Genomic DNA, 56,607 nt, shown 5'->3' with positions numbered 1-56,607 from the left:
TCTTCTTCAATGTCGATACCCAGCGCCTCGCGCATGTAAGCGTGGCGCGTCCACTCCATGTAAAACGGGTAGTACAGCCCGTCGACCACGCCCTGAAAATCGATATGGCTTTCATCTACGTCATAGTGCTTTACGAACATTTTTGCATCCTGATAAGCGCGTTACGCGGTGAGGCAATGGGTATACCGCAGAATGACGTAGCGGGAAAATGGCAAGATGTTGCAAAGTAATTCCACTGTCGCCTGGCAGAATGAATGCTGGTATTTTCCCGTGCTGCAGCTGAAACTGACAGCTGCATCACATATCCATAATCAACTGGCTACCTTTTTGTGACAAATCACGCAGCCCGGACACATTTTTCTGCGCAGGGTCGCGCGGCCAAACATAATGGTTTTACTATGTACACACATGTTGTACAGAGTAAAACAACAACACTGGCCGATTTGCGTTAAGCCATGACTCTGTGAGGAACCCTATGTCTGACAAGATAACCCGCGCGGCCGCTGTGCCCGATATTGAGCAGCAGACCGTAAAACGCGTCATCTGGCGCATTCTGCCGTTCCTGATCGTCTGCTATCTGATCGCCATTATTGATCGCGGCAACATCGGCATGGCGTCCCTGCAAATGAATGAAGACCTCGGGCTGAGCAAAGCGGTGTTTGGCCTGGCCAGCAGCCTGTTTTTTGTTGGCTATTTTCTGTTTGAGGTGCCAAGCAACCTCGCGATGCAGAAGATTGGCGCCAAAATCTGGATTTCGCGCATCATGGTGACCTGGGGCATTGTCTCGGTGTGCACCGCGTTCGTCAGCAGTGCGGAAATGCTGTACGTGCTGCGCTTTCTGCTGGGCGCTGCCGAAGCCGGCTTCTTTCCCGGCGTGATCCTATATCTGACTTACTGGATTCCGGCGAAATATCGCGCGCGCGTGATTGCGACCTTTATGGTGGCGATCCCGGCAGCCAACTTTATTGGCTCGCCGATCTCGGGCGCAATCCTGACGATGGACGGCTGGTTCGGCCTGCGCGGCTGGCACTGGCTGTTTATCATCGAAGGATTCCCGGCGATTGTGCTGGGGGTGCTGGCTTTCTTCCTGCTCAGCAACCGTCCGGAAAATGCCCACTGGCTGACCAGCGAACAGCGCAACTGGCTGAGCGGCAAACTGGCTGAAGAGAATGCCCAGCGTAAAGCAATTGGTCATATCACCCTGTGGCAGCTGCTGCGCCACAAGCATATCTGGGTGATGGCGCTGATTTACGCCGGCGCGTCGGCAGCGGGTTCGACGCTGAGCGTCTGGTCACCGCAGCTGCTGAAATCATTTGGCCTGGATAACTTCACCACCGGTTTGATGAATGCGATCCCGTACGGTCTGGCATCGATTCTGATGATTGTCTGGGGCCGCAGCTCTGACCGCAGCGGTGAGCGTCGCTGGCACACCGCGCTGACGCTGTTCCTGATTGCCGGTGGACTGCTGGCGGCCTTCCTGACCGATACGCTGGCGGGCAGCGTGGTGATTCTGTCACTGGTGCTGATTGGTGCTTACTCGATGAAAGGGCCGTTCTGGGCGCTGGCCTCGGGCTGGATGTCCTCAACCACCGCAGCGGCCGGTCTGGCTGCTATCGGCGCGATGGCCAACCTGATTGGTGGCGGGCTGATGGTGAACGTTTACGGCATCATCAATGAGAAAACCGGCAGCCATGCGATGGCGATGATTCCTCTGGCGCTGCTGTGCGCGGCGGGCGGCATTGCGGTATTGCTGATGGGACGCAGCAAAAAGCTACACGTTGAAGCGGAACAGCCGGTGGCCAGCACCGGGAAATAATCTCATGAGCCTGTGCCAGGGAGGGCACGCATCTGGCTCATCACGTCTGACGTTATCCTGCTTTCATCCTCTAAAACATCCGTTTCCCGATGCGCCACAGGCACACCGGGAAACGCGGCGTTATTATCTCTGCTCAGCGCTGCGCTGGCGCCACGGATCTTTCACCATGGCGACCGCCAGTGCGCCAATCATCAGGACTGCCGCCACCGCCAGCAGCGCCCACATAAAGCCGCCGGTAGACTGACGCACATAGCCGATCAGCGACGGGCCGAAGAAGCCGCCGAGATTACCAATCGAGACAATCATGGCTAAGCCGCCTGCCGCGGCATTGCCGGTTAAAAAGCCGGAAGGCAGCGCCCAGAACGAGGCCTGAAACGCCAGAATACCGCTGACGGTGCAGCACAGCGCCAGCATTTTGATCACCGGCGCATCGCTCAGCGCGCTGCACATCAGGGCTAAGGCGGCGATTACCAGCGCGCCGCTGATCCAGCGAATACGGTGCGCTGATGCATTAGCGCGGCGCGCCCACAACAGCATGCTCACGGCACCGCAGACATAGGGCAGCGCGGCAAGAAAGCCGGTTGCCGTATGGCTCACGCCGAGCTGTTTGATGATCTGCGGCATCCACAGTCCCACGCCGATCGAACCCACAATGCCGCAAAAGTTAATAAACGCCAGCAGATACAGCAGCGGATTGCGCAGCGCGTCGCGCATCTGGGAACCGTGCGTTGCCGCGATTTGCTGCTGCTCATCGGCCAGCCGGCGGCTCAGCAACTGCTGTTCACGCGGCGCCAGCCAGCGCGCTTTCTCCGGCCGGTCGCTCAGCACAAACAGGCACATGACGCCGAGGATCACCGCCGGTAAGCCTTCAATCAACAGCAGCCACTGCCAGTTACGGATATGCTCATGGCCGGTGATCTGCATCAGCGCGCCGGAAATCGGTGAGCCGATGATATTGGCCACCGGAATGCCGACCAGGAACGCGGCGGTGATTTTGGCGCGCCAGCTGCCGGGGAACCAGTAGGTAAAGAACAGATAGATGCCGGGGGTAAAGCCGGCCTCTGCTACGCCGAGACAGAAGCGCGCAACGGCAAAGCTGACGGGGCCACTGATGAACGCGGTCGCCATCGAAATCAATCCCCACGAAATCATGATGCGCGCGATCCAGATGCGCGCGCCCACTTTTTGCATGATCAGGTTGCTGGGAATTTCAAACAGGAAATAGCCGATAAAAAACATGCCTGCGCCGAAGCCAAACTGTTCGGCGGTGATGCCGAGATCGGCGTTCATGCCCAGCGCAGCAAAGCTGACGTTGGTGCGGTCAAGGTAGCTGACCACATAGCAGATAAAGATAAACGGCAGAATGCGACGAAAGGCTTTGGCGGCCGCCTGCTCACTGTCCTGGAAATCCTGTTCACTGAGCGTTTCATGGCGGGGTGGCACCGCAGCCGGCTGAGCCGGCGCAGGGCTGGATGTTGAGTGCAGGGTCATAGTAATCTCCGGTGCGTTCGGATGACGCAGAGTTGTAGTCAGAGAAACGAGGTATCGATGGCCGGCAACGCGCGGCCTGGCGTGTTCTGGGTACAGGTCAGGATGCTGCCGCTGACCGATTCGGTGATAAACAGCTGGTTAAGGTCGGCCCCGCCGAAGCACAGGTTGGTGGTGGAGCGACCCAGCGGACTGAGCAGAATCTCTTCCGGTTCAGCCAGATCGTTAAGACGCCAGACGCGCCCCAGGCCGGGATTGGCGATCAGCAGTTCGCCGCGCTGATTGATGGTCAGCCCGTCCGGCCCGCTGGGTCCGTGCGAGGTAAAGAACAGTCCAACTTTGCTCACCGAACCATCCGCCAGCAACGGCACGCGCCACACGCAGTTGCCGCGCGTCATCGCCACGTAGAGGATTTTCTCATCCGGCGACAGAACCAGGCCGTTCGGGCTCGGGCAGTTATCCAGCAGCAGATCCAGCCGGCCATCCGGGCTGAGCCGATAGACGCGTCCGCTGGCATCGTGCAGCCCGGTCTGGCCCTGATCGGTGAAATAGAGATTGCCGCGGCTGTCGGGGGTTAAATCGTTAACGCCGCGAAAGCTTTCGCTGTTACGCCGCGTCAGCCACGGCGTGATAGTGGCGCTGCTGATTGACAGCTTCATCAGGCCGTTACGGTAATCGGTGATGATCAGCGTGTCCGGATCGGTCAGCTTCATGCCGTTGGGCTCACCGTCATACTGCACCACCAGCTCCCAGTTGCCGCTCATATCGACGCGAAAGATGCGGCCATAGGGAATGTCGGTGACATACAGACAGCCGGAGGGATGCCACACCGGGCCTTCGAGAAAGGAGTCGGTAAGCTGGCCGCCGCGATTGGCGGCAGCCCAGACATTGCCGGCGTCCGGCCGGCGAAACGCTTCAGGCAGGCGCGAAAACAGCGTTAACTCGCGCACCTCCGGTACGGTGAGCACGGTCATGATACCGCCTCCTGCTCCTGCAGAACCTGCAACGCGTTGCGCGCGGCACCGGTGCCCATGCGCACGTAAGCATTGTCGCTCACGCCACCAATGTGCGGCGTAATAATCACATTGTTGAGCGACTGCCACAGATGCGGTGCAGTCAGCGGCTCGCTGGTGAAGCTGTCCAGTCCGGCGGCACGCAGCGTGCCGTTTTGCAGCGCGGTCGCCACCGCCTGATCGTCAATCAGTCCGCCGCGTGCGGTGTTGACCAGAATCGCGCCAGGCTTGAAACGGGCAAGGGCGGCCGCGTTGATCATCTGGTGATTGCTGTCCGTCAGCGGACAGTGCAGCGACACCACATCGGCACGGCTGTACAGTTCATCCAGTGATTCAACCGCTTCACAGCCAGCCGGCAAGGTTTGCGCATAAGGATCGTAGGCCAGCACCTGCATACCGAAGGCCTGGCCAATGCGCGCCACGCGGCTGCCGATGGCACCCAGACCGACCAGGCCGAGCGTGCGTCCTTCCAGCTCCAGCGATTTATGCTGCGCTTTATCCCAGTGTCCGTCGCGCATCCGGCGGTCCAGCTGCGGCACGGATTTAGCACAGGCGAGGATCAGCGCCCACGCATGCTCCGACACGGCGGCGGCATTGGCACCCACTGCCGCGCGGACCGCAATCTGGCGTTCCGCCGCCGCCTGCTGATCGATAACGTCGATACCGCTGCCGTGCTTGGAGATCACGCGCAGCGCCGGCGCGGCGTCCATGATGCGCCCGTTGATTTTGCCGTAACGTACGATGATCGCCTGAGGATTATGGCGCTCACACAGCGCGATCAAATCGGCTTCCTGCGGCTGGCGTCCGGCATAAATCAGCTGATAGTCCTGCAGCAGCTCGACGGCTTCAGCAGCCAGGTCGCTGCCGGTGATGAGGATAGTTTTTACGTTGCTCATTACAGAGATTCTCCTTCTGCTAACATACCCGCCGCGCGCAGAGCACCTTCCAGCCAGCCCGGACGTAAATCGCCCTGCTTAATACCCGCGATGCGGCGCGTTTCGGCGTCCAGCTTCTTCGCCGCCAGGGCAATGATGCGTTCCACATCCTGTTTAGCGATCACCACCACGCCATCGGCATCGCCGACCACCAGGTCGCCCGGCTCAATCGGCGCACCGGCCACCGACACCGGATGGTTCACGCGTCCGGGAATACTTTTGGTGGGGCCGCTCGGGTTGAGGCCGGCAGCAAACACCGGATAGCTGCCCTGCGCGAGGGCGTCAGCATCACGCACCGCGCCATCAATGATGATGCCGGCGATGCCGGACGCTTCGGCCTGGGTTGCCATGATTTCACCCAGCAGCGCGCAACTGATGTCGCCTTTGCCGTCTACTACCAGCACATCACCCGGCTGGGCGATAGCCAGCGCCGCGTGAATCGCCAGGTTATCGCCCGGACGGACTTCCACCGTGATGGCCGGCCCGGCGACTTTCATCTGCGGCGACAGTGGTTTAACGCGGCCATGCAGGGTGCCGCGACGACCGGCGACATCGGCCAGAATCGCCGCCTGGAATGCGGCGGCCTGGCTGACGGACAGGGCGCTGACGCGCTCAATGTTGCGGTTGATCAGGTTATTTGCAGAAACAGACATAATTCACCTCATGGTTTGTTTTACCTGGTACAACAATGTTGTACAATATAAAACAACTATATCGACGATCTGACGCCGCATGCCAGTGTTACGAAGGTGTTTGTGATGTAAACACGATGTGACTCACAGTTTTCAGGTACACTCAGGACGGCACAAATCAGGAGGAAAAAATGGGAAATGAAGGCGTTAATGCGGTGGAGAAGGCGTTGTCCCTGCTGGATTGTTTTAAGCCGGGCGAAGAGAGCCTGTCGCTGACTGCGCTGTCGCAGCTTTCCGGCTATCACAAAACCACTGTCTATCGTCTGATGAACTCGCTGGAAAGGATGGGCTATGTGGTGCGCAGTGACAGCGGGGTCTACACGCTCGGCCCGCGTCTGTTATACCTCGGCAAGCTTTATGAGCAATCATTCCATCTGGCCAGCGTGGTGCAGCCGGAATTGCAGGCACTGGCAACGGCGACCAACGAGAGCGCCAGCTGGTACGTACTGGATAACGGCCAGCGTCTGTGCCTGTTTCGTGCTGAATCGTCTGATGGCCTGCGTCATACGCGCCTGCCGGGGACGATTTTTCCGCTCGATAACTCAGCCATCAGTAAGGTGCTGCGTTTCTGGGGTATGAATGAAAATCTCTTCGATGCGCTGCCGTCGCTGCCTATATTCAGCTCAGGCGCGCGCGATCCGCACATCGCGGCCTTTGCCGTACCGGTATTCGCCGAAAATGATCGGCTAACCGCTGCGCTGGCGCTGACGGGCCCGGTTTCGCGTCTGACGCTGAATCGCAAAGATGAAGAGTTAGGCGTGTTGATGCGCGAAGCGGCTGCACGCCTGTCAGCCAAACTGGGCGCGCGCAAAGCATTTTGTGATGCGGTTTATGCGGCTAAATAAGGCTGCGCATTAATCACTCATCGGCGGGCCAGCAGGCCTGCCGCACTCCTTCGGATTTTTCAAAGCAACACCTCAGTTAATGCTGTTTTCCCTGCTGCGCTAAGCCCGGTATACCTTGCGGAAACCAATTAAACGCTGGCAGGCATCATGAGCACCCATACCCGCATCCGCAAATTCAACACCAAAGATACCTATCCTAATCAGTCGCTGGACAACGATCTGTGTCAGGCCGTGCGCGCCGGCAACACCGTTTACGTGCGTGGCCAGATTGGCACCGACTTCGAAGGCAACCTGGTGGGGCTGGGCGATCCGGCAGCGCAGGCCGAGCAGGCGATGAAAAACGTGAAGCAACTGCTCGAAGAAGCGGGCAGCGACCTGTCGCACATCGTGAAAACCACCACCTACATCATCGACCCGCGCTATCGCGAGCCGGTGTATCAGGTGGTGGGCAAGTGGCTGAAAGGTGTGTTTCCCATTTCCACCGGTCTGGTGATCTCGGGACTGGGCCAGCCGCAATGGCTGATGGAGATCGACGTGATTGCGGTAATCCCCGACGACTGGCAGCCACAATAAGGAGCGCCGCATCATGACGTTATCGATTGTTGGACGCTGCGCGCAAACCGGCCAGCTGGGCATCGCGGTCAGCTCGTCGAGTATTGCGGTCGGCGCACGCTGTCCGTGGCTGCGCGCCGGCGTCGGCGCGGTCTCCACACAGAACATCACGCTGCCGGCGCTGGGGCCGCGCATCCTTGATCGGCTGAGTCAGGGCGAGACGGCGCAGCAGGCGCTGCAGAGCGGTCTTGCCAGCGATGACTTTTTTGATTATCGCCAGCTTACGGTGCTGGCGGCCGACGGCAGCAGTGCCTGCTTCAGCGGAACGCACACGCTGGGAGTGAATCACGCGCTGTGCGGCAGCGACTGCGTAGCGGCCGGTAATTTGCTGGCGAATCCCGAGGTGATTGCGGCGATGGTCAGTGCGTTTACGCAGCAGCCGGGCGAACTGGCCGGACGGTTAATCGCGGCCATGCAGGCCGGGATGGCCGCCGGAGGCGAAGCCGGGCCGGTTCATTCGGCGGCGCTGGCAGTGGTGGGCGAACCGTCGTGGCCGCTGGTTGATCTGCGCGTTGACTGGACGGAGGGCGATCCCATCGCAGAACTTCATCAGCTGTGGCTGGCCTATCAGCCGCAGATGCAGGATTACCTGACGCGCGCGCTCAATCCCACGCTGGCACCCCGTTACGGCGTGCCGGGCGATGAATAAGCGAGAGGAGACGCGATGCTGACCAGCCGTAACCTGCTCGAACACCTGGTGGCTTTCGATACCACCAGCCGCGAATCCAATCTCGCGCTGATCGATTTCTGCTGGCGCTACCTTAGCGGGCTGGGCGTGACCTGTGAACTGATGCACAACGCAGAACGCAGCAAGGCCAATCTCTATGCGCGGCTCGGGCCAGCCGGCAGCGGCGGGGTGATGCTATCGGGCCACAGCGATGTGGTGCCGGTTGATGGCCAGACGTGGACGGTGCCGCCGTTTGCGCTCACCGAACGCGACGGCAAGCTGTACGGACGCGGCACGGCAGACATGAAAGGCTTCCTCGCCTGCATGCTGGCTGCCGTGCCGCATTTTCTCGCCCAGCCGCTGCGTCAGCCGCTGCATCTGGCTATCTCCTATGACGAAGAGGTGGGTTGCCTCGGCGTGCGCTCGCTGGTGAAGGCGCTGGCGCAGCGCAGCGATCGACCGGCAATCTGCCTGATTGGCGAGCCGACAGAACTGCGTCCGGTGCTGGGCCACAAAGGCAAGCTGGCAATGCGCTGCGAAGTGCAGGGCGCGGCCTGCCACTCGGCGTACGCGCCGCAGGGCGTCAATGCGATTGAATACGCCGCGAAGCTGATCCAGCGCTTAACCGTCATCGGTGAACGTCTGGCGGCGCCGGAACGACAGGATGCGCGCTTTGATCCGCCATTTACCACCGTGCAAACCGGGGTGATCCACGGCGGACGCGCGCTGAACATCGTGCCCGACGCCTGCAGTTTTGATTTCGAAGTGCGCACGCTGCCGCAGGAGGATGCGCAGCAGGTGGCAGAGGAGCTGGTGGCGTATGCGCAGCAGACGCTGGAGCCGCAGATGCGCGCGGTGCAGCCCGCCAGCGCCATCCGCTTCTCGCCGCTCAGCGCCTATCCAGGACTGGATACCGCCGCGCACAGTGCCGCGGCACAGCTGATTGCCCGGCTGAGCGGCAGCGACAGCTTCGGCACCGTGGCGTTTGGCACTGAAGGCGGACTGTTTGCCGCCGCCGGCATCCCCTGTGTGGTGTGCGGTCCCGGCAGTATGGAGCAGGGCCATAAGCCCGACGAATTTATCACCCTCGCACAGCTGGACGCCTGTGACAGCCTGTTACGCCGGCTGGCGACCTGGATGTGCGAATGAACCCGCGACGAGCCACCCCGTCCGAATCCGGAGATTGTATGGTCAGTGCAGAAGTAACCCCGTTTCCGCAGCCGCTGTCATCGGCACCGCATAAGGCCAACGTGGCGGTGCAGTTGGATGGCGTCCTGAAGCGCTTTGGTGATGCCATCGCGCTGCATAAAATTTCTCTCACCATCCACGAAGGTGAGTTCATTACGCTGCTCGGCCCGTCCGGCTGCGGTAAAACCACGCTGCTGAACCTGATGGCCGGCTTTGCCGAAGCCGACGGCGGTGAGATTTTTATCGATGGCGAACTGGTAACGGAAATCCCGCCCTATCAGCGCGAGATCGGCATCGTGTTTCAGAACTACGCGCTGTTTCCGCACATGACGGTGGAGAAAAACGTCGGCTACGGCTTGCGTATGCGCGGCGTGCCGAAAGCGGAAATCGCCGAGCGGGTCGGGCAGGCGCTGGCGCTGGTGAAGCTGGCGGGTTACGGCCAGCGCAAGCCGCGTGAACTGTCCGGCGGGCAGCAGCAGCGCGTGGCGCTGGCGCGTGCGCTGGTGATTCGCCCCAAAGTGCTGCTGCTGGATGAGCCGTTCTCCGCACTGGACAAAAATTTGCGTTTATCCATGCAGGTCGAGCTGAAAGCGATTCAGCGCAAACTCGGCGTGACCACGGTCTTTGTTACCCACGATCAGGGCGAAGCGCTGAGCATGAGCGACCGCGTGGTAGTGATGTCGGCCGGGCACGTGCGCCAGATCGGTCCGCCGGATGAGATCTATCGCCGCCCGCAGGATCCGTTTGTCGCCAGCTTCGTTGGTGACGTGAACATTTTGCCGGGCCGCTACGCCGGCCGCGACACCAGCGCGCTGCTGGAGCTGGGCGGCAACACGCTGCGCCTGCCGGCCAAACGAGTGCAGGCCAGCGTCGGCGACCGGCTCGATGTGTATGTGCGTCCGGAAAATGTGCAGCTGGCGCCGCTTGGTCCGCAGGCACTGCTCAGCGCCACGGTGCTGACGCACGTGTTTCAGGGCGATCACGTTGACGTGCACCTCGACATTCCGGCGCTCGGCAGTGCCTCACTGTTTGCCCGTCAGTCCGGACTGGAGGCGCTGACGCGCTGGCCGGTCGGCAGCGTGGTGGGGCTGACGTTTGATGACGAGGGCGTTTGCGCCTTCGCCAGCGACGCACAGGGTTAACGCATGGCAACGGAAACCATGACGGCGATCATCGCCGCACAGCCGGGTGGTGCAGAGGTGCTGACTGCGGTGCAGCGCCCGGTGCCGCAGCCGGGACCGGGCGAAGTGCTGCTGCGCGTCGTCAGCGCAGGGGTTAACCGGCCCGATATTCTGCAGCGCAACGGCATGCCACCGCCGCCAGGCTGCAGCGATATCCTCGGGCTGGAAGCGGCGGGCGTCATCGTTGCGCTCGGCGCAGGCGTCAGCGAACTGCAGCCGGGCATGGCGGTGATGGCGCTGCTGAGCGGCGGCGGTTATGCACAATACTGCGTGGCGCGCGCCGACCTGTGCCTGCCGGTGCCGGACACGCTGCCGCTCAGCCACGCGGCGGGGTTTCCCGAAGCCGCGTTTACCGTCTGGCACAACCTGTTTGAGCTGGGCCGTCTGATGCCGGGCGACAGCGTGCTGATTCACGGCGCGGCCAGCGGCGTGGGCACGCTGGCGATCCAGTGCGCCCAGGCTTGTGGCGCGCGGGTGATTGCCACCGCCGGCGGTGCGGAAAAAATTGCCGCGCTGCAGCAGCTGGGCGTGTGGCGCGCCATCGATCGCCATAGCGAAGATTTTGTGGCGGTGATTCAGACGCTGACCCGGGAACGCGGCGTGGATGTGGTGCTGGATAACGTCGGCGGCGACTACATTGCGCGCAACCTCAGCGTGCTGGCAGCGGGCGGGCGGCACGTCAGCCTCGCCTTTATGCAGCGGGCCACGGTGGAGATCGATTTACAGCTGATCATGCGCAAGGGCTTAAGCCTGACCTCTTCCACGCTGCGACCGAAAAGCGCGGCGGAAAAAGCGCGTCTGGCGCAGCGCGTGCGCGCCCATCTGCTGCCTTTACTGGCCGCCGGGCGCATCACGCCGCGCGTGCATCAGCGATTGCCACTGACGGCCGCCGCGCAGGCGCACCGCATCCTTGAAGCCAATGCCAATATCGGCAAAGTGCTGCTGCTGCCAGATGCGGAGGCCATGCCATGATGGAACTCTATTACGCCTCTACCTCGGCTTACGTGCGAAAAGTGATGGTGTGCGCCCGGCTGCTGGATCTGGCGCCGGAGATCACTCTGCTGGCGTCGGCGGCGCACCCCATTGAGCGCGATGCGCGCATTGCCGCGTTTAATCCGCTGGCTAAAGTGCCGGCGCTGCGCACCGAACAGGGACTATGTTTATACGACAGCCGGGTGATCTGCGAATACCTTAACCAGCGCGCCGCGGGCCAGTTGCTGCCGGCAGACGGCGAGGCACGCTGGCTGTGCCTCACGCGCCAGGCGCTGGGTGATGGGCTGCTGGATGCCGCGCTGCTGGCGCGCTACGAAACCAGCGCTCGTCCGCCGGAAAAGCAGTGGTCAGCGTGGCGTGACGCGCAGCTGACTAAAGTGGCGGCCGCGCTGGCGGCCATTGAGCAGCAGGCGGCGCAGTTCAGCCGCACGCCCGACGATCTCGGGTTGATCGCCATCGGCTGCGGATTGGGCTACCTCGACTTCCGTTTTGCTGAACTCAACTGGCGCGCCACGCATCCGCAGAGCGCCGCCTGGTTTGCTCTCTTTGACGCGCACCCGGCGATGGCCGCGACGCGCCCACACCTGTAACGGAGCCGCAATGTCTCAGATTTTCTTTCTCAATGGGCCGAATGCCAATCTGTACGGCATGGATCGCCACGGTACTTATGGCAGCGACAGTTTCGCCAGCATCGGCGAGCGCTGTCAGCGGCGCGCCGACGCGCACGGCCTCAGGCTGCAGTTTCGTCAGAGCAATCATGAAGGGGTGCTGGTGGACTGGATTCAGGAAGCGCGCCAGCAGGCAAACGGGCTGATCATCAATGCCGCCGGGTTGTCGTATCGCTCGGTACCGATTCTGGATGCGCTGCTGATGTTTGATGGCCCGATCATCGAAGCGCACATGAGCAATCTCTGGCAGCGCGAGCCGTTTCGTCATCAGTCGCTGGTATCGAAAGCCGCCACCGGCGTGATCGCCGGGCTGGGCGCGCTGGGTTATGAACTGGCTATCGATGCGCTGGCGACGCTGCTTCAGGAGCCCAGCGCATGACGACTCTGGTGTTTTACAGCGAGTTCGACAGCTTTGAGGCGTGGTCGGCGCTGCTGGCACCGCAGTTACCGGATGTCGCTATCTGCCGTGCCGATCAGGTTGCGGATGCCGATAGCGTGCAGTTTGCGCTGGCGTGGAAGCCGCCGCGCGGCTTTTTTGCCCCGTATCGCCAGCTGAAATTGCTGGTGAATTTGGGCGCGGGCGTCGACTCGCTGGTAGGGCGCGACGACCTGCCTGACATCCCGATCGTCCGGCTATCGGACCCGGATATGGCGCGCATGATGGCCGGTTACGTGCTGTTTGCCGTGCTGCGTTACGCGCGTGACATACCGGCATTTGAGCGCGCACAGCGTGAACATCGCTGGCACTATCTGCATCCGCGCGAGCCGGCGTCGATTCGCGTGGGCGTGTTGGGGCTGGGCGAACTGGGTGCGTATGCGGCGCGCGAGCTGGCGCGTCAGGGCTTTGACGTGCGCGGCTGGTCGCGGTCGCCCAAAGCGCTGGACGGCATTCACTGCGTCAGCGGTGCGCAGGCGCTGGATGCGTTTCTGGCCAGCAGCGACATTCTGGTGGTGATGCTGCCGCTCACGCCGGAAACCCACGGTTTGCTGGATGCGCAGCGTCTGGCGCGATTGCCGCCGGGCTGCGCGCTGATCAACGTGTCGCGTGGCGCGATTGTCGATCAGCCCGCGCTGACCGCGGCGCTGCAGAGCGGACAGATCGGGCACGCCACATTAGACGTGTTTGATCGCGAGCCGCTGCCGCCCGACGATGCGCTGTGGGGCATGGAGAATGTGCTGATCACGCCGCATCTGGCGTCGGTGGCGATCCCGGCCAGCGCCGCGCGTCAGGTGGCTGATAACATCCAGCGAGTGATGCGCGGCGAGCCGGTGCTCAACCAGGTGTTTCCCGCGCGGGGTTACTGAGCGCGTCAGGCGACGCGCACCACCTGCGGGTCGAAGTAGCTTGGCGCGGCCATGCCGGGAATGTATTGATCGGAGATAAACATGCGGCAGCGTTCGGCGAAGGCGTTGACCACCATCGACTGCTGCACGTGGGCCACCGTGGCGTATCCCAGCAACATCGGCCGGTTCACGCCGGCAAGGCGCACGCGGATCACCCGTTTGCCATCCTGCGACAGATTGGCTTTGGGCCGCACATTGGCGATGCCAAATCCCACGCCGTTGGCCACCATCGCGCGTACCACTTCCATATTGCCGGAGCGCATTACAATGTTGGGCGTAACGCCTGCTTCGCTAAACAGGCTGAGAAAATATTCGCGGCTCCACGGCATATCCAGCAGCACCATCGGCACCGTAGCGAGATCCTGAATGGTCACCGCAGACTGACTGGCAAACGGGTGATGTTCGCCGACCATCACATACGGCGGCAGCTGTGCCAGCGACTGAAACGCGATGTCGCTGGCTGGCACCAGATCGTAGGTCAGCGCGATATCGATATCGGCGGCGCGCAGCTGTTTCAGCAGCTGTTCATGATTGCCCTCCACCAGCGTGATGCGCACGCCGGGGAAGGCACGGCCAAAGCCAAACACCAGCTCCGGCGTCAGCATCGGGGCCAGCGTGTCGAGACAGCCGACGCGCAGCGGGCCGCGCACGTTGTTCAGCGACTCAGAGGCGATGGTATACAGATTCGACATCTGTTCCAGAATCAGCTTCGCCTCTTTTAATACCTGATGGCCAATGGCGGTGAGCGACACGCCCTGCGCGTGGTGGCGCACAAACAGCTGCACCCCCAGCTCGGATTCGATGTGGGTAATGGCGGCCGAGATCGACGGTGACGACACGTGAATACGTTCGGATGCGCCAATAATGCTGCCGGCTTCGCCGGACGCGACGAAGTATTCCAGCTGGCGCTGGGTGATGCGACTGAGCATGCAGATTCTCCTGGTGTCGCCAGCGCGATCTTGTCGCGCCGGCTTTTCTATTTACCCCTGTTTCCATGCATTTATCATGCCGGACAGCGAATAGCAGCATAATCCCCTGCCTGACGCTTCACGCCCATTCGCTTCTGCCTCACTAAGGCTTAAGAAAATCCGTTGCAAAGCAGCGACTTTTTTAGCGTCAGAAATTCCGATGCAACGGCGAGGAAAAGGCTGTTTTACCGCAGCAGCGGCCAGCGGCAGAATCGCTGTGACACCTGCTTTTCACTTTCGCACTGTTTTGGCGCAGCGCGCCGTGGCGAATCAACGGTGGTTCAGAGCAGCGATAACAGCCTTTTCATTCACTGGGGACAAAAATATGTTGCGTAAGATGTGTGCCTTAACGTTGTTAACCACGGGAATTCTGAGCGCAGGGAATGCCATGGCCGCCGACAAGCTGATTGTCAGCACCTGGGGCGGCAGCTTTAAAGATCTGATCGATCAAACCATCGCTAAAGAGTTCACCAAAGAGACCGGCGTCGAAGTGCAGTTCGTCACCGGCGGCACCATCGATCGCCTCAACAAAGCCAAACTGGCGGGCGGTTCGCCGGAAACTGACGTGACCTTCACCACCGCGCACGTCGGCTATCTGTATGCCAACAGCGGCCTGTTCGAGAAGCTCGACATGAGCAAAATTCCTAACGCGGTCAACTTGGTGCAGCAGGCGAAAGTCAGCCCGTATCATCTGGGCGTGTGGGGCTACGTCTACACCATTGGCTACCGTCCGGATCTGGTGCCGAAAGGGGAAACCTTCACCAGCTGGAACGACCTGTGGAAGCCGGAGCTGAAAGGCACGCTGGCGCTGCCCGACTGGGATCCGAGCCACATCATCGCCGTGGCCGCCAAACTCTCCGGCAGCGATGCGGCGCACTGGCAGCAGGGCCAGGCGAAGCTGAAAGCGCTGATTCCTAACATCAAATCGTTCTACACCGATGATGCCAACAGCCAGCAGCTGATCTCCACCGGAGAAACGCCGGTGCAGGTGATGCTGTCGATGAACGCCTACAGCATGATTGCGGAAGGGGTCAACATCAAGCTGGCGATACCGAAAGAGGGCGCGATCCTCGGCGTGGATACCGTCGGCATCAATAAAGGCAGCAAACATACCGATCTGGCGTACAAGTTCATCAACATCGCGCTGAAACCGGAAATTCAGCAGCAGGTGGCGAAGATCTATCGCGGTAGCCCGACGGTGACCAACGCGCATATCGATCCGGAGCTGGCGAAGCTGCCAGGCATGCTGACCACGCCGGCGCAGTGGAATGCCACCATCAATACCGATCCCCAACTGCGTGCGGAGAAAACTGCCGAGTGGCGTCAATGGTTCTCTGAAAACATCATGTCTCACTGATTGTCCTGGTGCTGCGGCGGGGCGGGTGCCTCGCCGTAGCCGGTACCACCTATGCAGGCAGTAACGTCCATGACGAAAAAACCGACATTTTTACCCTGGTTCATTCTTCCCGCCACGCTGACCGCGATGGGGCTGGTCGTCGCGATGTTTGCGGTGATGCAGTTCAGCGTGCGCGCGTACATCCCCGGCTCGCTGGATGTCGGCGGCTTTACGCTGGCCAATTTCAGTGGCCTGTTCAAACGCATCTACGGCGACGCGTTTCTCAACACCGTGCTGCTCAGCGCCAAAACGGCCCTGTTTGGTTTGCTGATGAGTTACCCACTGGCCTATGCGCTGGTGCGCACCCGCACCGCGTGGATCAAATCCACCATTCTGATCATCGCAATTACCCCGCTGTTTCTGGGGGAAGTGGTGCGCACCTATTCGTGGATTATCGTGCTGGGTAACAGCGGCTTTCTTAATAGCCTGCTGCTGGCGCTGGGCATCATCAGCCAGCCAATCCAGTTTATGTTTACCCAGACCGGCGTGGTGGTCGCGCTGGTGCATGTCACCATGCCGATCATGGTGCTGATGCTGGCGACGGCGCTGTCACACATCAATCCGGACTACGAAAAAGCCGCCACCAGCCTTGGTGCCGGGCCGGTACGCGCGCTGCTGACGGTGACCATTCCGCTGTCCATTCCTGGCATCATCGCCAGCCTGACCACCGCGTTTGCCTGGACCTTTAGCGCTTTCGCGACGCCACAACTGATTGGCGGCGGACGCGTCAGTACCGTGGCTACGCTGGTGTATCAGCTGGGCTTCTCCTCGATGAACTTCCCGTTTGCCGCAGCGCTGAGCATTGCTGGCCTGCTGCTGACCATTCTGCTGCTGCTGGCGCTGAAGCGCATGACGCGCTTCCTGCACGCCATGGGAGGGCACTGATATGACCCGTTCTCACAACGACAAACTGATTGCGCTGCTGGGCAAACTGCTGGTGATCGCCATTCTGGCGTTTGTCATGTTGCCCACCGTCGTGGTGTTTATCTCGTCGTTCAGCAGCACCTCCGTGCTGTTCTTCCCGCCGAAAGGCTGGTCGCTGCGCTGGTTTGAGCGGGCGCTGAGCTACGACGATTTTCGTCACGGCTTCTGGTCCGGACTGATTGTCACAGCATGGGCGTCAACGCTGGCGGTGGTCATCGGTGCCACTCTGGCGATTGCCATTGAGCGCTATCGCTTTCCCTGCAAACAGGTGCTGGAGAGCATTCTGCTGTCGCCGCTGTTTATTCCGCATTTCACTATTGGCCTCGGCCTGCTGATGCTGGTGTCGCAGCTCAACCTGGGACGCGGCTACGCACTGGTGATTTTCTGCCACGTGGTGCTGGTGCTGCCGTTCGTGCTGCGCAGCGTCTATGTATCGCTGAAAAATCTCGAGCAGCGGATAGAACTGGCGGCGGCCAGCCTCGGCGCATCGCCGCTGCGCGTGGTATGGACCATTACCGTGCCGCTAATTCTGCCGGGCCTGTTTGGTGGCTGGCTGTTCGCCGCGATTCTCTCATTCAATGAATTTACCGCCTCGCTGTTTATTACCACTCAGGCGACGCAGACGCTGCCGGTGGCGATGTACAACTTCGTGCGTGAATTTGCCGACCCGACGCTGGCGGCGCTGTCGGTTATTTATATTGTGGTGACCGCCGCGATGTTAATTATCGCCAATAAGTTTTTCGGGCTGGGGAAAATATTAAACGTTGAGGCCGGGCATTAATTTCGCTGTGCCATTAAGCCGCCGTTAAACATGACAACCTGGTGTTAATCGCCAGCGGCGCAATATTTGCGCCGCGCTGGTGGCATGCCAACTATTCGGGGATGACCTATGTCAGTAGAAAAAATCAATACCGTGATCGTCGGAGCGGGCCAGGCGGGTATCGCCATGAGCGAACATCTGGCGCAGATGCAGATCCCGCACGTGGTGCTGGAGCGCAGCCGCATTGCCGAGCGCTGGCGCTCCGAACGCTGGGACTCGCTGGTGGCCAACGGCCCGGCGTGGCACGACCGCTTTCCTTCGCTGAAGTTTGATAACATTTCGCCGGAGGCGTTTCCGCCGAAAGAGCGCATGGCGCAGTATTTCGAGGATTACGCAAAGATGCTCAACGCGCCGGTGCGCACCGGGGTTGAAGTACAGCAGGTGACGCGGCTGCCCGGACGCAGCGGCTTCCGGGTGGTGACGTCGGTGGGAGAATTCGACGCGGACAATGTGGTGGCTGCCACCGGCCCGTTTCAGAAGCCCGCGTTCCCGGCCATCGTGCCTGAAGGCGCGGTGCCGCAGCAGATCCACTCATCGGCGTATAAGAATCCACAGCAGCTGGCGCCCGGTGCGGTGCTGGTGGTGGGTGCGGGTGCGTCCGGCACCCAGATTGCCGAGGAGCTGCGTCAGGCCGGCCGCGAGGTGTTTCTGTCGGTCGGTGAGCACTACCGCCCGCCACGCGCCTATCGCGACCGTGATTACTGCTGGTGGCTTGGCGCGCTGGGGCTGTGGGACGAAGTGAAAATCAAGCCGAAGAAACAGCACGTGGCCTTTGCCGTCAGCGGCTATGAAGGCGGTAAAACCGTGGATTTCCGCCGGCTGGCCCATATGGGCATTACGCTGGTCGGCATCACCGAGCGCTGGGATAACGGCGTGCTGCGCTTTGCGCCGGGGCTGGCAGAGAATATCGCCGAAGGTGACAGAGCCTATTTCGAGGTGCTGCGCGATGCGGATGCGTACATTGAGCGCAACGGGCTGGATTTACCGGCCGAGCCGCAGGCGTGGGAGCTGTTGCCGGATCCGGACTGCCTGTTAAATCCGCTGATGCAGTTGGACGTGCAGGCGGCGGGCATCAGCACCATTATCTGGGCTACCGGGTTTAAATTTGATTTCAGCTGGCTGCAGGTGGATGCGTTTGATGAACAGGGCCTGCCATTCCACAAGCGCGGTATTTCTGCCGAGCGCGGTATTTATTTCCTTGGCCTGCCCAATCTGGTCAACCGGGCGTCGTCGTTTATTTATGGCGTGTGGCACGATGCGAAATATATTGCCGACCACATCGCGCTGCAAAATGCCTATTCGGATTACGTGAAGTCGTAATTATTTTCCAGGTGCGCATGAATGCGCACCCTACGAAGAAAGTTCACCCTTAAATTGTATCATGTAGGGTCGCTATTAATAGCGACCCGCTATAGCGACTGAATCGTATTTATTCTGATTCTGCAGGTGGATGAGGCAATCGGGAAGATGACGTATAGCTTTGATAGAGCGCTTTGATATCAGGATCATCAACCGCACCGTAGTAAATGTCTTCTTTATCTAAACCGTCCAACCCTTTTATGCCACTAATCATTGCCGGCCATTCGCTTCGACTGGCAATATCAACAACGCAGGGGAGTAAATAGTTATCCAGATGGCCTTTAGCGGGTTCACGAATCTCAGCGCTGAGTGCGCTAAGATACGCATCTTTTTTGGTTTTTGCCCATTCAATGGCAAAGCCAGCACGGTAGGTCATTTCCATAAATAGCAACAGCAACGTTCGACCATTACCATCCAGAAAAGGATGGGCAAAAGCCAGTTGTCCCATAACCTCACCCGGTTTTTTTCTGAACCGCGATGAGTCGCTGGCAAGGCGCAGAGCATAATCAACGGCGAACTGAATCGAGTGGGGCTGCTCAAACATGGTAAAATGAGCATCTTCTGGCATGCCTTTAAAAACAGCAAGATGAGGAACTAACTCGTTGCGATCTTTACCCGCCCAGGGATAAAAGTCAGAAAACAGAATTTTATGAACTGACAAAAAAGTGCTGTAAGTGATTGCAGGTTGAAGTGCCAGGAAATGAAGCGCATCTTCGACGCTCGATTCAAAGGCCAGATGCTCAGCTTTTTTTACCTCATCCGCATCTTTAAGCCCCAACGCGTTTCTCAGGTAGCCAGAAGTAGAAAAATCGCTGAAAGGATCAAACGTCATGCGCTGAAGTTCTGCTTGTGCTCACGTTTTTCCTGCAGATAAGAACCCTGAAGCTTCAGCGTTTCTGCTTTAGTCAGTACACCTTTTCTTTTGAGATTAACCAGCAATTGTTCAACGTAATCCAGTTCTACTCTGTCGCCTGCCAGATGAGTAATCGCAGCAGCCATCAGGCTGACACCGTCACGCTCTGCGGTGATATGGTTAGCCTTCGCTAAATTCTGGATCTGGCTGGCAATACTCAGAGATGCATTTCTGCTCATAATTAATCTCCCGTCAGAAGTTCAATTTTAGCACGCTGCATCGTCAAAGTCAGTGGGAAGAGTCGCTGAACCACAGGGCATCTCTCAGCGGTAACACTGGTGAAGTCTGACATAGCAATCATCAGATTCCAGATAAAAACATGCCGATGGGCGATTGCTCGCGCACCGGCATCGGTTCGATTGACTCAGCGATGGCCTATTACAGCGCCATATCCTGCTTCGCGGACTCTTCGCGCGGTTTGGCCTGCGCAGGTGCCGACTGCTGATCGTCCATGTTAATCACTGGCGGTTTGGTCAGCTGCAGCACGGATGCGGTGTTATCCCATACCTGCTGGGTCAGCGCGGTGTTGCCGTTCAGCTTCTGGCCGAAGCTTGGCACGATAGCGCGGATCTTCTGCTGCCACTCCGGTGACGCGAACTGCTGTGGGAACAGCTTCTGCATCACGTTCAGGGTGATCGGTGCCGCGGTAGATGCACCCGGTGAAGCACCCAGCAGGGCCGCCACGGTTTTCTGCTGGTCGGTCACGATTTCGGTACCCAGCTTCAGCACGCCGCCTTTCTCAGCATCTTTCTTGATGATCTGCACACGCTGGCCGGCCTGAATCAGTTTCCAGTCCTCTTTACGCGCGTTCGGGTAGTACTCTTTCAGCGCGGCAAAGCGGTCGTCATCGTTCAGCATCACCTGACCAATCAGGTATTTCACCAGGTCAAAGTTATCGATGCCCACGTGCGTCATCGGCATGAAGTTGCTGGTGGTGGTAGCGCTCAGCAGATCGAACAGCGAACCGTTTTTCAGGTATTTGGTCGAGAACGTGGCGAACGGCCCAAACAGCACCACTTTTTTACCGTCGAGGTTACGGGCATCGATGTGCGGTACCGACATTGGCGGTGCGCCTACGGAAGCCTGACCATACACTTTCTGCAGGTGACGGCTGGTGATTTCAGGGTTTTCGGTCATCAGGAACGAACCGCCCACCGGGAAACCGCCGTAGTTATCGGCTTCAGGAATACCGGTTTTTTGCAGCAGCTTGATCGCCGCACCGCCCGCGCCGATGAATACGTATTTCGCATCCACTTCACGGTTTGCGCCGCTCTTCACGTCTTTGATGGTGACGTGCCAGGAGTTGTCGCTGTTGCGTTTGAAATCGGTGACTTCAGAGGAAGTTTCCAGCTTGAAGTTCTGATCTTTCTGCAGGCTGCCGATCAGCTGACGGGTAATTTCACCGTAGTTCACATCGGTACCCACCGGCGTCCAGGTGGCGGCCACTTTCTGATTCGGATCGCGACCTTCCATCACCAGCGGTGCCCACTGCTCGATCTGCTTGTGATCGGTAGAGAACTTCATGCCCTGGAACAGGGTGGTTTTCTGCAGCGCCGCATAGCGTTTGGTCAGGTATTCGACATTTTTGTCGCCCCAGACAAAGCTCATGTGCGGGGTGGAGTTGATGAACGAACGCGGATCGTGCAGCACGCCACGCTGTACCTGGCTGGTCAGGAACTGGCGGGTAATCATGAACGATTCATTGATTTCCAGCGCTTTGCTCACATCGATGGAACCGTCTGCACGCTCTGGCGTGTAGTTCAGCTCCATGTTGGCAGAGTGGCCAGTACCGGCGTTATTCCAGCCGTTGGAGGATTCCAGCGCGACGCCGTCGAGACGCTCAACCATCAGTTGTTTCCAGCCCGGTTGCAGCTCCTGCAGCCAGGTACCGAGCGAGGCGCTCATGATACCGCCGCCAATCAGCAGCACGTCGGTTTTTTCTGGTGCGTTCTCAGCGTGAACCGCTGAAGAGACAAGCAGTGCCGTCAGCGAAAGCGCGGACACAAGTTTTTTGGTCTGAGTCATGCCAGTCCTGTTTATTCTTTGCAGATGAACGTTAAAAATTCGGTTGGCAAATTAAAAGATTGTTACGAAAAGATTAACTTGTTTTTAGTTAATTAACTATTGATGGCAATTAATTAACTTTCATAAAAGCGGGGTGGCGAAATAAACGGCAGGAATACAGCAGCAATGCGGGAAAAAGCAACAATATATCCGCTAACGGAGCGCGGTTATTATTTATAACGACGGGCACGACTTAGGTCAAATTAAATCCGCTGCAGCGATGACAAATCATGCACTATCACTGCACGGAGCGTGTTGATGATCTGACGCCGAATGGGTTTACCCTAAGGTCTCTGATGACTTGTTTAACTTTCGCGTGGACATGAGCATGGCGGGCAAAACCCTGTATGAAAAGCTGATCGAACAGCATGTGGTACGTCACCTGGACGATGAGGGGCACGTGCTGCTCTATATCGACCGGTCAATCCTCAATGAATACACCAGCCCGCAGGCGTTTAGCGGTCTGCGCGACCGGTCGCGGCGCGTGCGCCATCCGGCCACCATTCTACTCAACGTCGACCATGTGAACCCGACGCGGCCGATGCGCGATGCGGCGATGACTGACGCAGGCGGCCAGCTGCAGGTCGATTACTTCCGCAAAAATGCGGAGCACTTTGGCATCGAGCTGTTTGACGTGCTCGACCCGCGACAGGGCATTGAACATGTGGTGGCGCACGAGCAGGGGCTGGTGATGCCGGGGATGGTGATTGCCGCCGGCGACAGCCATACCACTACTTATGGGGCGTTTGGCGCGCTGGGGTTTGGCATCGGCACCTCGGAAATCGAGCACCTGCTGGCGACACAGACATTGATTTATCGCACGCTGAAAACCATGCGCGTTGAAGTTACCGGCGAGCTGCCGTTTGGCTGCGCCGCCAAAGACATCGTGCTGGCGTTGATCGAACAGATTGGCGCATCCGGCGCTACGGGATATGCGATTGAGTTTACCGGCAGCGCGATCGATGCGCTGAGCATGGAAGGGCGTATGACGCTGTGTAACATGGCGGTGGAAGCCGGTGCGCGCGGAGCGATTATCGCGCCGGATGACAAGGTCTACGCTTACATTGCCGGCAAACCGCAAATGCCGGTGGGTGAGCTGTGGCAGCAGGCGCTGGCCGAGTGGCGCATGTTGCGCAGCGATGATGATGCGGTATTTGACCGGCAACTGACCATTGATTGCAGCGATCTGGAACCGAAGGTCACCTGGGGCATCAGCCCGGATCAGGCCTGCGCCATTAGCGGCCACGTGCCTAATCCGGCAGACGAACCCGATTTGGTGAAACAGCAGGCGATGAAAAATGCACTGCACTACATGGGGCTGCAGGCCGGCACGCCGCTGGCCGATATTGCCATCACCCACGCGTTTATCGGCTCCTGCACCAATGGGCGCATTGAAGATTTGCGCGCTGCGGCAGCGGTGATTGGTACCCGCAAAATCGCGCCGCACGTGCGCGGCATCATCGTGCCGGGCTCAACCCAGGTTCGGCAGCAGGCGGAGGCGGAAGGGCTGGCGGCGATCTTTATCGACGCCGGCTTCGAGTGGCGTCAGTCGGGCTGTTCGATGTGTCTGGCGATGAACGAGGATGTGCTGGCACCGGGCGATCGCTGCGCATCGGGCACCAATCGTAACTTTGCCGGCCGTCAGGGCGCGGGCGCGCGTACTCACTTAATGAGTCCGGCGATGGTCGCCGCCGCTGCGCTGGCGGGCCATCTGGTTGATGTTCGTCACTATCTGCAATCCGGGGTTTAATATGCAAGCTTTCACTACCATCACCGGCAAGCTGGCACCGCTGCCGGCTGCTAACATCGATACCGACGTGATTATGCCCAAGCAGTTTCTCAAAGGCATTGACCGGCAGGGGCTGGACCGCGGCGTGTTCTTTGACCTGCGCTTTCTGGCCGACGGTGCGCCAAACCCTGATTTCATCCTTAATCAGCCGGGCTGGCAGAACGCGACGTTTTTGCTGGTTGGCGCCAATTTTGGCTGCGGCTCCAGCCGCGAACATGCGGTGTGGGGGCTGAATCAGCTGGGCATCCGCGCGATTATCGGCACCAGCTTCGCCGGCATTTTTGACGACAACTGCCAGCGTAACGGCGTGCTGACGCTGAGCCTGAGCGAGGCGGATTACCAGCGTCTGAGCGCGGTGGCCGCCGATGCGCAGCGCAACACTATCAGCGTGTCGCTGGAGCAGCAAACCATTCAGTTCGCGGATGAAGTGATTCACTTTACGGTGAGTGCCCTGAAGCGCGAGATGCTGATCGGTGGCGGCAGTGCGGTGGACTGGACGCTGCAATATGAAGCGGATATCAGCCAGTTTGAAGCGCAGCACTTTGCGCAGCGTCCGTGGCTGCAGCGCACCAGGGAGCAACCATGAGTGAGATTATCGACCGCGGCCCGTCGCCGTTTATCGCCGGTTTTACCCTGCAGGATGTGACGCTGGATAATGGCGTTACGCTACGCGTGGCCAGCGGCGGCAAAGGCACGCCTTTGCTGATGCTGCACGGCCATCCGCAAAATCATCTGGCCTGGCGTAAAATCGCACCACAGCTGGCGCAGCATTATCAGGTGATCCTGCCGGATTTGCGCGGCTACGGTGACAGCGACAAGCCCGCCAGTGATGCTGAACATCTGCCGTATGCTAAACGCAGCATGGCGCAGGATATCAGCCAGCTGATCGACGCGCTCGGCCTGCAGCGCGTGGCGTTTGTCGGCCACGATCGCGGCGGGCGCGTCGGGCACCGGCTGGCGCTCGATCACCCGGAGAAAGTCAGCTGCTGCGTGTTTGTCGATATCGCACCCACTGCCACCATGTACGCGCTGACCGATCAGGCGTTCGCCACGCGCTATTTCTGGTGGTTCTTCCTGATTCAGCCGCACCCGCTGCCGGAGACCATGATTGGTCACGATCCGGCGTTCTTTTTGCGTAAACACATTGATGGCCAGCTGAAAACGCCGGGTGCGACCGAAGCGGCGATATTCGAAGATTATCTGCGCTGCTATCGGGATCCGGCGATGATCCACGCAGTGTGTGAAGATTATCGCGCCGCCGCCAGCATCGATTTGCAACACGATGCCGCTGACAGCGACCGGCGCATTGCCTGTCCGCTGTTACTGCTGTGGGGCGAAAAGGGCACGGTCGGTCAGCTGTATGATGTGGTGCACACCTGGCAGGACAAGGCGCTGCAGGTGCAGGGCGAGGCGTTACCGTGCGGCCATTCACCGCAGGAAGAGGTGCCAGAGCGGTTTCTGCACTCGCTTCAGCGCTTCCTGGGATCTGTGTTATAACCACGTGGCGTTCACTCACCATGTGCTGTTATGAAAATACTGCTTGCCGGAAAAAGTTATCAGAAGCCGTTACAGGGTTGGCCGTCGATTGAAGATCTGTACGTGTTTATCAGCGTGGCGCGGCATGACGGTTTCGGCCGCGCGGCGATTGAGCTGGGTCAGTCACCGTCTTACATCAGTAAACGCATCGCCATTCTGGAAAAACAGCTGGAGACGCGGCTGTTTTTCCGCACTAACCGCGTGATGCGCCTGACGCCGGAAGGTGAAAAAGCGCTCGAGGGCGCGCTGCAGGTAGTGCAGGAAATGGATGGCTTTCTTAATAATTTCCGTCAGTGGCGCGGCGAGCTGAACGGGGAAATAACCGTCGGCTGCTCGTTTGGTTTCGGTCAGGACTATTTATCGGATGCGGTTTCGGCATTTATTCACCAGCATCCGTCGCTGAATATTAAACTGATGCTAAGCGATCGGGCATTCGACCTGCTACAGAGCGGCACGGATGTGGAAATCTGCGTTGGCGACGATCTCAATCCTTCCTATATTGCCCGTCGGCTGATTGCCAACCGGCGCATTTTATGTGCCGCGCCGGCGTATTTATCCCGCGCCGGTATGCCAGCCTCGCTGGATGCGTTAATTCATCACAGCTGTCTGATCATTAATGAACGCGATAATTCATTTGGAAACTGGGCATTGACCAATGGCGAGCAGCAGGTATTGTGTCGCCTGAACAGCCATTACTCTTCCAATAGCGGCAAGGTGATTCTGCACTGGGCGTTGCAGGGGCATGGTATTGCGCTGCGTTCAGCGTGGGATGTGGCGCCGTATCTGGCGACGGGCGAGCTGGTGGCGGTATTACCGCAGTGGTATCAGGAAGCCAATATCTGGGCGGTGTATACGCAACGCGCCGCAGAATCGCAGCGTATTAAAGTTTTTCTCGATTTTCTCGCCGCCTATTTTAATGAAAAAAGCCTGCCGGAAATGACGGGCAGGCCATAACAGAAAAACGTGTTAATCCGAGCATCAGCCGTAAGCCACCTTGTCATTGATGTGATACAGCGTGGCGGTGGCAGCCATCACGTGCTGGCCGTCGTGGCCCGGCTCATGCGATTCAACGTCGGTAATATGATAACCGACGGCTCCGGCCGCCTGGGCTTTTTTCACGATGGCGTCTGTTAACTCTTCCATTGACGTGGCCCAGCTTACGGAGGTCACACCCGCCGGATGGATTGAGGATAATTCGCGGTGCGTCAAATCGGCGCGAATTAAAACCGGTTTAACATTTTGCGGCGTAAAAATGGAAATCACATCGTTAATTAACGCTTTCATGGTCTTACTCCTCAAAAATAACAACAGAGCCGGAAGTGAATTAACCGATCCTGAGATCGTTGTTTATTGGTTTATACATTCCGGCAAAGCGCACGGTGAATCATCATGCCGGTAGGGTTAATAAACACCTTTTGAGGTTATGCGTTTTAGCTTTAATTGCTAATCAGATGTTAAGAAAAGTTCCGCCACAACTCCGGTAATGTTTCGCTAATATTTTTTCATCTGCTTACATTTGCCATTAAAAAAGTCGCTGCATTGTGTGCAGGTAAATCCGGCCATCCGTGGCCCTGCGGCTTAAAACTCGCGCTGGCCGCCCAGTTCTATCACCCGGTTGGGCGGAATATGAAATTGCTCATGGGCGCGCAGCGCGTTGCGCTGGCAGAAGTGAAAAATCCCGCCGCGCACCCGCGCCAGACCGCGGCGTTTTTTCATCACCAGCGTATCGTGTGCGGTAAAAAATGACGCTTCATTCACCGTGCAGCCAAAACCTTCCAGTCCGCACAGATGCAGAATCTCGGCCATCGACGGCACTTCACGCCAGCCGTAAGCGGCAGTGACCTGCCAGAACGACGGCGATAATTGCGTAATGCTGATGCGCTGCTGGTTATAGACGCGCGGCGTGTCGGTGGTGCGGATATGCAACAGCACCACGCGGCGGTGCAGCACGCGGTTATGCTTGAGGTTGTGCAACAGTGCCTGGGGAATTTCAAACTCCTTGCGCGCGAGGAAGATGGCGGTGCCCTCTACGCGGTTCGGCGGATTGCTCTCCAGCGATTTCACCAGCGCCAGCAACCCATCCTGATCGTTATTCAAGCGGCGAATCAGGCGGTTACGCTCGCTGCTCCAGATCAGCATCAATCCCATCATGGTCAGCGCCAGCAGCACCGGCACCCAGCCGCCGGACAGCAGCTTCATCAGGTTGGCGATGAACAGCGGCACGTCGACCACCAGCATACACAGCAGGAACAACAGCGCCAGCGGCAGCGGCCAGCGCCAGTTACGCAGCGCCACCACGCCCGCCAGACAGGCGGTGATCACCATGGTGCCGGTCACCACGATGCCGTACGCCGAGGACAACGCCGACGACTGACGGAAAGCCAGCACAATCAGCATCACGGCGGTAAACAGCAGCCAGTTGACCACCGGAATGTAAATCTGCCCGGACTCAGTATGCGAGGTAAAAATGATGCGCATCGGCGGTAAAAAGCCCTGGCGAATGGCCTGATGCGTCAGGGTATAGACGCCGGAAATCACCGCCTGCGCCGCGATGACCGTGGCCAGCGTTGACAGTACAATCAGCGGAATCTGCGCCCAGCCGGGAGCCAGATTAAAGAACGGATTGTTCAGCGCCTGCGCATCGGCGATCACCAGCGCGCCCTGGCCGAAGTAATTCAGTATCAGCGCCGGCATGGCAATCACCAGCCAGGCGAGACGAATCGGCGCTTTGCCCAGGTGGCCCATGTCGGCATACAGCGCTTCCGCGCCGGTCACCGCCAGCACCACCATGCCCATCGCCGCGAGCGAGAGCGCTTTGTGGCTTAGCAGGAAGGTCAGCGCATAGGACGGACTGAGCGCGTGCAGCACTTCCGGGTTGAGCAGAATACCGCGTATGCCAAGTGCGCCGATGGCCACAAACCAGACAAACATCACCGGGCCAAACACCCGGCTGACCTTTTCCGTGCCGTGTTTCTGGATAATGAACAGCAGTGCGAGAATGGTGAGCGCCAGCGGCACCACGTATTTTTCCAGCCCGGGCGAGACTACCTGAATGCCTTCAATCGCCGACAGCACCGAGATGGCTGGGGTGATCACGCCATCACCGTAGAAAAATGCGCCACCAATCAGACCGGCCAGCACGATGATATGACCGGCTTTGCGGCCAACGTTGCGGCGTGCCAGCGACATCAGGGTGAGTATGCCGCCTTCGCCGTCGTGGTCGGCGCGCATCACGAAGCAGACATATTTCAGCGTGACGATGAGCGTCAGCGCCCAGAAGATCAGCGACAGAAAGCCCATCACCGCCAGCGCCGACGGCGCGCCGTCCGGCAAAATCGACAGACACTCTTTCAGGGTATACAGCGGGCTGGTACCGATATCACCAAACACGATGCCGGCGGCGGCCAGCATGCCAGCAGGCAGAGACTGTTTCTCTGATTGACTCATACATTTCCTGTTTTTTCAGGGAGAAAGGGCGAGCGCCATCAACCGCACTGGCGTGTCGCAATCACCCACTTTTATGCTGGCGAAGATAGCGTTTCAGCGGCGTAATCGGTAGGGGTTGGCGTTTTTTTGTACGCGATTTTTATACCAATCGGCCAAATTTTTACGCCATTTTTACACCGCTGCGGCTTTTTCAACCTGAAGTGTAGACGATTCAGACAGCAGCAGAAGCGGGCTGGCTGGCAGAAAATGGGATGGGGGAGCGCAGATAGCGAGATGATTAAAAATACAGGAAATAGCGATGCTAAGACTTTGTACCAAAAATTATGTCCGTACCCTCTGACCGCACAATATGTAGCGGCGCGATTTATCGCGCTAAGTTAAACACTTCACAGTTGCCGGAATGCGCAATGAATTGCGCCGCTACGATCCGTGCGGCATTGTATTTCGGCACCACCATCCTGCACACATTGTAGCGGCGCGATTTATCGCGCTGAGTTAAACACTTCACAGTTGCCGGAATGCGCAATGAATTGCGCCGCTACGATCCGTGCGGCATTGTATTTCGGCACCACCATCCTGCACACATTGTAGCGGCGCGATTTATCGCGCTGAGTGAAACACCGCACAACTGCCCGAATGCGCAATAAATTGCGCCGCTACGATGGGTGCGGTAATCCTGTTCCTGCCTGCATCAACAGGCAGGTAATCCTTACCAACCCTTGATAATATCGCCTTTATAAATCTCGTTGGTTTTATCCAGCACCGGCTGGGACTGGAACGCTTCTTTCAGCTTCTGCACGTTCGGGCTGTCTTTATTATCTTCGCGCGCCACAATCGCATTCACGTACGGCGACGCTTTGCCTTCCATAAACATCCCGTCACGCGAGGCGGATAAATTCACCAGCGCGGCAAAGTTATTATTAATGATCGACAGATAAACCTGCGGATCGTCCAGCGTACGCGCCAGCTGTGGCGTATCCACTTCCACAATCTTCAGCTTTTTCGGGTTGTCGGTAATGTCCAGCGTGGTCGGCAGCAGACCGGCTTCAGGTTTCACCTTCAGCAGGCCCTGCGCCTGCAACAGCAGCAGGCTACGCCCCAGAGTGGTCGCTTCGTTAGACACGGTCACGGTAGCGCCATCCGGCAGATCCTGCAGTGATTTAATCTTGCGTGAATAACCGGCAATCGGGAATACGAAGGTATTGGTCACGACGGCAAATTTATATCCGCGCTCTTTGGACTGCATCTCCAGATAAGGCAGGCTCTGGAACGCGTTGGCGTCCACATCTTTATTGAATAGCGCTTCGTTCGGCTGCACGTAATCGTTAAACGCCACCACATCAACATCGAGCTGATATTTATCGTGTGCCACCTGCTTCACGGTCTGCCACAGCGCCTCATCCGGTCCGGTATTGATCGCCACTTTAATTTTGTTGTCGTTGTGGTTGTCACAGGCGCTGAGCAGGGTGACAGAGGCCGCCAGCAGGGCGGTAAGCCATGTTTTTTTCATTGTTTGCAGGTTTCCTTATGTTTGCAGGAAACCGACTATAGTATACGTCCAGACGTCTGTACATCCGTGTGCGGTGCGATCGCCTGGTATTTATCCAGCGCGGCTGTGTAAGCGCTACGGCTGTGGATGTTGCAGACAGGCCAGATAGCGGCGGCCCGACTGCTGCACCGCCTCATCGGCACGCGCGAGAATTTCGCGGCCGGCAAACGCGCCGTACAGGCGCGTAAACGTCACGCCCTGCAACCGCTGCAGCATGGCCGTCACCGTGGCGCCGGCCAGCGGTAACATATTGGGATAGCTCCACATAAACGAAACCGCACTGGCACCGGGCGTTACCTGCAAAATATCGCCGCTCAGCAGCACGCCACCGTCGTGCGCCCAGTGCAGCACCGTGCCGCCGGCAAAGTGGCCGCCGAGACGTAACAGCCGCACGCCCGGCAGCAGATCACAGCTGTCGCCGTGCCAGGGCTGCAGACGGGGCGATGGGCGCATGATCCACTCGCTGTCGCTGGCGTGCAAATACACCGGCGCGTCGAAGGCGTCGGCCCAGTCCTGCATGGTGCTGTAATAGTGGGGATGGGAGATGGCGATGGCGTGCAGGCCGCCGAGCGCACGCAGCAGCGTGACGGTGGCGTCATCCAGATGCGCGATGCAATCCCACAGGATATTGCCGTGCGGCGTTTGCAGCACTAAGGCGCGCTGGTTGATGGCAAAATCCGGTACGGTTTGCAGGCTGAGCAGCCCGGACTCCAGCTGTTGCCACTGGTTTTGATGCGAGGCGCGCAGCGCAGACTGATCGATCCACTGCTGCCCGCCGGGCGGCACAAACTGGCGTTCATCCTGACAAATGCGACACTGCGTAAGGGCAGGTTGCTGCTGCTGATAAGACGTGCCGCAGGCGGTACAAATGGTGATCATGGCTTCTCCTCACAGTCCGGTGAGGATCAGTGTAGGCAAGGTGCGAGGTTAGCGCGCGGTGTCCTGCTGTGGCTGCAGCTGATAAATCCACGCCGTCCGCTGCTGGCCGTCGGACGTAGTGACCTCGACCGGCACCCGGTCGTAACCATCCTCAAACTCATCCAGCATCGGCCAGTGCAGCGCCAGCCGATCCGAGATGAACAGATAACCCGGCACGCGCGCGCCGTGCTCATCCAGTACGATGCCGGGAAAATCGGCCGCCGCGCCCCAGCCGTTGGCATAGTAAGTGCCGGCGACCGTCCCTGCCAGCCACTCACCGCCGATGTTTTCCAGGATATGCGCATTGCACTGGCCCGGCTGCAGCGTGCCGTAAACGAAAAGCGTGTTCATTTTCCCTCGTAAAATCATGCAAAAGCGTTACTTTACCTGCCTGCTGCCGCCCTGTCATCCGCCAGGGAAAGGCCGCGCCGGCAGTGAAATTCTGCGTTACTGGTGGTGCGATGGCTCGTAATGTGAGGACGCGCGCGGCATAAAACGGTTAACGTAGCCGCAGATGTTTACCGCTGCTGCCAGCCAGCTTTCTCTTTTTCGAGGTATCCGCGCTATGTTGAAGGGTTCCAGCCTCTGCCGGGGTGCAATCAGGGAGTATCCGCACTCCGCCCAGTTTGATGGCAAAAAGTTTCGCAATGTCCAGCCGCGTCAGTCGCTGAGCTTTGGCGACTACCGCAAAATGCTGTGGGATTTCCTGTTCAATAAACCGAAAGATACCCAGCCGCCGGCCGCGCTGCCGGTGCAGCCCATCACGGCCGCCGCGCTGGCACAGGCCGCGCCCAACAGCGTCTTTCGCCTCGGCCACTCTTCGCTGTTGCTGAAGCTCAATGGCCAGTTCTGGCTGACCGATCCGGTGTTCGCCGAGCGCGCGTCGCCCTTTAAACGACTGGGACCAAAGCGCTTTCAGCCAGCGCCGATTGCCGTGGCCGATCTGCCGCCGATCGAAGGCATTATTTTGTCGCACGACCATTACGATCATCTCGATTACCACACCATCATGCAGCTGAAAGATCGGGTGAAGCACTTTCTCACGCCGCTCGGCGTCGGCGATTTGCTGATTAAGTGGGGCGTTGCGCCGGAGAAAGTCACCCAGCTCGACTGGTGGCAGGCGCGGGATATCGGCGGCATCCACTTTGTCGCGACGCCGTCGCAGCACTTTTCCGGACGTGGCTTGTTCGACAGCAACAAACGGTTGTGGTGTTCGTGGACGCTGATTTCTGACCAGTTCCGCCTGTTTTTTGGCGGTGACTCCGGTTACTTCGACGGTTTCAAAGCGATTGGCCGGAAATACGGTCCGTTTGATGCGGCGTTTCTGGAAAATGGCGCTTACGATGCGCGCTGGGCCGACATTCATATGCCGCCGCAGGACACGCTGCGCGCGTTTCAGGACCTCAACGCACGCTGGCTGTTTCCGATTCACAACGCGGCTTTTGATTTAGCTTTTCACCGCTGGGACGAGCCGTTTACCCAAATCGTCCAGCTGGCGGCGGAGCATCAGGTTGCACTTTGTCTGCCGATGCTGGGCGAGGGCATTGATCTGTTACAGCCGCAGCCCACCGCGGCCTGGTGGTAAAGCACGCAACCCGATGGCCGTTTGGCTATCGGGTCGAGTAGGTCAGGCCGTGAGTTCGTCGTACAGACTGCGCAGCCGGGTGCGCAGAAACAGAACCGCTTTATGTTTGCGCGACAGCAGCGCCTGCACGCTGTCGCCGCTTTCGGCGGCCAGATCCTGATAGCTGAAGCCGAGCAGCTCGGTCTTTTCAAATACCTCGCGCTGCGCAGCAGGCAGTTCCGCGAGCGCATCGTCCAGCTCTTCCCACAGCAGCGTCTTCAGATACTCATCCTCCGGCGTCTGCGCCACGCCAAACAGCGTTTCGGCAATTTCATCCTCGGGAAAATCCTCGTCTCCGGCGGCGTTAAACAGCGAGAGCTCGCGTTTTTTTCGTGATCGATCGGTGATCTCGTTGCGCGCGGCGCGAAACAGCCAGGCGCTGACGTTCTCCACCGGCTGTTCCACCTGCAGCAGTTTCCAGCTGATCTCCTGCAGGATATCTTCGGCCTCATCGTGCCGCTCGCTGCGGCCGCGAATAAAGGCGCTGAGCTTAGTGCGGCAGGCGGCGAGGGCCGCCAGCAGCCGCGAATCCTGCGCCATGCCGCTTACTCTGCATCCGGGGATTTGGCGGGCGCATCGTCCGCGGGCGGGCGCGGATCGTCACGCTGGCTGCGGCGATCGTGCCAGTCACAGCGTCCGCCATGATGGCCACGGCCGCCAAACCGCTCGCGCCGCTGCTGCATAAAGGCTTCGCGCTGCTCCGGCGTCATCTGCATCCAGCGCTCATGCATGCGGCGACGCGCCATGCCAAACATACCGGGATGGAAGCCCAGCCCGCCGAACAGGATGCGACACAGCACCAGCAGTCCCAGCGCCTGCCAGAAGCCAATACTTTTTACGCCGGTCAGTTCCGGCAGCAGCGCATTCCACAGCGACATCACCAGCAGGCCAAGGGCCGCAAACAGCACCACGCCGAGCAGCAGCGGTTTCGCCATGCGGTGATGACCAAAGCGGTGACCACGTGAATGCTGATGTCTGTCAAAATCTCTCATTGGGGTTCCTCATTACGGTAATAAACAGGGTTGGTGATGAGGTAGACGAATCAGCGACGAAAATATTGCTGAAAAAATGAAAAAAGTGCGCGCTGCGCGTCAGGCCGCTGGCTTGACTTCTTCCCTGCCTGCCAGTAGGTTGACCGATCTCTGTTGTTCTACCGGATTGCGTTATGACTGCCCGTTCCTCTAAAGCCCGCGAAATCATGGCCTGCACCCGCCAGTTGCTCACCGCCGGCGGTTATAAAAGCTTTAGCTATGCCGATATTGCCGCCCAGGTGGATATCCGCAAGGCCAGCATTCACCACCATTTTCCCGGCAAAGCCGATTTGGTGAAAGCGGTGGTGGAGGAATATCGTGCTGAGGCGCAGGCGGGCATGCAGGCGATGGATGAACAGATCAACGATCCGCTGAACGAAGTGAAAGCCTACGTCGATTACTGGGCGCACTGCATTAAAGAGGGGACTTCGCCTTTCTGCATCTGCGCAATGCTGGCGGCGGAAATGCCCACGCTGCCGCCGGATGTCGCCACGGAAGTCAGCGGCCACTTCAGCGATCTCTCCGGCTGGTTAGCGCGCCAGCTGAGTAAAGGCGCCGCCAGCGGCGTTTTCCAGCTCAGCGACAGCGCTGAAAACGAAGCCAAAACGCTGATGGCCAGCGTGCACGGCGCGATGCTGGCGGCGCGGGCATTTAATAACGCCGGGATGTTTGAGCAGATTACTCATCCGCTGCTGCATAAGCTGATCAAAACCGCCTGACGGCGCGCCTCAGTGCGCGCCAGCCTGGGTGGGTGTGGTTTGATTTCGCAACGAAGCTTCCATCCTGTCCACCAGCGTCAGCGCTTCCCGCAAATGCAGCAGGATAATTTCCCGGTCTTCCTGCATTTCCGCCAGCTCTTCCAGCATCTCGCACTGCTCCGTCAGCTGACGGATGCCGGTGACGCGCAGCGATCCGGTGATGCGATGAAACAGGCTGGCGGCAGTCGCGAGATTGCCGCTTTGTACCACGTCAATCGCCTGCGTCAGATCGGTGCGTGCTTCATTAATCACGATGTCGAGAAAATCCGCGATCGCGCCGGGGCTGTTGGGCATATATTTCTCGATTTCGGCAATATCCACCCAGTCAGAAAAATCATCACCGACCGACAGCGCGCTGGCGCTGTGAATCTGGCTCAGAATTGTGGTTAACTGCGCCAGCTTAACCGGCCGGAATACGCACTCGTTCATGCCCGCTTCGAGGCAGCGCTGACGCTCCGACTGCTGCGCGTTGGCGGTAATGCCGATGATATAGGTGTGCTTATCTTCCCGGCGGATGTTGCGCGTCATATCCAGACCGTTCATCACCGGCATATTGCAATCGGTAATGATCACGTCTGGCTTCTGCTGCTGCCACTGCGCCAGGCCTTCTTCACCGTTGTTCGCTTCGCGGAAACTATGACCTAACAGCGTCAGCTGACGCGAAATCAGCAGGCGGTTGGCCGGATGATCGTCAATGATCAGCACATTCAGCGCGACCTGCGGCGCAGCGGGCAACGGTTCCGCGACCGGAGACGGCAGCGGGGTAGCGATATCACGCACGCTGACCGGCACGGCGACGTTGAGCACGGTGCCGACGCCGGGTTCGCTCTCCAGAGAAATGCTGCCGCCCATCAGGCGGGTGATCTCCTGGCAGATAAACAGGCCCAGCCCGGTGCCGGCGTTATCCGACAGGCCGGCCTGTTCGAACGGGCGGAAAAGCGCATTTTGCGCTGCTTTATCGATGCCGCGTCCGGTATCGGCCACCTGGATCCGCAGCTCGGTATGGCTCTCCAGCGGCGTCAGACCCACCGTAACCTTCACTTCACCCTGATCGGTGAACTTGACGGCGTTACCCACCAGGTTAGACAGCACCTGGCGTACGCGACTGGCATCGCAAAACAGATCGTCATCGCCGACCGGCAGCATCAGGTTCAGGTTGATGCCTTTTTGCCGCGCCAGGCCGTCGAAGGCACAGATCACCGGACGCACCAGCGCATGCAGGCTGACCCACTGCGGCTGCAGCGTCATGCGTCCCGACTCAATTTTCGCCATATCGAGAATGTCGCCGACGATATCCATCAGGCTGACCGCCGCTTCGTGCGCCACGCGAATCAGTTCGGTATCGGCGCGGCCTTCCTGCGTCTGCAGTTCCAGCAGGCCAATCACCGCACTGAGCGGCGTGCGAATTTCATGGCTCATGGTGGCGAGGAAGTCGCTTTTGCTCTGGCTGGCCAGCTCGGTGGCTTCGCGCGCCAGCGAAAGATCTTCCAGCAATTGCAGGTAGTCGGTGACGTCCTGCCAGCCGCAAATCAGCCCGCCGCTGCCGACTTCATCGCCGGTGTACGAGGTCATCCAGTGACGGATATGGCGCTTCTGCCGCCCGTCATCAATAACAAATTCCGCCTCTTCCGGAATGTCGCCGGGCTGGATGTTTTTGTCGATCTGCTGCCACACGTGATAGAGCGGATGGCGACAGTCATACAGCGAATAGCCCAGATGGGTTTGTTCTTCCGGGGTGAAAAACTGGGTAAACGCCGGATTGGTGTGCACGATCATCCCATCCAGCGAGGCCACATAAAACGGCCGCGGCGGACCATTGATCAGGCGATCGCGCAGCTGAATTTCCTGGCGCAGCAGCGCTTTGGTGCGGCGCGTCCGTTTAACCTGCCGCATCAGCAGCACCGCCCAGACAAAGGTGACGGCGATGATGGTGGCTGCGCCCAGCGCGCCGACATAAAACTCTTTGCGGTACAGCTTCCAGGTGTCGAAATGCGCGGCGGGCGTGGCCTGCCAGTGGGTTAATACATCGGTCATCATGCCAGCCGGAATGGCGGCCAGCGCTTTGTTCATGATGTCCTGCAGTTCCGGCTCGCTGCGGCTGACGCCAAAGGCGATAGCCGCTTCCTGCGCCGGTTTCAGCTCAGTTAAGCGCAGTTTGCCGGGATACAGACCTTCAGAGAGATAGCGCGCGCCCACTAGCGTATTAATGGTGGCGTCGGTTTGCCCATCCGCCACCCACTGCATCGCCAGGCTGGGATTGCCAACATAATCGACTGACACATCAGGATATTTTTTCAGGAACCAGTGGGAGGCATCCTGCTCGCGCACCAGCGCGGCGCGCTTTGGCGGCGCATCCTGCGCGGCGGTGTTGGTCACCAGCACTTCCGGCGTGAACATAAATGGTGTGGTCATCAAAAAGTCACGGCTGCGCTGCTGGCTCCAGATCAGCGGTGCGGCAATCGTGACATCGCCGCGTTTCATCCGCGCGGTCAGATCGCGACTGTCGCTGATCTCAACAAAGTTGAAGCTTAGCCCGGTGCGCATTTCAATCAGGTTGAGCAACTCCGGCACGATGCCGGTGATTTCGCCTTGCGCGTTTTTGATAAAGAACGGTGCCACCAGGTCCGTGACCGCCATGTTGATTTGGTTATGCGTCTGCAGCCAGGCCTGCTCGGTGGGCGTCAGCGCCAGCGGCGTGGTGACAAAGCGCGTGATGTTGGCGATATCCCAGCGTGCGGCAATGATCTCACCGGCCGCGTGGCGCTGCAGGGCGTCAAACGCAATGCGCATCGCCCGCGCCAGCACGTGTTCTTTACTGTTGACCACAAAGCGATACGGCGAACTGAGATCGGGCAGAATGTGATCAATGGTTAGCGTATTCAGATAGTTGCGTTCAATCAGGTAATAGGCTTCCACCGCCGGCACATCGGCATAGGGCAGGGTGCCCATCGCGACCTGCGGCAGCTGGCTGTAGGGGGAGGTTATCGCCGGACCAGGTAAAAACTCCTGACCGGCCAGTGGGTTACTGCTGCTGCGCACCACCCGCACCGGGCTGGCTTTCAGCGCGGTTACGCTGATAGTGTCGTTAACATGCGCCGGAACCGCCTCACCGGCCGGCACAAATATCATATCCAGCTCTTCGCGCGCCAGCGCGGCAAAGGCTTCGGGCGCGGTGTCGTAATGTTTGACGCGAAAACTGATACCCAGGCTGTGCAGCGCAGCGTAAGCCGCATCGGGAATGTAGCCAAACACTCTGCCCTCAGGATTGGTGCGCAGCATCGGTGGCCGATCCGGCCCGTAGATGCCAATCACGCTGTCGCGCTTTTGCCCCAGCCAGTGCCAGTCGGCGTCATTGAGCATCGGCGCGGGCATCGCCGGCAAATCGTTGGGCTGATAGTTAAGCTGCTGCACCGCCGCGCGCAGTGGGGCGACCAGCAGCAGCGCGCAGCACAGCGCGCACAGGAAAAAAAGTCGCATCAGTTAATCTGGTTCCGGCGGGTGAAATCGAGTAAATCCTTTTGATTTTTCAGCGATAACTTTTCCATCAGTCTGGCTTTATAGGTACTGACCGTTTTATTGCTGAGCTTCATGCGGTTGGCAATTTTGACAATCTCGGTGCCTTCACCGAGGTAGCGCAGCACTTCATATTCGCGATGCGACAGCAGCAGCAATTTGTCGCTGTCCTGCACCAGTTGATCGCCCTCCGCCTGGTGACTCAGGCGCAGCGGGAAAAAACCATAGCCGGACAGCACCGCGTCAACGGCTTGTGCCAGGTCGTTCAGATTGTTCTTTTTACTGATAAAACCATTGGCACCGGCTTTTTTACTCTTATAGGCGTAAAATTCCGCGTTTTTCCCGCTCATCACAATCACCGGAATTAATGAGCCCGCGGTGCGAAGATTCCTGACCGCTTCAATACCATCAATGCCGGGCAGATCTATATCAATAATTGCCGCATCGGCGCCATTCTCTTTGATCAGGCTAAATATATTGTCGCCATCAACAGCCTCTGCTGAAACACGATGCCCGGCATTTTCCAGCACCAGTCTTATCGCCACGCGCACAATGGGATGATCATCAACAATAACAAAGTTAGCCATACGCACTGCCTTTCTCTTAATTAAACTGAGTACGCTCGTTCAAAAGCACACTTATATAATGTCATCTTAATCAACTCAAGATCATTCTGTACATGGGCATTTATTTTTAAATGTAGTCCATAGCTTACAGCTGATTACTGGCTGTCTTATTTACAACGATAAAATCTCGCCTGCGACTTTTCTGCTTAGCATAAAGATTATTCACTAAGGATAAACGGCGCGAATTTATTAAACTTAAGTGCTGAAGATTAAAGGTTCGTAAGTTTTTAGAAACTTAACATGGCAACAGAGTGCGAAAAGATTATCGTCTTAATAACAGCAATTTACAGTAAATTTTTAAATGGTTGATGTTATGGGTAGGTTATGAAATCTGCGCCAGATGAATTATTTGATAAATGAATTGGTCGTTGTTGTTGTATTTAGGTGATAAACCGGACGTGCAGTAATTCGGGTAAATGAATGAACGCTGAATTAACCACGCTGCATTGCGGGTTGCAAAGGGAGATGCGGCGTTTATTCTCTGCGCACTCAGGTTGCGCTGATGCATTGTTTTTGAATTATTTAAATTTCAAGGTGAGTAAACCTGTAGTCCTCAGCCTACAGCGTAACCTGATGGTTTTTATTTTTGTGGCGATTAGTTTTGAGACAGGTCTTAAAGAGGTTAAGGCCTGTCTCAACGTTAGAATTCAGCCCAATCCCGTAGCTTTAATTATTTTGCGGCATCAGGTGGAGGAGAAAATTCTTATCGCATCGCCGCCGTTTAAACCGTTACGTCGTATCCGTCCGGGTTCGACATAATCAGAATCAGGAAAAAGCATGAACAAAAATTATCGTGTTATCTGGAATTATGCCCAGCAATGTTATGTCGTGGCCTCGGAACTGGCGCGCGGCAAAGTGAAGTCTTCCTGCTCTGGTGCAGCGACAAATAAATCATCCCTGATTATCGGCGCGCTGGGTTCAGCGCTGCTGCTGGCTGGTTCACCGGCGGCGCTGGCAGATAATGGCGCGACTGCAACAGGACCGGAACAAACCCTGAATCTCAGCAACCAGACGCTACAGGCGACGGGCAACGATCATTACGGGTTGCTGGTTGAGAGCGGCGCTAAGGCCAGCGCCACGGATGTCATCGTGCTCAATGATGGCAATAACGGCTACGGTGTATTCTCCACCCTTGCGTCTTCTGCGATTGAGATGACGCGCGGCAGCGTGCAAACCACGGGCGATGGCGGCTACGGCGTGGTCGCCAGCCTGACCGGCGCATTAAAACTTGATGGCACCCGTGTAGAAACCACCGGAAAAACCGCCTACGGCGCTTACGCTTCTTCGGCCGGTATCATTAACAGCACTGACACCGACTATGTCACTCACGGCGACAGTGCCTACGGGGTTTATTCGCGCGCTGCGGGTTCGCTGATCGATATCACAGGCGGCAGCGTCACCACCAGTGGCACTAAAGCTTATGGTCTGGTGGCGGGTTCCGGCGGCAGACTTAATGCCAGCGATGTGACCGTTATTACCCAGGGTAACGATTCATCGGGTGTTTTTAGCAACCTGGCCCGCACGGAAGTCACTCTGCAAGGCGGCAGCGTCACCACCAGCGGCACTAAAGCCTACGGTCTGGCGGCGGGTTCCGGCGGCAAACTCAGCGCCAGCGGCGTGCAGGTGAACACCAGCGGTGACCAGTCGAATGGCGTAACTGCCAGCAATGCCGGTACGAAAGTGAATCTGGATAACAGCAAGGTTACAACCGCCGGAGCCAGTGCATTTGGTCTGTATGCCAGTGGTGCTTCAACGTTGGATGCCAGTAATGTGCAGGTCACTACCAGTGGTGATAAGGCCTATGGCGTAGTGTCCGAAAGTGCCGGCACTGCACTGACTTTCACGGGTGGAGAAGTGACGACTGGCGGACAAGGTGCATATGGCTTATATGCCAGAACTAATTCAACTCTTAACGTCGGCAACGTGATAGTCAACACCGCTAGCAAAAATGCGCACGGCGGCTACGTTATTGGCGAAGGCTCTGTACTGAATGTGGACAACAGTTCGTTTATTGTCAGTGGCGCAGAAGCTAATGGCCTGCAGGCGGACGGAAAATCGACGCTTAATGCCACAAACACCGCGATTGAGATTACGGGCGACGGCTCAGGCACTTACGCATCGGGAACAGGCACAGTGCTGAACCTGTCCGACAGTCACATTCACATGGGGCAGAATGCCGGAAACGCAGCACTGGGGAAGTATAACAGCACGACCAACCTCAAAAATGTTGAAATCATCACTGACGCCAGTAATGCTGCTTTGGCAGTGGGTTATGGCGCTACATTAAACAGCGATAATGTTAACGTGCAGGCGCGCAGCGGGGGTTTTGGCATTCAGGTCCAGGATGGCAGTACTTTCAGCGGTAATAATATTACAATTCAAAAAAGTGGCACGGACTCTGAAGGGTTTAATGCTGCAATAAATATGACGAATTTATATTATCCTGATGCACGGAATACTCTTTCCCTGAGCGATTCAGATATCAATGTATCCGGCGAAAATGCCACCGGCATTCTTTCCAGACGACAGGCCACGCTGGCGGACATTAAGCTTGCGAATACCACCATCACCGCCACTGACGGCACCGCCGTCAACGTGCTGACCGGCACCGATATGAATATCGACGCCGACAACTCGCTGCTGAGCGGCAGCACGCTGCTGAAAACCGGCTATAACACAGCAGAAGGTTCGACCGCCGGCTCGGTGGTGCTGAACGGCAGCAACCACTCGCTGTTCGTCGGTGACGTGGACATCGACCGCAGCCAGACCGCCGACAGCCAGATCAACCTGAGCGGCAGCTCGGCGTGGACCGGCGCGTCATCCGGCCTGCAGACGCTGACGCTCAGCGACAGCAGCCAGTGGAACATCATGGATAACAGCAGCGTGGATGCGCTGACGGCCAGTAACAGCGTGATCAACGTGGCGCACAACAACGCGAACTTCACGGTGCTGACCGTCAACGGCAACTACACGGCGGACAACGCCACGCTGGTGATGAATGCGGCGCTGGGCGGCGACACCTCGGCCACCGACCGGCTGCACGTGCTGGGTGACGTCAACGGCAACACCGACGTGGTGGTGAACAACGCCGGCGGCAGCGGCGCGCAGACCATTCAGGGCCTGCAACTGATTCAGGTGGACGGCGCGACCAACGGCGAATTCCGTCAGAAAGGGCGTATTGTCGCCGGTGCCTATGACTACAACCTGGTAAAAGGCGCGGATCAGCACGGCTGGTATCTGGTGAGCGACAAAAACGGCAGCGAAACCGATCCGGTTAACACCGATCCGGTGACCGCACCGGGCGAAGGCACCGGCGGTGACATCATCGCGCCGCCGGTGGGGCAGCACAATATGATCGTGCGCCCGGAAGCGGCGAGCTACAGCGCCAACCTCGCGGCGGCCAACACGCTGTTCGCCACCAGCATGGACGACCGCCCGGGCGTCACGCAGTACACGGACGCGAACGGCCGGCAGCAGCACACCCGCCTGTGGCTGCGCAACAGCGGCGGCCACAACCATCAGAAAGACAGCAGCGGCCAGCTGAAAACCGACACCAACCGCTACGCCATCCAGCTGGGCGGCGACCTGGCGAGCGGCACGCTGACCGGCACCGACAGCCTGCGCCTCGGCGCGATGGCCGGCTACGGCAACGCGCAGAGCAAATCGCGCTCGGCGGTGAGCGGCTATCAGTCGCGCGGCCAGGTGCACGGCTACAACCTGGGCATTTACGGCACCTGGCAGCAGAACGCGGCCGAGCGCAGCGGCGCATTTATCGACAGCACGCTGAGCTACAGCTGGTTCGACAACAGCATCAAGGGCGAGGACGTCGGCGAGGAGTCCTACAAGTCGAAGGGCATCCTGGCGTCGCTCGCCGGCGGCTACAGCGCCGAAGTGGCGACGCTCTCCGAGTCGACCGGCTTCTGGCTGCGTCCGCAGGCGATGCTGAACTGGCAGGGCGTGAAGGGCGATGACCTGACGGAAGGCAATGGCACCCGCGTGCGCGGCACCGGTGAAGATAACCTGCAGAGTCACGTCGGCGTGCGCGCCTCGCTGCGCTCTGCGCTGGAGCAGGGGCGCAGCGTGGAGCCGTACGTCGAGGCCAGCTGGGTGCACAACACCCGCGCGCTGGGCACCTCAATGAACGGCGTTACCATCCATCAGGCCGGCACGCGTAACGCCGGTGAGCTGAAGCTGGGCGTCGATGCCACGCTGAACGCCAACGTCAACCTGTGGGGCGGCGTAGCGCAGCAGCTGAGCAGCCATAGCTACAGCGACACCAGCGCCATCGCCGGCGTGAAGGTCAGCTTCTGATGAACAACGGCTCCCGCAACGGGGGCCGTTTTTTTTTAGCCCGCCCGCGTTCTCCGCTTTTGTTTACTGCTCACCTGACGTGTTAACACAGAATTAATTGATCTGGAACATAGCGCGGCGACTTACTTTTTGTAGTCCTGCGACTACAGCCGTATTCCGGTGCTCTCATATTCACCTTTCCGCGATTTTGCGAATATTTTCCCATCAGCCGCTCTGGCAGAGATTAATTAAGGCCGGTAAGACAGCGCGTCACCGTAAATAGTTTGATGGCTGTTTCTTCCGTGCCTGCCCGTTAATAACCGCTTATTCCGCTTATTGCCGGAAGGGATTGCTTTAACCTGAATCAGGAAAAGAATATGAACAAGAGCTATCGCGTTATCTGGAATTATGCCCTGCAATGTTATGTCGTCACCTCGGAACTGGCGCGCGGCAAAGTCAAATCATCCTGCTCCGGCAAAGCGGCGAATAAATCAGCACTGATCGGCGGCGCGCTGGGCTCGGCGCTGCTGCTGGCCGGTTCACCGGCGGCGCTGGCCGCCAACGGTGCCACCGTCAGCGATCCGGCGCAGCCGGTTGAACTGAATAATCAGACGCTGCAGGCGACCGGCGACAAATACTACGGGCTGCTGGTGCAGAACGGCGCAAAAGCCACCGCCACCGACGTGACGGTGCTGAACGCGGGCACCAGCGGCTACGGTGTGTTTTCCACCGCCGGCGCTGCCTCTGCGGAGATGACGCGCGGCAGTGTGACCACCACCGGCGCCGGCGGCTACGGCATCGTGGCCAGCCTGACCGGCGCGGTGAAGACCAACGGCACTAAGGTGGAAACCTCCGGCCAGAACGCCTACGCCGCCTACGCCTCTTCTGGCGGTATCATAAACAGTACTGATACAGACTATGTCACTCACGGCGACGGCGCGTATGGTGCTTATTCGCGCGCGGCGGGTTCGCTGATCGATCTGACCGGTGGCAGCGTTACCACCAGCGGCAACAAAGCCTACGGCCTGGTGGCGGGTAACGGTAGCAAACTCAACGCCAGCGGCGTGCAGGTTACCACCAGCGGAGATCAGTCCAGTGGAGTGGTCGCCAACAATGCCGGCACGGAAGTCACGCTGATGGGCGGAACCGTGAACACAACCGGTAGCAAAGCTGTCGGCCTGGCGGCGAATTCCGGCGGCAAACTCAACGCCAGCGATGTGCAGGTAAGCACGAGCGGCGCACAATCTTATGGCGTGGCGGTCAGCAACGCCGGTACGGAAGTGACGCTGACAGACAGTACGCTCACAACCACCGGTGATAACGCCTATGGGGCCTATGCCGCAAGCGGTGCAAAGCTCAGCATTTCAGGAACAAAGCTGATCACCTCAGGTAAAAATGCTGATGGCGTTTATACCAGTGGTGAAGGCTCTCTTCTGAATGTAAGTGACAGTACCATTGCAACCAGTGGCAGCGGGTCTAATGGCCTGAAGGCGAACGGGAAATCGACGCTTAATGCCACAAAAACCGCCATTGAGATTACGGGCAGCGGCTCAGGCACTTACGCATCGGGAACCGGCACGGTGCTGAACCTGTCTGACAGTCGCATTCACATGGGGCAGAATGCTGGATACGCCGTACTGGGGATAAATAACAGCACGACCAGCCTCAAAAATGTTGAAATTATCACTGACGCCAGTCACTCAGCTTTGGCAGTGGGTTTTGGCGCTACATTAAACAGCGACAATGTTAACGTGCAGGCGCGCAGCGGCGGTTACGGCATTGAGGTTCAGGATGGCAGCACCTTCAGCGGTAATAATATTACCCTTGAAAAAAGCGGCATTGATTCTACAGGTTTAAACGCAGCGATTAACGTGCTTAATTTATACCGGCCAGATGCACAGAATGATATTTCCCTGACGAGTTCAGATATTAATGTCTCAGGCGAAAACGCCACCGGTATTCTGTCGCAGTATCAGGCCACGCTGGCGGATATTAAACTGGCGAATACCGCTATCACCGCCACCGGCGGCACCGCCGTTAACGTGCTGACCGGCACCAGTATGAATATCGACGCGGATAATTCAGTGCTGAGCGGCAGCACGCTGCTGAAAACCGGCTATAACACCGCAGAAGGTTCAACCGCCGGCTCGGTGGTGCTGAACGGCAGCAACAACTCGCTGTTTGAAGGCAACGTAGACATTGACCGCAGCCAGACGCAGGACAGCCAGATCAACCTGAGCGGCAGTTCGGTGTGGATCGGCGCGTCATCCGGCCTGAATACGCTGACGCTCAGCGACAACAGCCAGTGGAACATCACCGGCGACAGCAGCGTTGATGCGCTGAGCGCCAGCAACAGTACGCTGAACTTCACCCACGACGGCGCCGGCTTCAGCACCCTGACGGTCAACGGTAACTACAGCGGCGACAACAGCACGCTGGTGATGAACGCGGCGCTGGGCGACGACCACTCCGCCAGCGATAAGCTGCACATCCTCGGCGACAGCAGCGGCAGCACCGACGTGGTGGTCAACAACGCCAGCGGCAGCGGCGCGCAGACCATTCAGGGCCTGAACATCATTCAGGTGGATGGCGCTAACAACGGCGAGTTCCGTCAGAAAGGGCGTATTGTCGCCGGTGCCTATGATTACAGCCTGGTGAAGGGCGCGGATCAGCACGGCTGGTATCTGGTGAGCGATAAAAACAGCAGCGAACCCGATCCGGTGGTGACGCCGGGCGAAGGCGAGGGCGGCCAGATCGTCGAACCGCCGGTAAATCAGCAGAACATGATCGTGCGTCCGGAAGCGGCGAGCTACAGCGCCAACCTCGCGGCGGCCAACACGCTGTTTACCACCAGCATGGATGACCGTCCGGCGGAAACCTTCTACACCGACGCCAGCGGCCAGCAGCAGAGCACGCGCCTGTGGCTGCACAACAGCGCCGGCCACAGCCGGGTGAAAGACAGCAGCGGCCAGCTGAAGTCCGACACCAACCGCTACGCCATCCAGCTGGGCGGCGACGTGGCGAGCGGCACGCTGACCGGCAGCGACAGCCTGCGCTTCGGCGCGATGGCCGGCTACGGCAACGCGCAGAGCAAATCGCGCTCGGCGGTGAGCGGCTATCAGTCGCGTGGCCAGGTGAACGGCTACAGCCTGGGCGTGTACGGCAGCTGGCTGCAGAACGCGGCAGAGCAGAGCGGCGCATTTGTTGACAGCTCACTGAGCTACGGCTGGTTTAACAACAGCGTGAAGGGCGATGACATCGGCCAGCAGTCGTACAAGTCCAAAGGCATCAGCGCGTCGCTGGCCGGCGGCTACCGCGCACAGGTGGCGACGCTGAGCGACAGCACCAGCCTGTGGCTGCGTCCGCAGGCGCAGCTGAACTGGCAGGGCGTGAAGGCGGACGACGTGAAAGAGCAGAACGGCAGCCGCGTGCAGGCCACCGGTCAGGACAACCTGCAGAGCCGCCTCGGCGTGCGCGCCTCGCTGCGCACGCTGCTGGACCCGCAGGCGCGGAGCGCCATCGAGCCGTACGCGGAAGCGAACTGGCTGCACAACAGCAAGGCGTTCGGCACCGCGCTGAACGGCGTCAACATTCAGCAGGCGGGCACGCGTAACGCCGCCGAGGTGAAGCTGGGCGTGGATGCGCGGCTGAACGCGAACGTCAACCTGTGGGGCGGCGTGGCGCAGCAGCTGGGCAACCACAGCTACAGCGACACCAGCGCGGTGGCGGGCGTGAAAGTCAGCTTCTGATAAGTGACATATAATAGAACCGGTGGGGCGTGTCGCCTCACCGGTTTTTTTGTATCTGCAATGCGGAGGTCAGGTGTCATCATCTGTGCAACCCGAGTCCGGCCAGCCGATCATCCTTTATGATGGACAATGCAAGCTGTGCAATGCCTGGGTAATTTTTCTGCTGCGCCACCGTCTGCCGCGCGATTATCACTTTGCGGCGATCCAGAGCGCGCGCGGCAAACAGCTGTTGCAGCACGCCGGATTACCGCACGATAACATCCGCACCATAGTGTTACTGCGCGATGGGCAGCACTTGCTGCGCGCGCAGGCCATCTGTCGCATTATGCACTCGCTGCCCTGGCCGTGGCGCGTCTGCGGCGTTCTGCGTTATCTGCCGGACGGGCTCACTAATCTGATCTACAACCTGATTGCCCGCAATCGCTATCGCCTGTTTGGCCGTTACGACCAGGTACACGCGATTGAAGCAGATTATCCCGGACGATTTCTGACCGACTAAAGACTGACGCGCCGGCCCTGCGCATCAATCACCACCTCACCATCCTCTTTAGTAAACGGACCGCGCTGCGCATCGGGCAGGATATCCAGCACCTGCTCAGAAGGACGGCACAGACGCGTTCCCAGTGGCGTCACCACAATCGGGCGGTTGATGAGAATCGGCTGCGCCAGCATGGCATCCAGCAGTTGCTCATCGCTCAGCGTTTCACGTACGGGCCCCAGCGCCTGCCAGGCGTCGGTGTTTTGACGCACCAGCGCGCGCAGACCAATCCCCATGGCGTCGATCAATTGCTGCAGCGTTTCACGCGTGGGTGGCGTAACCAGATAAAGCACAATGGTGGGCTCGACGCCGCTGTTGCGAATCAGTGCCAGCGTATTGCGCGAGGTGCCGCAGTCCGGGTTGTGATAGATGGTAATGTTAGTCATTGTCAGTCTCTTAACGGTCAAAGGGAAAGGCGCAGCGCCAGAGCTGCCAGCGTCACGGCCAGCACCGGTAACGTCAGGGTGATGCCGACGCGAAAATAGTAGCCCCAGCTGATGCGAATCTCTTTTTGCGCCAGTACGTGCAGCCATAGCAGCGTTGCCAGACTGCCAATCGGAGTGATTTTCGGACCCAGATCGCAGCCGATAATGTTGGCGTAAATCATCGCCTCGCGCACTACGCCCTGCGCCGTGCTGGCATCAATCGCCAGGGCGCCCACCAGCACCGTCGGCATATTATTCATGATGGAGGAGAGCAGGGCGCTGAAGAAGCCGGTGGCAAACGTTGCGCCCCACAGGCCAGTGGAAGAAAAATCGTTGAGCAAGCCGGTGAGCCAGACGGTCAGCCCGGCGTTGCGCAAACCATACACCACCAGGTACATGCCGAGCGAAAACACCACAATCTGCCACGGAGCGCTGCGCAGCACTTTACGCGTATCAATCACCTGACCCCTCCGCGCCACCAGCCACAGCATCAGTGCGCCTGCGGCGGCCACGGCACTCACCGGTACGCCCAGCGGCTCAAGGGCAAAAAAGCCAGCCAGCAATAAGAGCAGCACCAGCCACCCCGCGCGGAAAGTAGCTCGATCCCGAATTGCCGCCGCAGGCGACGTCAGCCGGGCGCTATCGTAGCTGAGCGGTAGCTCTTTGCGGAAAAACAGGTGCAGCATCAGCAATGTCGCCAGCACCGCCGCCAGCGTGACCGGCACCATCACAGCGGCGTAATCGCCAAAGCCGATCCGGAAATAGTCGGCCGAGACGATGTTAACCAGATTGGACACCACCAGCGGCAGGCTGGCGGTATCGGCGATGAACCCGGCCGCCATGACAAACGCCAGCGTGGCCCCCCGGCTGAAACCCAGCGCCAGCAGCATCGCGATCACGATAGGCGTCAGAATCAGCGCGGCTCCGTCATTGGCAAACAGCGCGGCGACTGCGGCGCCCAGCAGGATAATAAAGGAGAACAATTTTTTACCGCTGCCACCGCCCCAGCGCGCCACGTGCAGTGCCGCCCAGGCAAAAAAGCCGGCCTCATCAAGCAGCAGGCTGATGATGATCACCGCGATAAAGGTGGCGGTGGCGTTCCAGACAATCTGCCACACCGCCGGGATATCGCCGGGATGCACCACGCCCGTCAGTAGCGCCAGAAGCGCGCCGGCGCTGGCACTCCAGCCAATGCCCAGCCCGCGCGGTTGCCAGATCACCAGCAGTAAAGTAATGGCGAAAATAGTCCCTGCCAGTAACATGTTTCCTCCGGAAAGTCAGGTTGTGTTCGTTTCATATATGGTAAATCGAATATGTATGGGTAAAATTTTTTACAGACACACCGCCCGGCCATCGGTGGTCAGCTGGTCACGCTGCACCGGCAGCAGCAGGGCATGGATCGCATCGCGCTGGCATTGCCATGCCTGTTCGATCACCGTCGCTGCCCACACCGGCATATGTGGCGAAAGGCGATAGTGGATCCACTTGCCGTCACGACGATCGCTCAGCAAACCGCTGTTGCGTAGCAGCGCCAGATGACGGGAAATCTTCGGCTGCGGCAGTTGCAGAATGGCAGACAGCTCGCACACGCACAGCTCCTGACGTTCTTTCAGCAGCAGCACCAGCGTCAGACGCGTCTCATCGGAAAGGTTTTTAAACAGCTGCAGTGGCGTTAGCGGCGACATAATCCCTCCTGAATGGAAAGCAAACAGTGTGGTGCGGCGACGTGATGAAGTCAACTACATATGCGAAAAAAGAGATGTGTTTATCCTGTGATGCGCCAGGCTCACCGTGAGCGGCTTGAAGCTGGTCACAAATCTGTATTGTGGTGCCCGCGGGCCTGAGCGGAGTAAAAACGGGGCTGGCTTTGTTAACTCATTGTTAATATTGAGGGTGGCCCGTTGCCGGCAGCGATTAATGCGCCGCACGCATCACGCCATGCGTTTATTGCGCTTATTAACCTTAACGTTCTGATCCAGTCTTCCGAAGCAGGCGCGATTGATAACAGCGCCAGGGACAAACTGGAGATACTTATGCATTCCTCTGCCTTACCGATGACCACCCGAGCCCGGGTTGGCGCTATTTTCCGCGTCACCTCCGGCAACTTCCTCGAACAGTTTGATTTCTTTCTGTTCGGTTTCTATGCCACCTATATCGCGCACACCTTTTTCCCCGCCAGCAGCGAATTCGCGTCGCTGATGATGACCTTTGCGGTGTTTGGTGCCGGCTTCCTGATGCGGCCGATTGGCGCGATTGTGCTGGGCGCTTATATCGATAAGGTTGGCCGGCGCAAAGGGCTGATCGTCACACTGTCGATCATGGCGGCGGGCACCTTCCTGATCGTGCTGATTCCGTCGTACCAGTCGATTGGCCTGTGGGCGCCACTGCTGGTGCTGATTGGTCGTCTGCTGCAGGGCTTCTCGGCCGGGGCAGAACTGGGTGGCGTGTCGGTTTATCTGGCAGAGATTGCCACGCCGGGGCGCAAAGGTTTCTACACCAGCTGGCAATCCGGCAGTCAGCAGGTTGCCATCATGGTCGCGGCCGCAATGGGCTTCGCGCTCAATGCTGCGCTGGAGCAGAGCGCCATCAGCGCCTGGGGCTGGCGTATTCCGTTCCTGTTTGGCTGCCTGATCGTGCCGTTTATCTTTATTCTGCGCCGCCGTCTGGAGGAGACGCAGGAGTTCAGCGCGCGCCGTCATCATCTGGATATGCGTCAGGTATTTAGCACGCTGTTGCAGAACTGGCCGGTGGTGATTGCCGGGATGCTGATGGTGGCGATGACCACCACCGCGTTCTACCTCATTACCGTCTATGCGCCTACCTTCGGCAAAAAAGTGCTGATGCTGAGCGCCTCGGACAGCCTGCTGGTGACGCTGCTGGTGGCGATCTCCAACTTTATCTGGCTGCCAATTGGCGGTGCGCTGTCGGACCGCTTTGGGCGTAAACCGGTGCTGCTGGCGATGACGCTGCTGGCGCTGGCGACCGCCTATCCGGCACTGACGCTGCTGGCGCAGACGCCGACCTTCAGCATGATGCTGAGCGTGCTGCTGTGGCTGTCGTTTATTTACGGCCTGTATAACGGTGCGATGATCCCGGCGCTGACCGAAGTGATGCCGGCAGAAGTGCGCGTCGCCGGTTTCTCGCTGGCCTACAGCCTGGCAACCGCGCTGTTTGGCGGCTTCACGCCGGTGGTGTCTACCGCGCTGATCGAATACACCGGCGACAAAGCGTCACCGGGTTACTGGATGAGCTTTGCGGCGATTTGCGCGCTGCTGGCGACGCTGTACCTGTATCGCCGCCGCGCGCTGACGTTGCAAACCGCGCGTTAAGCGTGCTGAGACTGTTCGATAATCAGCTTTTCCAGCTCCGCAGCGACGTAAGATTGCATACGTCCGCTGCGGCGAATTAGTCCTACCGAACGGGTGACCTGCGGATCGGTCAGCGCCAGCTGGCGCAGCAGTGGATGCCCGTTCGCCGGCATCGACATCGCGGGCACGGCAGCAATGCCGATGCCCGCTTCTACCATCCCCAGCAGCGTCGTGACATGGCGCGTTTCGCAGATACTTTGCCGGGTGGGCGTAAGATGCGCCAGCGCACTGTCCAGCAGATTGCGGTTACCGGACACCTTATCCAGCGCCACATAATCCTGCGCAAAATACTCCTGCCAGCTGAGCTGCTGGCGCGTCGCCAGCGGATGATCGTGGCGACAGGCGGCGACGTAAACATCTTCCACCAGCGGCGTGAAGGTAAGCTCCGGCGGTAAGTTGCGCGCAAAACAGATACCGAAATCGGCCTGTCCGCTGCTCACCGCATCCATCACGTTGCCGACGCTGCTATCAATCAGCTTGATGCGCACGCGCGGGTAACGCGCCTGAAAACGGCGGATCACCTCCGGCATAAAATAGTACGCGCCCGAGGGCACGGTAGCGACGGTGATCAGGCCGGTGCGATCCTGGCTGGCGCGCTCGACGTCGGCCAGCATCGATTCGACATTATCCAGCAGCTGCTCCGAGCGCTGAGCAAAGTTCTGGCCATACAGCGTTAGCGTGACGCGCCGCGTGGTGCGGTCAAACAGCCGGGTGCCGAGCGCCGCTTCCAGCTTCTCAATTCTGCGGCTGAGCGCTGACTGCGACAGGCAGATTGACTCCGCCGCCAGACGAAAGTTGCCGTACTCCACCAGCGCGCGGAAGGCGTAGAGATCGTTGAGGTCAAAATTGACGGGCATAACCGCGACTATCCTGCGTAATAACGCCAGCACACTACGCCGCTGACGTTAAAAAGTTGTTATAGCCGACGAGTGTAACAGGCTGCTGCGCGTTTCCGGCGGCGCAGAGGGAAAAAATCCGTTTTAAGCGCATCAGCGGCACTCAGCGCATCCAGTCAGCGATGAGCTGCCCGTAAATCTGCTCTGCCTCGCTCAGACGGCTCACCAGGCAGTATTCATCGGTCTGGTGCGCCTGCGTCGGCTCACCGGGACCGAGAATAATGCAGGGCGGATCGCCGAGCGCCGGCAGCAGCAGCGAGGCATCGGTAAAATAGGGCACGATGCGCGCTTGCGCAGGTTGCTGCGTCACGGCTTCGCAGGCACGGTACACCGACTGAATCCACTGGTGCCGCTCCGGGCTCAGCACCGCCGGCAGATCGACCAGCGTGCTGATGTGCACGCTGTCACCGAGAAAGGTCGCCAGCTGCTGGCGAATCACCGCGTGTTGCAGGTTGGGCGCGCTGCGGATATCCACATCAAACGCGGCGCGGTCCGGCACCGAGTTGATGTTGAGGCCGCCCTCAATGCGGCCGACGTTCAGCGTCGGCTGTTTCATCAGCGGATGCGGCGCGCCCGGTGAAAAGTGACGAATCTTACCCAGCGCATCGGCCGCCAGATAGATGGCGTTGATGCCCAGCTCCGGCATGGCTCCGTGCGCCGTTTTGCCACGCGTTTCGCAGCGCAGCCACAGCGCGCCTTTGTGGCCGATCACCGGCTGGTTGGCGGTCGGCTCGCCCACGATCAGCGCGCCGACTTCAGGCAACTGCCCGGCCGCGATCAGCGCCTGCGCACCGTGGCAGCCGGTCTCTTCACCGCCGGTCAACAGCAGTACCACGCCGCGCCCGGTGGCAATCGCCGCTTTTTGCTGCACGCAGGCCAGCACAAACGCTGCTATCGCCGCTTTCATATCGCTGGCGCCCCGCCCGTAGAGCCGGTCGCCATCGATGTCGTGACCAAACGGATCAAACTGCCACGGCTGATTACCCAGCGGCACGGTGTCCAGATGGCCGGTAAAGGCCAGCGGTTTGCCCGGCATCTGGCCCGGCAGGCGGGCGATCAGGTTGGCGCGCTGCTCACCAAACCCCGTCAGTTCGACCACGAAGCCCTGCTCCTGTAGCCACGCGGCGAGGAATTGCACACAGGCCTGCTCATTGCCCGGTGGATTGATGGTGTCAAAGCTCAGCAGCTGCTGCGCCAGAGGCAGTGAGCGCGCTGGCATCAGTCACGCTCCGTCAGCCAGTCGAGACAGTTAATCCACAGCTGGCGATAGCCCGGCCAGCGGCTGAACTCTTCCGGCAGCCAGTGAGCTGACATGTCACTGGTCCACACCAGCGAGCGGCCTTGCTGATACTTGCGTACCGCCAGCAGCGGATGACCGGTGCCCGCCACGGTGGCCAGCAGCGTGCCTTCCGGCTGCATCTCCACTTCGTTGTAACCGAGCAGCCACGGCCAGTCGCCGGGAAGATCGGTAACTACTTTGTGTGACGTTGTCACCTCAGCGTAACTGCCTTCCGGCGTTTCGATGCGGTCGTCCCAGGCCAGACAGCGCACCGGCAGCACTTTCTCCACCAGCGTATTGCGATAGCGTGCGCCGCCGTTAATCCCCTGAAAACTGTAATAGCCGCCTACCATCATTAATGCGCCACCCGCGGCAACATAGTCGTGTATCAGCGCCAGGCGATTGGGCGTGCGCCGGCTTTTCAGCCAGGTGTCCGGATGCAGCAGCAGGGTATTGGCACCGATATCGGACAGAATAATCACGTCCCAGCGCTGCAAATCCTCCAGCGTCTGCGGAAAATCGGTGGCGGCGGCGTGGGCCGGCATATGCGTCACGGCATAGGCGCTCTCCTGCAGCGCGGCGAGAAAATCCGCCGCACCGCTGTGCCAGGTGGCGGTAGCAAACTGATCAAAGCCTTTTACGTGCGTTGCGGTACTGGTCCAGGATTCACCGACCAGCAAGACGTTCTTTTGCATGCCAACTTCTCCGTTTATCCGCCAAACACCCGTTGCGGATTAGTGATCATCAGGGTTTCGAGTTGTTCGCCGCTGACGCCATGACGTTTCAGGCGCGGCACAAAATGTTTGAGGATGTAGCCATAGCCGTGACCGCCGTAACGCGTCAGCATGGTTTTCAGGAATACGTCCTGGGACAGCAAAATCTGCGGCAGATAACCATCGTCGATCAGTGCGCAAATGGCGCGCGCGTTCTCCTCATCGGACGGTGACTGCGCCGATTCGTCGGCGTAGTAGTAGCTCATGCCGATCATGTCGTATTCGAGGAACACGCCGCGATCTGCCAGTTCGCGCTGGTAGGTTTTGTCGGCAAAGCTGGGGTTCATGTGACACAGCACGGTGTGGCGCAGATCGGCACCTTCCTGCGCCAGAATATCCAGCACCTTATGGCCAAGCCGCTCCCAGCCCGGCAAATGCACCTGAATCGGCACGCCGGTGGCCGCGCTGGCGCGCCCGGCGGCACGCAGCGATTTTTCTTCATCGGGCGTGAAGCGGCTGGAGATGCCGATTTCACCGATCAGCCCGGCCAGCACCTCCGGCTTCTCCGGCAGTCCGCCGAGGTCGTAAATCAGCTTGTCGGTCAGCTGTTCCACGCTGATGGTTTTTACCCACTCCGGATGCGACGGTTCCAGATACAGGCCGGTGCCCATCACAATATTCAGGCCGGTAAGACGAGCGATGCGCTGCAGTGCTTTACCATCGCGGCCGATGCCGATATTGGTCGGATCGATCACCGTTTCGCCGCCCAGCGCGCGGTATTTCATTAGCTCGTCAATTGCGGTGTCGACGTCAAACAACTGGCAGTTGTCGCGACTCATCAGCGGGTTAAGCGATAGCTCGCCGAGATTCTCGATGCGCACCGGCATTTCAGCAATGTGGCGGTCGCTACAGCAGCAGGGCGGCACCCATTTACCGGAGGCATCCAGTAAAATGTGCTCGTGCATCAGCGTGACGCCCATCTCCGCCACCGGCAGCGGACCGAGCACCGTCATCACCTGACCGCTGCTGACGCCGAGCGGCAACGGATCCGCATGGCGAAAAATTGATCCTTTCATGGGCTATCCTTTGGCGGGCGCGCGGCTCGGGTTGAGAATGCGGGTGTTGAGCCAGATGGCGAGCAGGATGATGGTGCCAGTGGCGATCTGGGTATAAAACGGCGAGATATGCGACAAAATCAGGCCGTTCTGGATGATGGCAATCGACAGCGCGCCGAGCAGCGTACCGATCACGGTTCCAAAGCCGCCAAACAGGCTGGTGCTGCCCAGCACCACGGCGGCAATCACTTGCAGTTCAAAACCTTCGCCCTGGTTAGAGGAGCCGCTGCCGAGGCGCGCGGTGATGATCATGCCAGCCAGCGCCGCCGCCATGCCGCTGAGAATGTACACTTTCATGGTCACCGCTTTGGTATTGATACCGCTGCGGCGTGCGCCTTCCGCGTTGGCACCGATGGCGGTGACGTAGCGGCCAAAGCGCAGGTGATTAAGCACAATGTGACCGGCCAGCAGCACCACGATGCCGATCAGCGCCGGCATGGGAATCCCCAGCACCCAGGCGCGACCCATAAAGGTGAACAGGCTGTCAGCCGGCACCGGAATCGAATAGCCCTGCGTCACCAGCAGCGCGATGCCGCGCACCACTGCCAGCGTGGCCAGTGTGACGATAAATGCCGGTATCCCTTCCCAGGCGATAAAGAAGCCGTTGATGGCGCCCACCAGCGCACCGAGCAGCAGCCCGCCAATCAGCACCACCGGCCACGGCAGGCCCCAGTTATTGAGCGCAATGGCCGACAGCGCGCCCACCAGCGCCAGCGTCGAGCCGACCGACAAATCGATCCCGCCGGTAGTAATCACCAGCGTCATCGCGGTGGCGACGATCAGCAGCGGCGCGCTTTGCCGGATGATATTCAGCCAGTTGGTACTGGTAAGAAAGTTGCTGGTGATCAGCGAAAACACTACGCAGCAAAAGACAAAAAACAGCGCGATGCTCACCACACCCGAATGGTTATGCAACAAGCGGCGCGGCAGAGAGTGCTGGATCATGCGTGAACTGCCTAAATTCATGATGCTCATCCTGTTACCTCAGTGTGCTGCCGCGGACTGCGCGGTAAATTTCTCACCCACGATCAGGTTGACGATATCGCTCAGGCTGGTGTCCGCCACGCGGCGATCGGCCACGTTAGTGCCCTCGTACATCACCATGATGCGATCGCACACCAGGAACAGATCCTGCAGCCGATGGGTGATGAGGATCACGCTGACGCCGCGCGCCGACACGCGGCGAATCAGCTCCAGCACCGCCTCGACTTCCGCTACCGCCAGCGCGGCAGTGGGTTCATCCATAATCAGCACTTTAGGATCGAACGCGGCGGCACGGGCGATAGCAATCGCCTGACGCTGCCCGCCGGAGAGGTTACGCACCAGCAGACGGGTATCAGGAATCGAGATGCCCAGACCTTTCAGCATCTCACGCGCCTGCGCATGCATTGTGGCCTGATCGAGAAACGGCACGCCGAGGATGCGTCTGGTCGGTTCGCGGCCCATGAACAGGTTACCGGCCACGTCGACCGTGTCGCACAGCGACAGATCCTGATAAACCATTTCGATATGGCAACGGCGCGAATCCGCCGGATTGCTGAAGTGCTGCTGTTCGCC

General features: G+C 59.0%; 52 protein-coding genes (2 of these 52 cut by a window edge). 25 read left to right on the top strand and 27 right to left on the bottom strand.

Going from position 1 to position 56,607, the window contains the following annotated elements; all coding sequences use genetic code 11:
- Positions 1-140: the start of a thioesterase family protein gene (locus tag KOL70_RS19265; RefSeq protein ID WP_021509508.1), read on the bottom strand. Its footprint begins 247 nt before the window's first position; only the first 140 of its 387 coding nucleotides appear in the window; it begins with the start codon at positions 138-140; its stop codon lies off the left edge, out of view.
- A 335-nt stretch (positions 141-475) separates the two neighbouring features.
- Here KOL70_RS19265 and KOL70_RS19260 point away from each other — a divergent pair, with 335 nt between their 5' ends.
- On the top strand, positions 476-1,816 hold the full coding sequence (locus tag KOL70_RS19260) for an MFS transporter (RefSeq protein ID WP_021509507.1): 1,341 nt from the start codon (positions 476-478) through the stop codon (positions 1,814-1,816).
- A 123-nt stretch (positions 1,817-1,939) separates the two neighbouring features.
- On the opposite strand, the gene KOL70_RS19255 is transcribed toward KOL70_RS19260, so the two are convergent.
- The 4 genes from KOL70_RS19255 to KOL70_RS19240 are packed head-to-tail and all read right to left on the bottom strand — an operon-like array spanning position 1,940 to position 5,905.
- Entirely contained in the window at positions 1,940-3,307 is a 1,368-nt protein-coding gene (locus tag KOL70_RS19255; RefSeq protein WP_058775064.1) for an MFS transporter, read from the bottom strand.
- A gap of 38 nt (positions 3,308-3,345) precedes the next feature.
- The gene (locus tag KOL70_RS19250) at positions 3,346-4,278 is read right to left on the bottom strand and encodes an SMP-30/gluconolactonase/LRE family protein (protein ID WP_021509505.1); all 933 of its coding nucleotides are present in this window, start codon (positions 4,276-4,278) and stop codon (positions 3,346-3,348) included.
- A complete protein-coding gene (locus tag KOL70_RS19245; protein ID WP_104187238.1) occupies positions 4,275-5,213 on the bottom strand; it encodes a hydroxyacid dehydrogenase in 939 nt (312 codons plus the stop codon). Before KOL70_RS19245 ends, KOL70_RS19250 begins: the two co-directional genes overlap by 4 nt.
- On the bottom strand, positions 5,213-5,905 hold the full coding sequence (locus tag KOL70_RS19240; RefSeq protein WP_211727481.1) for an RraA family protein: 693 nt from the start codon (positions 5,903-5,905) through the stop codon (positions 5,213-5,215). Before KOL70_RS19240 ends, KOL70_RS19245 begins: the two co-directional genes overlap by 1 nt.
- Before the next feature lie 170 nt (positions 5,906-6,075).
- On the opposite strand from KOL70_RS19240, the gene KOL70_RS19235 reads away from it, so the two are divergent.
- The 9 genes from KOL70_RS19235 (at position 6,076) to KOL70_RS19195 (ending at position 13,403) form a co-directional block, all read left to right on the top strand.
- On the top strand, positions 6,076-6,789 hold the full coding sequence (locus KOL70_RS19235) for an IclR family transcriptional regulator (protein WP_021509502.1): 714 nt from the start codon (positions 6,076-6,078) through the stop codon (positions 6,787-6,789).
- Between the two features lie 147 nt (positions 6,790-6,936).
- Positions 6,937-7,362, top strand: a complete 426-nt coding sequence (locus KOL70_RS19230; protein WP_021509501.1) for a RidA family protein — start codon at positions 6,937-6,939, stop codon at positions 7,360-7,362.
- Between the two features lie 13 nt (positions 7,363-7,375).
- The gene (locus KOL70_RS19225) at positions 7,376-8,050 is read left to right on the top strand and encodes a DUF1028 domain-containing protein (RefSeq protein ID WP_211727482.1); all 675 of its coding nucleotides are present in this window, start codon (positions 7,376-7,378) and stop codon (positions 8,048-8,050) included.
- Between the two features lie 15 nt (positions 8,051-8,065).
- Entirely contained in the window at positions 8,066-9,217 is a 1,152-nt protein-coding gene (gene argE, locus KOL70_RS19220) for an acetylornithine deacetylase (RefSeq protein WP_152390805.1), read from the top strand.
- 38 nt (positions 9,218-9,255) lie between these two features.
- Positions 9,256-10,398, top strand: coding sequence for an ABC transporter ATP-binding protein (locus KOL70_RS19215; RefSeq protein WP_021509498.1), 1,143 nt, complete (start codon positions 9,256-9,258; stop codon positions 10,396-10,398).
- 3 nt (positions 10,399-10,401) lie between these two features.
- The gene (locus KOL70_RS19210; RefSeq protein WP_058770554.1) at positions 10,402-11,409 is read left to right on the top strand and encodes an NAD(P)H-quinone oxidoreductase; all 1,008 of its coding nucleotides are present in this window, start codon (positions 10,402-10,404) and stop codon (positions 11,407-11,409) included.
- Entirely contained in the window at positions 11,406-12,020 is a 615-nt protein-coding gene (locus KOL70_RS19205) for a glutathione S-transferase N-terminal domain-containing protein (RefSeq protein WP_058770555.1), read from the top strand. Before KOL70_RS19210 ends, KOL70_RS19205 begins: the two co-directional genes overlap by 4 nt.
- Before the next feature lie 10 nt (positions 12,021-12,030).
- Positions 12,031-12,477, top strand: a complete 447-nt coding sequence (locus KOL70_RS19200; RefSeq protein ID WP_021509495.1) for a type II 3-dehydroquinate dehydratase — start codon at positions 12,031-12,033, stop codon at positions 12,475-12,477.
- On the top strand, positions 12,474-13,403 hold the full coding sequence (locus tag KOL70_RS19195) for a glyoxylate/hydroxypyruvate reductase A (protein WP_193751887.1): 930 nt from the start codon (positions 12,474-12,476) through the stop codon (positions 13,401-13,403). Before KOL70_RS19200 ends, KOL70_RS19195 begins: the two co-directional genes overlap by 4 nt.
- Before the next feature lie 5 nt (positions 13,404-13,408).
- Here the strand turns inward: KOL70_RS19195 and KOL70_RS19190 are convergent, their stop codons facing one another.
- Positions 13,409-14,371, bottom strand: a complete 963-nt coding sequence (locus KOL70_RS19190; protein ID WP_021509493.1) for a LysR family transcriptional regulator — start codon at positions 14,369-14,371, stop codon at positions 13,409-13,411.
- 364 nt (positions 14,372-14,735) lie between these two features.
- On the opposite strand from KOL70_RS19190, the gene KOL70_RS19185 reads away from it, so the two are divergent.
- The 4 genes from KOL70_RS19185 to KOL70_RS19170 all read left to right on the top strand — a co-directional run bounded on the left by KOL70_RS19185 (position 14,736) and on the right by KOL70_RS19170 (position 18,870).
- Positions 14,736-15,767, top strand: a complete 1,032-nt coding sequence (locus KOL70_RS19185; protein ID WP_031280105.1) for an ABC transporter substrate-binding protein — start codon at positions 14,736-14,738, stop codon at positions 15,765-15,767.
- A gap of 69 nt (positions 15,768-15,836) precedes the next feature.
- Positions 15,837-16,691, top strand: coding sequence for an ABC transporter permease (locus KOL70_RS19180; RefSeq protein ID WP_021509491.1), 855 nt, complete (start codon positions 15,837-15,839; stop codon positions 16,689-16,691).
- 1 nt (position 16,692) lies between these two features.
- The gene (locus tag KOL70_RS19175; protein WP_215481362.1) at positions 16,693-17,511 is read left to right on the top strand and encodes an ABC transporter permease; all 819 of its coding nucleotides are present in this window, start codon (positions 16,693-16,695) and stop codon (positions 17,509-17,511) included.
- Positions 17,512-17,619: 108 nt separating this feature from the next.
- Entirely contained in the window at positions 17,620-18,870 is a 1,251-nt protein-coding gene (locus tag KOL70_RS19170; RefSeq protein ID WP_058775056.1) for an NAD(P)/FAD-dependent oxidoreductase, read from the top strand.
- Positions 18,871-18,979: 109 nt separating this feature from the next.
- Here the strand turns inward: KOL70_RS19170 and KOL70_RS19165 are convergent, their stop codons facing one another.
- From KOL70_RS19165 to mqo, 3 genes are all read right to left on the bottom strand, one after another.
- Positions 18,980-19,741, bottom strand: coding sequence for a Fic family protein (locus KOL70_RS19165; protein ID WP_215481361.1), 762 nt, complete (start codon positions 19,739-19,741; stop codon positions 18,980-18,982).
- Positions 19,738-20,001, bottom strand: coding sequence for a hypothetical protein (locus tag KOL70_RS19160; protein ID WP_104187249.1), 264 nt, complete (start codon positions 19,999-20,001; stop codon positions 19,738-19,740). Before KOL70_RS19160 ends, KOL70_RS19165 begins: the two co-directional genes overlap by 4 nt.
- A 199-nt stretch (positions 20,002-20,200) precedes the next feature.
- Positions 20,201-21,847 carry a malate dehydrogenase (quinone) gene (gene mqo, locus KOL70_RS19155; protein WP_021509488.1) on the bottom strand — a complete coding sequence of 549 codons (1,647 nt, stop codon included), beginning with the start codon at positions 21,845-21,847 and terminating at the stop codon, positions 20,201-20,203.
- Positions 21,848-22,214: 367 nt separating this feature from the next.
- Here mqo and leuC point away from each other — a divergent pair, with 367 nt between their 5' ends.
- Genes leuC through KOL70_RS19135 form a run of 4 tightly spaced genes read left to right on the top strand, consistent with a single transcriptional unit; the run spans position 22,215 to position 26,165 of the window.
- Positions 22,215-23,636 (top strand): 3-isopropylmalate dehydratase large subunit, encoded by a 1,422-nt coding sequence (gene leuC, locus KOL70_RS19150; RefSeq protein WP_215481427.1) that lies wholly within the window; start codon positions 22,215-22,217, stop codon positions 23,634-23,636.
- A gap of 1 nt (position 23,637) precedes the next feature.
- On the top strand, positions 23,638-24,261 hold the full coding sequence (gene leuD, locus KOL70_RS19145) for a 3-isopropylmalate dehydratase small subunit (protein WP_058775054.1): 624 nt from the start codon (positions 23,638-23,640) through the stop codon (positions 24,259-24,261).
- On the top strand, positions 24,258-25,172 hold the full coding sequence (locus tag KOL70_RS19140) for an alpha/beta fold hydrolase (protein ID WP_166719237.1): 915 nt from the start codon (positions 24,258-24,260) through the stop codon (positions 25,170-25,172). Before leuD ends, KOL70_RS19140 begins: the two co-directional genes overlap by 4 nt.
- 30 nt (positions 25,173-25,202) lie before the next feature.
- On the top strand, positions 25,203-26,165 hold the full coding sequence (locus tag KOL70_RS19135; protein WP_215481360.1) for a LysR family transcriptional regulator: 963 nt from the start codon (positions 25,203-25,205) through the stop codon (positions 26,163-26,165).
- 24 nt (positions 26,166-26,189) lie between these two features.
- Here the strand turns inward: KOL70_RS19135 and KOL70_RS19130 are convergent, their stop codons facing one another.
- From KOL70_RS19130 to KOL70_RS19110, 5 genes are all read right to left on the bottom strand, one after another.
- Positions 26,190-26,495, bottom strand: a complete 306-nt coding sequence (locus tag KOL70_RS19130) for a DUF1471 domain-containing protein (protein WP_021509483.1) — start codon at positions 26,493-26,495, stop codon at positions 26,190-26,192.
- A 294-nt stretch (positions 26,496-26,789) separates the two neighbouring features.
- Entirely contained in the window at positions 26,790-28,658 is a 1,869-nt protein-coding gene (kup, locus tag KOL70_RS19125; protein ID WP_058770127.1) for a low affinity potassium transporter Kup, read from the bottom strand.
- Positions 28,659-29,367: 709 nt separating this feature from the next.
- Positions 29,368-30,168, bottom strand: a complete 801-nt coding sequence (locus KOL70_RS19120) for a MetQ/NlpA family ABC transporter substrate-binding protein (protein WP_215481359.1) — start codon at positions 30,166-30,168, stop codon at positions 29,368-29,370.
- Positions 30,169-30,282: 114 nt separating this feature from the next.
- Positions 30,283-31,086, bottom strand: a complete 804-nt coding sequence (locus tag KOL70_RS19115; RefSeq protein ID WP_215481358.1) for an MBL fold metallo-hydrolase — start codon at positions 31,084-31,086, stop codon at positions 30,283-30,285.
- A gap of 48 nt (positions 31,087-31,134) precedes the next feature.
- On the bottom strand, positions 31,135-31,476 hold the full coding sequence (locus tag KOL70_RS19110) for a gamma-glutamylcyclotransferase family protein (RefSeq protein ID WP_058781439.1): 342 nt from the start codon (positions 31,474-31,476) through the stop codon (positions 31,135-31,137).
- Positions 31,477-31,690: 214 nt separating this feature from the next.
- On the opposite strand from KOL70_RS19110, the gene KOL70_RS19105 reads away from it, so the two are divergent.
- On the top strand, positions 31,691-32,710 hold the full coding sequence (locus KOL70_RS19105; protein WP_215481357.1) for an MBL fold metallo-hydrolase: 1,020 nt from the start codon (positions 31,691-31,693) through the stop codon (positions 32,708-32,710).
- 42 nt (positions 32,711-32,752) lie between these two features.
- Here the strand turns inward: KOL70_RS19105 and KOL70_RS19100 are convergent, their stop codons facing one another.
- Both KOL70_RS19100 and KOL70_RS19095 read right to left on the bottom strand, forming a co-directional pair.
- Entirely contained in the window at positions 32,753-33,289 is a 537-nt protein-coding gene (locus KOL70_RS19100) for an RNA polymerase sigma factor (protein ID WP_150360242.1), read from the bottom strand.
- 5 nt (positions 33,290-33,294) lie between these two features.
- Positions 33,295-33,741, bottom strand: coding sequence for a hypothetical protein (locus tag KOL70_RS19095; protein WP_058770132.1), 447 nt, complete (start codon positions 33,739-33,741; stop codon positions 33,295-33,297).
- 173 nt (positions 33,742-33,914) lie between these two features.
- Between KOL70_RS19095 and KOL70_RS19090 the strand changes: the two genes are divergently transcribed.
- Positions 33,915-34,499, top strand: a complete 585-nt coding sequence (locus KOL70_RS19090) for a TetR/AcrR family transcriptional regulator (protein ID WP_021509474.1) — start codon at positions 33,915-33,917, stop codon at positions 34,497-34,499.
- A gap of 9 nt (positions 34,500-34,508) precedes the next feature.
- On the opposite strand, the gene KOL70_RS19085 is transcribed toward KOL70_RS19090, so the two are convergent.
- Together KOL70_RS19085 and KOL70_RS19080 are read right to left on the bottom strand one after the other, a co-directional pair.
- Complete coding sequence (locus KOL70_RS19085; RefSeq protein WP_215481356.1) at positions 34,509-38,015, bottom strand: response regulator; 3,507 nt, start codon at positions 38,013-38,015, stop codon at positions 34,509-34,511.
- Positions 38,015-38,638 (bottom strand): response regulator, encoded by a 624-nt coding sequence (locus tag KOL70_RS19080; RefSeq protein WP_021509472.1) that lies wholly within the window; start codon positions 38,636-38,638, stop codon positions 38,015-38,017. The genes KOL70_RS19085 and KOL70_RS19080 overlap by 1 nt, the downstream gene beginning before the upstream one ends.
- Positions 38,639-39,097: 459 nt before the next feature.
- Here KOL70_RS19080 and KOL70_RS19075 point away from each other — a divergent pair, with 459 nt between their 5' ends.
- The 4 genes from KOL70_RS19075 (at position 39,098) to KOL70_RS19060 (ending at position 47,215) form a co-directional block, all read left to right on the top strand.
- The gene (locus KOL70_RS19075) at positions 39,098-39,436 is read left to right on the top strand and encodes a hypothetical protein (protein WP_215481355.1); all 339 of its coding nucleotides are present in this window, start codon (positions 39,098-39,100) and stop codon (positions 39,434-39,436) included.
- Between the two features lie 18 nt (positions 39,437-39,454).
- On the top strand, positions 39,455-42,988 hold the full coding sequence (locus tag KOL70_RS19070) for an autotransporter outer membrane beta-barrel domain-containing protein (protein ID WP_215481426.1): 3,534 nt from the start codon (positions 39,455-39,457) through the stop codon (positions 42,986-42,988).
- A gap of 356 nt (positions 42,989-43,344) precedes the next feature.
- The gene (locus tag KOL70_RS19065; protein WP_215481425.1) at positions 43,345-46,716 is read left to right on the top strand and encodes an autotransporter outer membrane beta-barrel domain-containing protein; all 3,372 of its coding nucleotides are present in this window, start codon (positions 43,345-43,347) and stop codon (positions 46,714-46,716) included.
- Positions 46,717-46,789: 73 nt separating this feature from the next.
- A complete protein-coding gene (locus KOL70_RS19060; protein WP_215481354.1) occupies positions 46,790-47,215 on the top strand; it encodes a DCC1-like thiol-disulfide oxidoreductase family protein in 426 nt (141 codons plus the stop codon).
- Here KOL70_RS19060 and arsC read toward each other — a convergent pair.
- From arsC to KOL70_RS19045, 3 genes are all read right to left on the bottom strand, one after another.
- Positions 47,212-47,640 (bottom strand): arsenate reductase (glutaredoxin), encoded by a 429-nt coding sequence (arsC, locus tag KOL70_RS19055; RefSeq protein ID WP_058770138.1) that lies wholly within the window; start codon positions 47,638-47,640, stop codon positions 47,212-47,214. The genes KOL70_RS19060 and arsC overlap by 4 nt on opposite strands.
- A 17-nt stretch (positions 47,641-47,657) precedes the next feature.
- On the bottom strand, positions 47,658-48,941 hold the full coding sequence (locus tag KOL70_RS19050; RefSeq protein ID WP_215481353.1) for an arsenic transporter: 1,284 nt from the start codon (positions 48,939-48,941) through the stop codon (positions 47,658-47,660).
- A gap of 69 nt (positions 48,942-49,010) precedes the next feature.
- Positions 49,011-49,364: a metalloregulator ArsR/SmtB family transcription factor gene (locus KOL70_RS19045; RefSeq protein ID WP_021509466.1), complete on the bottom strand. Its 354-nt coding sequence runs from the start codon at positions 49,362-49,364 to the stop codon at positions 49,011-49,013.
- A 348-nt stretch (positions 49,365-49,712) separates the two neighbouring features.
- Between KOL70_RS19045 and KOL70_RS19040 the strand changes: the two genes are divergently transcribed.
- Positions 49,713-51,008 (top strand): MFS transporter, encoded by a 1,296-nt coding sequence (locus tag KOL70_RS19040; RefSeq protein WP_021509465.1) that lies wholly within the window; start codon positions 49,713-49,715, stop codon positions 51,006-51,008.
- On the opposite strand, the gene KOL70_RS19035 is transcribed toward KOL70_RS19040, so the two are convergent.
- The 6 genes from KOL70_RS19035 to KOL70_RS19010 form a co-directional block, all read right to left on the bottom strand.
- A complete protein-coding gene (locus KOL70_RS19035; protein ID WP_215481352.1) occupies positions 51,005-51,904 on the bottom strand; it encodes a LysR family transcriptional regulator in 900 nt (299 codons plus the stop codon). The two genes, KOL70_RS19040 and KOL70_RS19035, sit on opposite strands and share 4 nt — an antisense overlap.
- A gap of 142 nt (positions 51,905-52,046) precedes the next feature.
- Positions 52,047-53,162: a M20 family metallopeptidase gene (locus tag KOL70_RS19030; RefSeq protein ID WP_215481351.1), complete on the bottom strand. Its 1,116-nt coding sequence runs from the start codon at positions 53,160-53,162 to the stop codon at positions 52,047-52,049.
- Positions 53,162-53,917, bottom strand: a complete 756-nt coding sequence (locus KOL70_RS19025; RefSeq protein ID WP_215481350.1) for a glutamine amidotransferase — start codon at positions 53,915-53,917, stop codon at positions 53,162-53,164. Before KOL70_RS19025 ends, KOL70_RS19030 begins: the two co-directional genes overlap by 1 nt.
- 14 nt (positions 53,918-53,931) lie before the next feature.
- Complete coding sequence (locus KOL70_RS19020; RefSeq protein ID WP_132463775.1) at positions 53,932-55,011, bottom strand: phosphotriesterase; 1,080 nt, start codon at positions 55,009-55,011, stop codon at positions 53,932-53,934.
- 3 nt (positions 55,012-55,014) lie between these two features.
- The gene (locus KOL70_RS19015) at positions 55,015-56,016 is read right to left on the bottom strand and encodes an ABC transporter permease (RefSeq protein WP_164861075.1); all 1,002 of its coding nucleotides are present in this window, start codon (positions 56,014-56,016) and stop codon (positions 55,015-55,017) included.
- Between the two features lie 18 nt (positions 56,017-56,034).
- Positions 56,035-56,607, bottom strand: the 3' portion of a protein-coding gene (locus KOL70_RS19010) for an ATP-binding cassette domain-containing protein (protein ID WP_021509459.1). 174 nt of this gene lie beyond the right edge of the window; the window shows 573 of its 747 coding nt (coding positions 175-747); its start codon lies beyond the right edge, outside the window; the stop codon is at positions 56,035-56,037.

The organism is Pantoea sp. B270 (assembly GCF_018726825.1).
Taxonomy (GTDB): Bacteria; Pseudomonadota; Gammaproteobacteria; order Enterobacterales; family Enterobacteriaceae; genus Pantoea; species Pantoea dispersa.
Note: the sequence above shows the minus strand (reverse complement) of the source record. Positions and strands in the feature narration are given on the sequence as shown.

Excerpts from the sequence above, each read along its gene's own strand:
- KOL70_RS19130 (WP_021509483.1), bottom strand. The coding sequence starts at position 26,495 with ATGAAAGCGTTAATTAACGATGTGATTTCCATTTTTACGCCGCAAAAT.
- KOL70_RS19070 (WP_215481426.1), top strand. The coding sequence starts at position 39,455 with ATGAACAAAAATTATCGTGTTATCTGGAATTATGCCCAGCAATGTTAT.
- KOL70_RS19100 (WP_150360242.1), bottom strand. The coding sequence starts at position 33,289 with ATGGCGCAGGATTCGCGGCTGCTGGCGGCCCTCGCCGCCTGCCGCACT.
- KOL70_RS19175 (WP_215481362.1), top strand. The coding sequence starts at position 16,693 with ATGACCCGTTCTCACAACGACAAACTGATTGCGCTGCTGGGCAAACTG.
- KOL70_RS19120 (WP_215481359.1), bottom strand. The coding sequence starts at position 30,168 with ATGAAAAAAACATGGCTTACCGCCCTGCTGGCGGCCTCTGTCACCCTG.
- KOL70_RS19140 (WP_166719237.1), top strand. The coding sequence starts at position 24,258 with ATGAGTGAGATTATCGACCGCGGCCCGTCGCCGTTTATCGCCGGTTTT.
- KOL70_RS19105 (WP_215481357.1), top strand. The coding sequence starts at position 31,691 with ATGTTGAAGGGTTCCAGCCTCTGCCGGGGTGCAATCAGGGAGTATCCG.
- arsC (WP_058770138.1), bottom strand. The coding sequence starts at position 47,640 with ATGACTAACATTACCATCTATCACAACCCGGACTGCGGCACCTCGCGC.
- KOL70_RS19185 (WP_031280105.1), top strand. The coding sequence starts at position 14,736 with ATGTTGCGTAAGATGTGTGCCTTAACGTTGTTAACCACGGGAATTCTG.
- KOL70_RS19035 (WP_215481352.1), bottom strand. The coding sequence starts at position 51,904 with ATGCCCGTCAATTTTGACCTCAACGATCTCTACGCCTTCCGCGCGCTG.
- KOL70_RS19195 (WP_193751887.1), top strand. The coding sequence starts at position 12,474 with ATGACGACTCTGGTGTTTTACAGCGAGTTCGACAGCTTTGAGGCGTGG.
- KOL70_RS19240 (WP_211727481.1), bottom strand. The coding sequence starts at position 5,905 with ATGTCTGTTTCTGCAAATAACCTGATCAACCGCAACATTGAGCGCGTC.
- KOL70_RS19230 (WP_021509501.1), top strand. The coding sequence starts at position 6,937 with ATGAGCACCCATACCCGCATCCGCAAATTCAACACCAAAGATACCTAT.
- KOL70_RS19115 (WP_215481358.1), bottom strand. The coding sequence starts at position 31,086 with ATGATCACCATTTGTACCGCCTGCGGCACGTCTTATCAGCAGCAGCAA.
- KOL70_RS19025 (WP_215481350.1), bottom strand. The coding sequence starts at position 53,917 with ATGCAAAAGAACGTCTTGCTGGTCGGTGAATCCTGGACCAGTACCGCA.
- KOL70_RS19110 (WP_058781439.1), bottom strand. The coding sequence starts at position 31,476 with ATGAACACGCTTTTCGTTTACGGCACGCTGCAGCCGGGCCAGTGCAAT.
- KOL70_RS19200 (WP_021509495.1), top strand. The coding sequence starts at position 12,031 with ATGTCTCAGATTTTCTTTCTCAATGGGCCGAATGCCAATCTGTACGGC.
- KOL70_RS19020 (WP_132463775.1), bottom strand. The coding sequence starts at position 55,011 with ATGAAAGGATCAATTTTTCGCCATGCGGATCCGTTGCCGCTCGGCGTC.
- KOL70_RS19250 (WP_021509505.1), bottom strand. The coding sequence starts at position 4,278 with ATGACCGTGCTCACCGTACCGGAGGTGCGCGAGTTAACGCTGTTTTCG.
- KOL70_RS19180 (WP_021509491.1), top strand. The coding sequence starts at position 15,837 with ATGACGAAAAAACCGACATTTTTACCCTGGTTCATTCTTCCCGCCACG.
- KOL70_RS19045 (WP_021509466.1), bottom strand. The coding sequence starts at position 49,364 with ATGTCGCCGCTAACGCCACTGCAGCTGTTTAAAAACCTTTCCGATGAG.
- KOL70_RS19095 (WP_058770132.1), bottom strand. The coding sequence starts at position 33,741 with ATGAGAGATTTTGACAGACATCAGCATTCACGTGGTCACCGCTTTGGT.
- KOL70_RS19015 (WP_164861075.1), bottom strand. The coding sequence starts at position 56,016 with ATGAATTTAGGCAGTTCACGCATGATCCAGCACTCTCTGCCGCGCCGC.
- KOL70_RS19190 (WP_021509493.1), bottom strand. The coding sequence starts at position 14,371 with ATGCTCAGTCGCATCACCCAGCGCCAGCTGGAATACTTCGTCGCGTCC.
- KOL70_RS19165 (WP_215481361.1), bottom strand. The coding sequence starts at position 19,741 with ATGACGTTTGATCCTTTCAGCGATTTTTCTACTTCTGGCTACCTGAGA.
- leuD (WP_058775054.1), top strand. The coding sequence starts at position 23,638 with ATGCAAGCTTTCACTACCATCACCGGCAAGCTGGCACCGCTGCCGGCT.
- kup (WP_058770127.1), bottom strand. The coding sequence starts at position 28,658 with ATGAGTCAATCAGAGAAACAGTCTCTGCCTGCTGGCATGCTGGCCGCC.
- KOL70_RS19085 (WP_215481356.1), bottom strand. The coding sequence starts at position 38,015 with ATGCGACTTTTTTTCCTGTGCGCGCTGTGCTGCGCGCTGCTGCTGGTC.
- mqo (WP_021509488.1), bottom strand. The coding sequence starts at position 21,847 with ATGACTCAGACCAAAAAACTTGTGTCCGCGCTTTCGCTGACGGCACTG.
- KOL70_RS19160 (WP_104187249.1), bottom strand. The coding sequence starts at position 20,001 with ATGAGCAGAAATGCATCTCTGAGTATTGCCAGCCAGATCCAGAATTTA.
- KOL70_RS19235 (WP_021509502.1), top strand. The coding sequence starts at position 6,076 with ATGGGAAATGAAGGCGTTAATGCGGTGGAGAAGGCGTTGTCCCTGCTG.
- KOL70_RS19090 (WP_021509474.1), top strand. The coding sequence starts at position 33,915 with ATGACTGCCCGTTCCTCTAAAGCCCGCGAAATCATGGCCTGCACCCGC.
- KOL70_RS19225 (WP_211727482.1), top strand. The coding sequence starts at position 7,376 with ATGACGTTATCGATTGTTGGACGCTGCGCGCAAACCGGCCAGCTGGGC.
- KOL70_RS19245 (WP_104187238.1), bottom strand. The coding sequence starts at position 5,213 with ATGAGCAACGTAAAAACTATCCTCATCACCGGCAGCGACCTGGCTGCT.
- KOL70_RS19040 (WP_021509465.1), top strand. The coding sequence starts at position 49,713 with ATGCATTCCTCTGCCTTACCGATGACCACCCGAGCCCGGGTTGGCGCT.
- KOL70_RS19075 (WP_215481355.1), top strand. The coding sequence starts at position 39,098 with ATGAACGCTGAATTAACCACGCTGCATTGCGGGTTGCAAAGGGAGATG.
- KOL70_RS19050 (WP_215481353.1), bottom strand. The coding sequence starts at position 48,941 with ATGTTACTGGCAGGGACTATTTTCGCCATTACTTTACTGCTGGTGATC.
- KOL70_RS19215 (WP_021509498.1), top strand. The coding sequence starts at position 9,256 with ATGGTCAGTGCAGAAGTAACCCCGTTTCCGCAGCCGCTGTCATCGGCA.
- leuC (WP_215481427.1), top strand. The coding sequence starts at position 22,215 with ATGGCGGGCAAAACCCTGTATGAAAAGCTGATCGAACAGCATGTGGTA.
- KOL70_RS19260 (WP_021509507.1), top strand. The coding sequence starts at position 476 with ATGTCTGACAAGATAACCCGCGCGGCCGCTGTGCCCGATATTGAGCAG.
- KOL70_RS19255 (WP_058775064.1), bottom strand. The coding sequence starts at position 3,307 with ATGACCCTGCACTCAACATCCAGCCCTGCGCCGGCTCAGCCGGCTGCG.
- KOL70_RS19080 (WP_021509472.1), bottom strand. The coding sequence starts at position 38,638 with ATGGCTAACTTTGTTATTGTTGATGATCATCCCATTGTGCGCGTGGCG.
- KOL70_RS19205 (WP_058770555.1), top strand. The coding sequence starts at position 11,406 with ATGATGGAACTCTATTACGCCTCTACCTCGGCTTACGTGCGAAAAGTG.
- KOL70_RS19135 (WP_215481360.1), top strand. The coding sequence starts at position 25,203 with ATGAAAATACTGCTTGCCGGAAAAAGTTATCAGAAGCCGTTACAGGGT.
- argE (WP_152390805.1), top strand. The coding sequence starts at position 8,066 with ATGCTGACCAGCCGTAACCTGCTCGAACACCTGGTGGCTTTCGATACC.
- KOL70_RS19065 (WP_215481425.1), top strand. The coding sequence starts at position 43,345 with ATGAACAAGAGCTATCGCGTTATCTGGAATTATGCCCTGCAATGTTAT.
- KOL70_RS19210 (WP_058770554.1), top strand. The coding sequence starts at position 10,402 with ATGGCAACGGAAACCATGACGGCGATCATCGCCGCACAGCCGGGTGGT.
- KOL70_RS19030 (WP_215481351.1), bottom strand. The coding sequence starts at position 53,162 with ATGCCAGCGCGCTCACTGCCTCTGGCGCAGCAGCTGCTGAGCTTTGAC.
- KOL70_RS19170 (WP_058775056.1), top strand. The coding sequence starts at position 17,620 with ATGTCAGTAGAAAAAATCAATACCGTGATCGTCGGAGCGGGCCAGGCG.